This window comes from Flavobacterium sp. LHD-85, assembly GCF_030929595.1.
GTDB lineage: Bacteria > Bacteroidota > Bacteroidia > Flavobacteriales > Flavobacteriaceae > Flavobacterium.
Genome location: NZ_JAVFVR010000004.1, coordinates 115343 through 173013, shown reverse-complemented (window position 1 = coordinate 173013; position 57671 = coordinate 115343). Strand labels below are relative to the sequence as shown.

Sequence of the window (57671 nt, the reverse complement as noted above, 5' to 3'; positions counted from 1 at the left end):
TTTTTTTTTTTTAGAGCTTTTTCAGTAAAGAAAAAATTTCTTTTATAGAGAGTGTTGCTCCACAAACAAATTCGTCTGAAGCACCATAATATACGGTCAGTGTGTCGCCATCAGGATCAAGAATATGACCGTTTGTAAAAACGACATTTCCAAAGAAACCGCTTAACTCATAATTTGTTTTTGGGAACATAATTGGAGTTTCTGTTCTAGAAATCACTTTTGTGGGATCTTCTAAATCCATTAAAAAAGCACCTAGGCAATATTGGTGAAATTCATTGGCTCCGTGATAAATTTCAAGCCAGCCCAATTCTGTTTTTATAGGAGCAGCTCCAGCACCAACTCTTTTGCTGTCCCAGTTTTCTTTTCTGGTTTTGATAATACATTTATGATTTCCCCAATGTATGCCGTCTGGAGAGGAAGCAATCCAAATATAATTTCCACCAATGTCTACACTACTTGGGCGGTGTAAAGCATAAAATAAACCGTTTATTTTTTCTTCAAAAATTGCACAATCCTTATTGTGTGGCGGAAATATAATTCCGTGTTTTTGAAAGTTTTTCCAATCAGTAGTAGTTCGCAAGCCAACACCAACGCCATTGGGAGAAACAGAAGTAAAAGTGAGGTAATATTTTCCTTCAATGAGAGAAACACGACAATCTTCAATGCCGAAAGTTTCCAATATCCCTTCACCTACCAAATGTGGGTAATCTTCAGGTTCGTAAAACCGTTTTCCATCTTCACTACATAATAAACGAATGTGCGATAGCGTAGTCAAATAATCAATGCCTTGATAGTTAATTACTCGAGCATCTGTTGCAATAAGGTCAGGATGATCTTTTAAAATTTCGATAATTTGAATTGTTCCTGCTTCTGTTAAGATTGGAAACGAGATAATGTTTTCAACTTGTTTTGGTCTTTCTGCGACACGTACTGCCAGCCATGTTTTATTTTGAAACTGAAACACGCCTGGATTCAACAGACAGGTAATTTCTAAACCTTCTCTGCTGGGCGATATATCTGACGGCGACAATAAGGGATTTTCTGTAAAACGATTGGCAATATCTTTCATTATCTTCGTTTGAGTACTAAAAGGTATAAAAAAAAGCTGATACAAATTGTATCAGCTTTTTTGTTTTATACTTTTTTAACCTTTTTGAGTGCTTCAATGTAATATTCGTTTACTTTTTCCCAATTTATATGCTGGTAAAAAGCATCAATATAACTGCCTTTTCGGTTTTGGTAATCTAAATAATAGGCGTGTTCCCAAAGATCAATTCCCATAATTGGAGTTCCTGGAATCAAAGCATTTTTCATTAATGGATTATCCTGATTGTCTGTTGTAGTAATTTGTAATTTGCCATAACGGTCTACAACCAGCCAAACCCATCCAGAACCAAATTGCTTTTCTGACTGCGCTTTAAATTGATTCGTTAAATTATTAAAAGAACCAAATTCTTTATTAATAGAACCTGCAAGGGTATCTTTTGGAGTTTGTTCTTTTGGGGTTAGAATATTAAAATACAATGTATGATTGTAGTATCCACCTGCATTTTGACGAAGTTTTAAATTAGTAAGAGGCATTTTTTTTAAAATGTCTTCAATAGGCATATTTTCAAACTCAGTCGAAACAATTTCTTTATTAAAAGCATTTGTATATGATAGGTAGTGCTTAGAATAATGTGTTTCTAAGGTCAAGGTTCTAATGTCGGGAGCAAGGCCATCATAATTAAATGGCAGTTTAGTCATTTCAAAAGAACCGGGATCGGCTTTGACATCATTTGGCGAACCAATAGTTATTTTCTCTTCTTTTGTTGGAAGAGGAACTTCAACTACTTCAACCAGCTTGTCTTCTTTACAGGAAAATAATAGTAAAAATGAAGCTAAAGTGCTGAAAAGAACAACGTTTTTCTTCATAATGTTTTTATTTTGATGTTAATGAATTGATGATTTCGATATAATTTTCTTTGGCTTCGTCTACAGACATATGGCTTATTTGCATCCAGGCATTGGTTTTAAAGGCATTTCGTAAATCAAAATTCTCAGATTGATTGTAAACTGCTGTTCCAAAAGTCGCCTGTTTGTAAAAAGCATAAAGTCTTAACTGCACATCTTGCGGCAGTGAAGCCTGAGTCATTGTCATTGCTGCTTCTACGGCTTTAGCAAAGCGAATGTCTAAATCTTTATCGGCCATTTATGCTTTCGTAGCGATAATTGTTTTACCACCAATTGCTTTTTGATTCAACTCAACATTAATTGGTGTACCTAAAGGTAAAAATAAATCTACTCTTGAACCAAATTTAATGAAACCAGCATCAGTTCCTTGAACAACCTGCATTCCTTCTTTTGCATAGTTTACAATTCTACGAGCCAATGCACCAGCAATTTGTCTGTATAAAATAGCGCCAAAAGTTTCGTTTTCGATTACTATAGTAGTTCTTTCATTTTCTTCACTTGCTTTTGGGTGCCAAGCAACAAGAAATTTACCAGGGTGGTATTTACTAAATTTAATAATACCATCCATAGCATAACGCGTTACGTGTACATTGATTGGTGACATGAAAATAGAAACCTGTAAACGTTTATCTTTAAAATATTCTCCTTCATAAACTTCTTCGATAACCACCACTTTACCATCAACTGGAGCTAGGATATGATCGCTGTTTCTAATTGCAATTCTCTTCGGGTTTCTGAAGAATTGTAAAATAATAATTAAAATTACAAGCGCTGCAAATTGCACAAGCATTCTCAGCCAAGCAATATCAATGAATTTATCAGCAATTAAAAGTACAGCTACAGTAAAAACAGTACCTAATAAAATGGACGGGCCTCCCTCTTTATGAAACATAATATAAAATTTGATAAAATAAAAATATAATTGGTGCTACAAATATAACACTATCTAATCGATCTAGAATACCTCCATGACCAGGCATTATCGAACCGCTGTCTTTAATACCGGCAATTCGCTTAAATTTGGATTCTATTAAGTCTCCAATAGTTCCAAAAATGCTCACAATTAATGCGATAATGGTCCAGATTAAGATTGATGTGTTGCTGAATTCAGGTTTAGGCTGAATATAGAGTTTAGAAATCAAAAAGCCAGCAAAAGCTGCAAAAATAACACCGCCAAGAAAACCTTCAATTGTTTTTTTAGGAGAAACTCGTTCAAATAATTTGTGTTTTCCCATTGACTTTCCAACCAGATAAGCAAAAGTATCATTGGTCCAAATTAAAATAAATAATCCAAGAATGATTTTCGGATTGTAATCATTTGTTCCAAAAGAAATTTTTACAATAAAAATAAATGGAAGTGTAATATAGCCAAGAAGATATAAATACTTTGACGAAGTGCTTATTTTCTGGATAGAATCATAAAATAAGAATATGATGCATTTAATAGAAACAACTATAGTAACAGCAAGAAGAATTAAATCCAACTGTTTAATATTTACATCAAGGTTTATGTTGAAATTAAATGTATCGTTTAAGAACTGGCTTGTTTGTTTGTTGTAATGGCTTACCAGAATTGTAGAAGAGTATATTACGACTCCAAAAAATATAGAAAAGACTTTATTCAGGTTTACGATATTAGAAAATTCGTATATCGTAATAATCAGGAAAACGCCAAAAAGAGTAATGAAGCTTTCTGTAGAAAACAATATCGAAGTTAATAATAAAGCGATATAAACAGCACCAGAAATGGCCCTCTTCAGTGTTTCGTTCATCTTAAAGGTCTTCTAAAAGCAGTAAATAAAGGTTTTTTGCAACACTTCCGTATTGAGTAAAATCTTCGTCTTTCGCTTTTTCGAAATATTTTATTGTAGTGATATTAGTAGGTATGTCTCTTTCGTACTTACGTTTTATAGCGCTTAATCCATCGCTTTTCATTGGAAGAATTTGGCTTGTGGTTGCTATAATAACTATGTTAGCAGGTAATTCGTTTGGTTTATTTTGTCTAATTTGTTTTGATGAAAATAAAATAGAACCTTCATCGGCTATAAGGTTTTCACAGCTTGCCAATAAGAATCTAGGTTTGGTTGGTGCAATATAAAACAATTTGTTTTCTTCTAATAAACTAAAAAGAGCAGGTTCATAGCATAAAACTTCATTTTCAAACCAGTCGTTTTCTTCCAAAATGTTTTCAAATTGTTCGGCAACCTCTTCCATGTTTTCGCAGTACAAGAACTTACCTCCATTTTTTTTGAAGTTGAAAATAAATTGCTCATCTAAAGATAAATGACTGTTCTGCGCAGAAGTACCAGCATATTCGCTTTCATTCTCGTCGTCAGAAGCGGCTTCACTAGAGCCAAATATTTTTTTGAAAAAATTCATTTTTTATATGAAATGCTTTACATGTTAATTGAAAACGTTCAAAGATAAAAAAATCTTAATTCAAAAGGGACTTTTGAATTAAGATTTTAAAAATTTATTACGTTTTTCGTAATTATTTATGAAACTACTTCTTCTAAATTTTTGTCAAAAGTACGTTTTCCGAATATGTTTTCTAAATCATCTTTAAAGATTACTTCTTTTTCAATCAGAATATCAGCAAGTTGGTTTAACTTGTCTTTGTTTTCTTCTAAAATCTGAATTGCTCTCTGATATTGACCTTCGATTAAATCTGAAATTTCTTTATCAATGATTTTTGCAGTCTCATCAGAATATGGTTTAGAGAAATTGTATTCACTTTGTCCAGTTGAATCGTAGTAAGTAACATTCCCTATTTTGTCATTCAATCCATAAATAGTTACCATAGCACGAGCTTGACGAGTTACTTTTTCTAAATCACTTAAAGCTCCGGTTGAAATTCTGTCAAAAGTTACTTTTTCAGCAGCTCTACCACCCATAGTAGCACACATTTCGTCCAACATTTGATCTGTTCTTACGATTTGTCTTTCTTCTGGTAAGTACCAAGCAGCACCTAAACTTTGTCCACGAGGAACAATTGTAACTTTAATAAGAGGAGCAGCATGTTCTAACATCCAGCTTACAGTAGCGTGACCAGCTTCGTGAATAGCGATTGCTCTTTTTTCGTCTGGAGTAATGATTTTGTTTTTCTTTTCAAGACCGCCAATAATTCTATCAACAGCATCAAGGAAATCTTGTCTGTCAACAGCAGCTTTGTTATTTCTTGCTGCAATTAAGGCAGCTTCGTTACAAACATTAGCAATATCAGCACCAGAGAAACCTGGCGTTTGTTTTGCTAAGAAATCTAAATCAAGACCTTCTACTTTTTTGATAGGAGCTAAGTGTACTTTAAAGATTTCAGCTCTTTCGCGAATGTCTGGTAAGTCAACAAAGATTTGTCTGTCAAAACGTCCTGCACGCATTAAAGCTTTGTCTAGCACGTCAGCTCTGTTTGTTGCGGCTAAAACAATTACGTTAGAGTTTGTGCCAAAACCGTCCATTTCTGTTAGTAATTGGTTCAAAGTGTTTTCTCTCTCGTCGTTTCCGCCAGACATATTGCTTTTACCTCTTGCTCTACCAACAGCATCGATCTCGTCGATGAAGATAATAGCAGGAGATTTTTCTTTCGCTTGTTTAAATAAGTCTCGAACACGTGAAGCACCAACTCCAACGAACATCTCTACGAAATCTGAGCCAGATAAAGAGAAGAATGGTACTTGCGCTTCACCAGCAACAGCTTTTGCCAATAAAGTTTTACCAGTTCCCGGAGGCCCTACCAATAAAGCTCCTTTTGGAATTTTACCTCCAAGATTCGTATATTTTTCTGGGTTTTTAAGGAATTCAACGATTTCCTGAATTTCTTCTTTAGCGCCTTCTAAACCAGCAACATCTTTAAATGTTGTTTTAATGTCTGTTTTTTCATCAAACAATTTAGCTTTAGATTTTCCGATATTGAAAATCTGTCCGCCTCCGCCAGCGCCTCCGCCAGACATTTTACGCATAATGAAAATCCATACACCAACAATAATGATGATAGGAAGTAAGCTGATTAAAATATCGCTCCAGTTATTTTTTTGTAGAAAGTTGAAATCTTTTAGTTTTCCTTCGCTAACTGCTTTTTCCAGTTTAGTCTGAAAGATTTGATCGTTACCAATTTCCAAAGTATAGTGTGGGCCTTTGTTTGGCTGTTTGAAAATATCTTCAGCTACTTTTTTATTTGCTGGGTCTTTAAGAGCCGCAGCATTTAAATATACCTCAGCTTCTGCTTTGTTAAAAACAATTACTTTATCTATTTGGCCTTTTTCTAATAAGGTGTTGAATTTAGAAGAAGTTAATTGAGCAGGTTCGCTTAAGCTTGATCCTCCTGTGGCAAAACTTATGAATAAAAAAACTAAAAGTATTGCGGTGTATATTAACCAAGGACTTATTTTAAATTTATTCGGATTTGGATTATTATCTTTAGCCATTTAATGAAAGTTTCTTTAGTATTTGTTCTCGATTGAAGTTATTTTGGCATCGCCCCAAAGGCTTTCGATGTTATAATATTCGCGAATATGTTTCTGGAAAACGTGTACTACAATGTGTACATAGTCCATTAAAACCCATTCAGCGTTATCGGTTCCTTCTACGTGCCAAGGTTTATCTTTTAAGTCTTTTGATACAATTTTTTGAATTGAGTTTACGATGGCGTTAACTTGGGTGTTTGAGCTACCGTTGCAAATAACAAAATAGTCGCATACAGCAGTATCTATTTCTCTTAAGTCAAGAATATCGATATCATTTCCTTTTACTTCCTCAATCCCTTTGATTATGTTCGCCAGTAGAACATCATTATTAATAGTCTTTTTCGCCATGAATTATTTTATATGAATTTGTAAAGTTACCAAATTTTGTGATTATTTTTGAACCTTAACAAAATATTAAATTAAGATATTTAAATTATTTAATGAAACTAATCAAACTCGATGCCATAGATTCTACAAATGACTTCTTAAAAGCTTTGTCAAGTCAAGATGAACTGGAGAATTTTACAACGGTAACAGCTGAAAATCAGACAAAAGGAAAGGGACAGGTAGGTGGGATATGGAAGACTCAGGCTGGTAAGAACTTAACAATGAGTGTTTTGGTTAAAGATTTTCTCTTTAGCAATGAAGAAGTTTTCAATTTGAGTGTCTTAGTTTCTCTATCGGTTGCAGAGGTTTTAAAAACATTAAATATTCCTAATATCTGTATTAAATGGCCAAACGACATTCTGTCATACAATAAGAAATTAGTTGGCATATTAATCGAAAACACCTTAAAAAGTGATGGCAGGATCGTGTCAGTTGTCGGAATTGGAATTAATGTCAATCAAACCGATTTTGACGAATTGCCAAATGCTTCTTCATTGGCAGTAATTGCTGGAAAATCTTTTGAGAAAGAAGAAATCGCGATCTTAATTGTCGAAAAACTAAAAGAGAAAATTCAATCTTGGAATACCTCAGCGGAGATTTTTTGGAATGATTATTTTGATTCCTTATTTAAGAAAGGGGTTCCAACAGCATTTAGAGACAATAGCAACCAGGATTTCATGGGAATCATTCAAGGTGTTTCTCCAATAGGAAAATTGCAAGTTTTATTAGAAGATGATTCTGTTGCAGAATTTGAGATTAAAGAAGTGAAAATGCTTTATTGAGAGTTGCAAAGGTACAGAGGTTTAGAGTGACAAAGGTTTTCTGTAGAGGCGTACTGCAGCGTCTAACTAAGGTTCTGAGATGCTAAGATTCTAAGGTTTTTATTTTGATCTCGCAAAGTCGCTAAGGCGCTAAGTTATTAATGTTTTATCTTAAAAAAAAAACTTTGCGAGAGCACAAAAAAAATGCCCGACAATAATCGGGCATTTTAATTTATAATTCACAATTAATAATTTACCATTATTAAAGTTTGTGCATATTGTTTGCTAAAGTTTCGATAAACTTACCAATTGGGCCTTTAACCATCATTGCCATCATAGGGTTGAATTCGCCTTCAAAGAACAATTGAACAGCACTTTCCGAATCAGAAACAGTGTCAATGTTTGAAGTTAGTGTAAACGGAAGTTTATCACTTGCAGCACCCAAAACAATTTTGTTTGGAGCTACTTTGTCTTTCATTTTTAATTTGATTTCCGGCATCCCTTTCAATCCAAAAATAAAAGCGTCTTCGCCAGTCACTTCAAATTTAGCGATATTGTCTGGCATTAATTTTTCGAAATTCTTTACATCAGTCAGTTGATCAAATAAATCTTGTGCTGATTTCTGAACTGTAACTTTTGGACTTTCTAAGTTCATATTGTTTTTTTTGTTTTTGTTTTTTACTGCAAATGTTTTTTTACCGCAAAGGACGCAAGGTTTTTTTATATACTTTGACTTTATTTAAGTTCGCAAAGCTGAAACTTTAAATAAAATTCCAATTTTTTAAATCCCAAATTCCAAAGGAGCAAAGCGACTTTAAAATCTAAAATCTAAAATCTAAAATCTAAAATCTAAAATCTAAAATCTAAAATCTAAAATCTAAAATCTAAAATCTAAAATCTAAAATCTAAAATCTTACTCTTGTCCCCAAGTCGATGGGCTTACGCTCCATTCTTGAAGAGTAGATTGCTGATCTTCTGTGATGTATTGTTTTTGAACTGCTAAATCTAATAGATTTTCGTAGTTGCTTAAGGTAAACAAATCAACATTGGCTTCTTTGAAGTTTTCTTCGGCAACGCCAAAACCGTAAGTAAACACGGCTGCCATACCTTTAACATTAGCACCTTCGTTTCTTAAAGCTTCAACAGCCAATAAGCTGCTTTTTCCTGTACTGATTAAATCTTCTACAACCACAACATTTTGTCCTCTTTGTAAAAAACCTTCCACTTGGTTTTGTCTTCCGTGTTTTTTAGGTTCTGGACGCACATACACGAACGGAAGTCCTAAACTTTCGGCAACCAAAATTCCAACTCCAATGGCTCCAGTAGCAACACCAGCAATCACATCAGGTTTTCCAAATTGTTTTTCAATGTTTTTGGCAAATTCATCACGAACATAGTTTCTAATGCTCGGAAATGAAAGAATTAACCTATTATCACAGTAAATAGGAGATTTCCAACCAGAAGCCCATGTAAAAGGATTTTCGGGATTCAATTTAATTGCATTTATTTGCAAAAGCAATTCGGCTGTTTTTTCGGCAGTATCTTTATTAAAAATCATAATACAAATGTATAAAGTTTTTGTAAACGACAAACCACTTTTTTTGACAAATGAAATCTCGAAAGAAACAGATTTCCAATTGTTCTTGTTGGAGAGTATTGATATCGAACAGCTTATTATAAAAATTTTTCAAAATAAAATTCAAAAAGCGATTCTATATCATCCCGACGAAAGTGAGATGATGAAAACCCTAAAAGCCAAGATTCCCGTGAATAAAGCGGGCGGAGGCTTTGTCTACAATAAAAAAGGCGAAGTCTTGTTTATCTTTAGAAACGGAAAATGGGATCTGCCAAAAGGCGGAATCGAGAAAGGGGAAGACATTGAAGCGACGGCTATGCGTGAGGTAGAGGAGGAGACAGGAGTAAACCAGCTTCGTATTACGAATAAACTTCAAAAAACCTATCACATCTTTAAACGTAACGGAAAATACAAACTTAAAATCACGCATTGGTTCGAAATGTTTTCCGATTTTGAAGGAACACCACACGGACAAGTCGAAGAAGGAATCGAAAAAGTAGCGTGGTTAAACCCAGAACAAATCAAAGAAGCACTTAAAAACTCTTACGAAAACATTAAATTGTTATTTGAAGAAGAAAAGAAACCAATAGAAAAAATGGCAGCTCCAATTGCTTATCGCTCGGGTCCAGATTCCAAAATAAAAGATATTTAAAGTTTTTAAATTGGAATTTGGAATTAAAAAATTAAAGATTAACAATTCATTTGGACGTGCCACCAATAAAAGAAAAGACCCAATCAACTTTGCGTTCATTGGGTCTTTTTTTTATTGCTGTCGGGCTATCCGCGCTACTTTGGTAGCTTGCTTCTATCCCTCACGCGGGCACTCGTCTTTAAAAGTTCATTTTGTTTTAGTGAGAACTTTTTTATTCGCTGTCCTCATTTTTAATGCCTTTAAGCAAAGCATAAATTGCCATTGCATGACCTTGCCCTAAGCTAAAATCATTTTTGAGCCAGTTTACAATATCTCCAGCTTTTACTTCTGGTTTTAATTCTCCGCTTGCAGTGAATCCTTTTTGTTCAGCTAAAGTTCTAAACTCAGCTGGACCATTTCCTGTTTTTTCTTTGATTGTTTTTAAGTATCCTTGAAATGACATAAAATATAAGTTAGAAGTTAAGTAAAACGAAAATACGAATTAAAAGTAGGATTAGTATTAAAAATATTTCTTATCCGTGAAGATTTACGGTTTTTACAAGTTAATTCAGTGAATCAGTATAACGATAGCGTGGATTTGCAATCCGTGCCCGCACAGAGAAGAAATATCAAAATACAAAATTGGATATACTTTGCGGGCACGGATTGCAAATCCGCGCTATCGGGTTTACGGTTCAAAAAAATAATTATAAAGTAAATGCGAAAATTTTAAATTTCACTACGGAATCCCGTAATTTTTATGTTTATAAGTTTTTTCTTTACTTTTTGATTTATTAGTGTATTTTGCCACGGAAAAATAAACTAAACATGTCAATAAATTTAAAAGTTGCAAGATTCATCGCAATGTTTTCTTTTCTATTAATCTTCGGGCTTCAAGAAAATGGGGTTCCAACCATTGCTCTACTACTGATTTATTTCTACCAATTTTTGAACGACCTTTTCAGTAGCATGGCATTTGGAATATTTTGGGAAGGGTTATCAATTATTCCTGTATTTTTTCTGCTTATTTTGTTTTTAGTAAGTAGGAATTATAAAGTTCTCTTAGGTTGTTTTGTAGTGTTATTGGTTTATCAGGTTTACGTTACAGGACTTGTGAATAATTACCAGAACATACACAATGCTTTTTTACTCCCTTTAACCGTGTTTGTAATATCATCAATTTACGTCATAGCAATAGTGAAAAAACAAAACCCGGATATCAAAGTTTAGCTTTTTAAGATAAAGAATTTGATTGTTTTATAATGTTTAATGCTTTTTTTTTAAATCAAGACATATGAAAATGTTTACTAGAAATTATCTTATTTTTTTAGCAATCTCTACTTTATTGCTCGTTTATTTTTACTTTGTTAAATATTTTTTTACTATTAATATTTACGATACTTATTACATGGTGAGTTATTTTTTTCCTGTTTTGCTAGTTTTAATAATTGGAACTATAATCTATATTTTTAAACTTCGAAAACAAAAACAGAACAATTAATAACTTGAAGAATAGAGCCTCAATTTTTTTTTTGAGGCTCTTTTAATAAAAAAGCTAAAGCACCCGATAAACAGGATACTGCATATGTGCCTTTTCATAATAAACAGAATGCTTATAAATCCAATCTAATTGCGCTTGGGTGTTTTTAGCAAATTCGCGGTCGTTTTGTTTTTTAGCTTCTAATTCAGCTTTTAAAGACGGGTTTTCTTTTAAAAGTTTTCCAGCAGTATCTTCAAAAATATATTCAGAATAATGTTCTTTTTGCTGTAGAATTGGATCGAAGAAATTCCAGTTAAAGAACGAATCAACGCCTTCTGGTTCAAAAGCTTCTAGAAGATATTTTACGCCTTTTTGGTTGGTTGACACGATGTAATCTCCTTTGGCGAAAGCCATTTTAACCATTTTAGAAGTTACTGATGTATTTCTATGTAAATAATGTCCTTCGTAAGCAGACGGAACAGTTTTAAAATCGGCAATTCTATAACTTTCTACTTCTATAATCGTATCGTTTTTAATTGGTTTAAACGAGATATTATTGTTTTTCAAAAGATCAATAATATTCCAATAGCCTCTAGGAATAATATAAGCTGTCGGAATCACAACTTCTTTAACCGATTTAAATTCTTTGATGTACGGAACGTCTTTTTTATAAGGTTTTGTTCGGTCGTAATACAAACGATTTCCTGTTGTAGCATCGCTTTTTTTGTAGCCTGCTTCATATCCTAAAAACGAAAAAGTTGTTGCTTTTGTGCTGTCCAATTCCCATTTTAAAGTATAAGATTTTTTAGGCTGATATTGCTCTAAGTTTTTTACTCTTAAATCTTTTATTTTTTGATAATTCGCATCTGTAAAATCCATAGTCGATTTCATGTATTCGTAAGTCATTTTTACACGTTCTGCATATTTTTTTAGCATGTGCGTTTCGACCACAAAACCAATTGTATTAAAAAGCGAAGTATAACCCGTTGTATATCGCGGACTATCAACAAACTGCCCAAAGCCTTTGTCTGGCGTATCTTTAAACGAATCAACATACGGCGTGGTTTCGATTTTCTTTTTCTGAAGATCTTTGACCAAAGCTGGCATCATTTCATTATTCATAAAATCGCCCAAAACTGTTCCTAGTTTGTTGTGTTGCGTCATAATGTACGTCAGCTTGTATTGATAATCGGAACCGTTACTTACATGATTATCAATGAAAACATCAGCGTTTATTTTCTGGAAAATCTCTACAAAACTCTTCGTATTTCGAGTATCCGATTTCATTAAATCGCGATTCAAATCGTAGTTTCTGGCATTTCCTCTAAAACCATAAATTTCTGGTCCGTCTTGGTTGGCGCGCGTTGTCGAATTTCGGTTTAAAGCTCCGCCAATATTATAAACAGGAATCGTTACCAAAACAGTATTTTTTGGCGCTTTCATTTTTCCTGTTGCCAAATCTCTGTAAAACTGCATTGTAGCGTCGATTCCGTCCGGTTCTCCCGCATGGATTCCGTTATTTACAAACAAAACCGCTTTTGTTTTCTGGATTTTATCAAAATCGAATTCCTTATCAGGATTGAAGGTTATCATATGCAAAGGTTCGCCAGAATCTGTAAGTCCCATTTCTTTCATTTGGATTGTTGGAAAATCAGCGGCAAGCATCTTCCAATAAGCTATAGTTTCCTGATAAGAAGCCGATTGGTTTCCGTTTCCTTTTTCAAAAAAGGTATCGTATTTTTTATTGTTTTGTGCAGAAAGGGTTATGGTGAGAAGTGAAAAGAGAATTGTAAAAAGTTTCATGGTTTTGGTTTTTTGATGGTCAAATATAATAGTTTTATTTGTTTCAAGTTTCAAGTTGATATGCTTTGTGGTTAATGGTTTCACGCAGATTTTGCAGATTTAAGCAGATTCTACTTTTAATTATAAAAATCCTTTTTGATCTGCCTAAATCTGCAAAATCTGCGTGAAACAAAATTTTTGCACTTGAATGCGGTTAAATAGACTTGAAACCTGAAACAAGAAAAACTTGAAACAACTTTTTTAACTACTTTTGCAGCATGAAAAAACACCATTCCAACGATATACTTTCGAATTTAGGGATTCAGAACCTCAACGAAATGCAGGAAATGGCACACGATGCTATTTTAAACGAAAACAATACTTTGTTACTTTCTCCAACAGGATCTGGAAAAACATTGGCTTTCTTACTTCCAATTTTAGAATTGTTACAGCCAGAAGTATTGTCTGTTCAATGTTTGATTTTGGTTCCATCACGCGAACTTGGGCTTCAAATTGAACAGGTTTGGAAGAAAATGGGAACGCAATACAAAGTTAATATTTGTTACGGAGGACACTCGATAGAAACTGAAATCAAAAACTTAAGCAATCCGCCAGCGGTTTTAATTGGAACGCCTGGAAGAATTGCGGATCATATCGAGAGAGAAACTTTTAGAACTGATAAAATTCAGACATTAATTTTAGATGAGTTTGATAAATCGCTTCAATTAGGATTTCATGAACAAATGTCTTTTATCATTGGAAGATTATCCAGAGTTAATAAACGCGTTTTGGTTTCGGCTACTTCAGATATCGAAATTCCAAAATATACACGAGTTGTAAATCCGGTTGTTTTGGATTTTATTCCGGAGGAAGAAGAGAAGGCGAATCTTTCTATGAAAATGGTGATTTCGCCAGCCAAAGATAAATTGCAGAGTTTATTCAATTTGATTTGTTCTTTAAAGTCAGAATCGGCAATTATTTTCTGTAATCATCGTGATGCGGCAGAACGTATTAGCGATACATTAAACGAAAAAGGAATCTATTCGGTGTATTATCATGGCGGAATGGATCAAGAAGAACGTGAACGTGCTTTGATTCAGTTTAGAAACGGAAGCGTTACCTATTTGGTTACAACCGATTTGGCCGCTAGAGGGTTGGATATTCCAGAAATGAAACACGTTATTCATTATCACCTTCCATTAAAAGAAGACGAATTTACACACCGCAATGGCCGTACAGCGCGTATGCAAGCAACTGGAACGGCGTATATTATCATTCACGAAAGTGAAAAGGAATTAGACTACATTGATTATGAAATGGATGTTTTGAATGTTGAAGGAAATGTTTCATTGCCAAAACCTCCACAATTTCAAACTATTTACATTAGCGGAGGAAAGAAAACCAAACTGAATAAATTTGATATTGTTGGATTCTTTTCGCAAAAAGGAAAACTGGAAAAAGACGATTTAGGATTAATTGAAGTGAAAGATTTTGTTTCGTTTGCAGCAGTAAAATACAATAAAGTAAAAGATCTTCTGAAAAACATTAAAGACGAAAAAATGAAAGGAAAGAAGTTTAAAATCGAAGTTGCCCGTAATGTTATTAAGAAAGAAGAAGACGAGAAGAGGGGGAAATATTGATTTTAGATAATTAGAGGGAAGATGCAAGAAGCAAAAGGTTGATATAAAGATTGGAATTTGGAATTTTAATTTTTGATATTTATTTTATTGTATCTCAATAGTTTAGGATTGCGTGGCTAAGTTTTACAATTTTATGTTAAAAAAATAACGAATTGATAGGTGTTTTTTCAATATTTCTATGTTTTTTTGTGTTCGTAAAATTGTAACCCCAAATACTATATGAAAAAGATTATTACTCTTGCCGCATTGTTTTTTACTTTTGTTTCGTTTGCACAGGTTAAGGTTCTAGAAACGGTTCCTGTAGAAAAATTAGGAAAAGTAAATAACAACTACATTCAGAAAATTGGTGACGAATACACTGTGTATTACACTATCGTTCAAAGTGATGACGATTCGACTTTGAGAAAATTTTCATTCAAAAACATTGATAATGCTTATAACGCTTTATACAACATTATCATGGGAGGATTTACAGCTTCTCCGTTGTACGATATCAAATTAGAGTTACCTAACAACTACATTTGGTTGCACTACACAGGAAATGTGGTTCCAGACAAAGCTACAGTTCAATTTATGGTTTCTGGAAAAGAAAGAGACGCAGCAACAAACAACGTTTCTGAGCCATTCGTAAAAGATCAAATCAATAAATTATTCCAGAAATAATTTCTAGTTAGAAACAATATATTCAAAAGCCCGTTCAGTTTTATGAGCGGGCTTTTTTTAGTTTTTTAGTTTCAAGTTTCAGGTTTCAAGTTTGTTTTACTTTGTCTTTAATTTTACTGTAATCCCGATGGTTATCGGAAGCTAATTTTCTTTACTTAAAGGTTTTTAAAAGCGCAAAGTTCGCAAAGCTTTGTGAATAAAACTTTGCGAACTTTGCGTAAATCATTGTGTGCTTTGCGGTTAAATTGTTGGTATTCTAAAAAAACTTAGAATCTTAGCGTCTCAGAATCTTAGCAACTTAAAAAATTAAATTTTCTTCACATATTGCGTAATAATCACAATCTGCTGGCCGTCTACTTTTCCTTCAATGTATTCAGCGTTTTCATGGTCTAAACGAATGTTTCTCACAGCAGTTCCTTGTTTGGCAACCATGCTAGAACCTTTTACTTTAAGATCTTTGATTAAAACTACAGAATCTCCGTGTTGTAGTACTACGCCGTTACTGTCGCGGTGAACTAATTTATTTTCATCATCTTCGCCTTCTCCTGTTGCTTTTGCCCATTCAAGAGTTTCGTCATCTAGATACATCATATCAAGCAATTCTTGTGGCCATCCTGCAGCGCGCATACGGCTTAACATTCTCCAAGCCACTACTTGTACAGGGATATTTTCGTTCCACATACTGTCATTAAGACATCTCCAGTGATTTAAATCTACATTATCTGGATTTTCAATTTGGTCAATACAAGTGTTACAGGCCAATACAGCTTCGTCAATTCCGCCTTTTCTAGTTGGAAGAACCTGATAAACTTTTAAATTCTCTTCATTACCGCAAAGTTCACATTTTGACCCGCTTCGTTTGCTTAATTCTCTCTCGATACTCATTGTTTGGTGTTTATTTTAAAAATGCGAAATTACTTATAATTTGCTTCGCTGGCAAGTTTGTTATTTTATTTCTTAACCCTAACAGCATCTGGAACCAGCATTTCATATTCACCGCCATGACGCAATACATCGCGCACAATGCTCGAACTGATAAATGAGGTGCTTGCGGCCGTCAGCAAGAAAACGGTTTCTATTTTCGAAAGTTTTCTGTTGGTATGCGCGATAGCTTTTTCGAATTCGAAATCGGCTGGGTTTCTTAGACCTCTTAGAATGAAATTGGCTTTTAGTTTCTTAGCCAAATCAATTGTTAATCCTTCATAGGTAATAACCGTAACTTTTGGTTCCTCTTTGAAAGTTTCTTCTATAAAACGTTTTCTTTCTTCTAATGAAAACATGTATTTTTTTTCGGCATTGACACCAATGGCAATTACAATTTCATCAAATAAAGGAATGGCTCTTTTAATGATGTCTTCGTGTCCTAATGTAATAGGGTCAAACGATCCTGGGAATATGGCTTTTCGCATTTTTTAAGGTTCTAAGGTTCTGAGATTCTAAGGGACTAAGTTTTTTAGGTTTGAAGTGACAAAGGTTCAAGGGTTTTGACTTCGACTTCGCTCAGTCTGACATTTGTGTTAAGCTAAAAAATAAAGGTGCTAAAACTTAGAATCTTAGCACCTCAGTATCTTAGCATCTATTTTAAAGCTAACTCAATTGCATTTGTGAATAAATCTTCTAGAGAAATTCCAGCTGCTTTTGCTTGTTGCGGAATCAAACTTTCTGTTGTTAAACCTGGAATGGTGTTCATTTCAAGCATGTGCGGTTCGCCGTTTACAATGATGAATTCGCTTCTTGAAAAACCTCTCATTTTTAAAACTTCATAAGCGCGTTTTGCGGTTTCTGATACTTTTTTAGTCAGTTCGTCAGAGATTCTTGCGGGCGTAATTTCTTGCGATTTTCCTTCGTATTTTGCTTCGTAATCAAAGAAATCATTGTCTGATACGATTTCTGTAATCGGTAAAACGATAACTTCTCCTTTGTAATTGATAACTCCCACAGAAACTTCAGTTCCGTCAAGGAAACTTTCAATGATGATTTCGTTGTCTTCTTTATATGCTACTTCAATTGCAATTGGCAATTCTGCTTCAGTTTTTACTTTTGAGATTCCGAAACTTGAACCTGCTTTGTTTGGTTTTACAAAACATGGCAATCCTACTTTCTTAACGATTTCTGCAGTGTTGATTTCGTCTCCTTTGTTCAAATAATAAGAAATTGCCGTTTTTATTCCGTATGGTTTTAAAACAGATAATAAATCTCTCTTATTGAATGTAAGTGCCGACTGATAATAATCGCAAGAAGATTGTGGCATTCCGATTAATTCGAAATAAGCCTGCATTAATCCGTCCTCGCCTGGAGTTCCGTGAATAGCATTGAAAACGCAGTCAAACGTAATTTTTTCACCGTTTACTGTAACTGAAAAATCATTTCTATCAATTGGAAATTCGGCATCGTTTTGGTCAACATAAACCCATTTTTCTTTGAAAATGTGAATACGGAATCCGTTGTACTTTGTTTTGTCAAGATATTGATACACGACATTCCCGCTAATTAATGATATTTTGTATTCGCTGGAATAGCCGCCCATGATGATGGCAATGTTTTTCATGTTTTTGTTTCAGGTTTTAATTTGTTTCAAGTTTCAGGTTTTGCCGTAAATCGTTTAAACCTGTTTTGAAACTTTATTTGATATGATTTTTTAATAAATAACGTTCTTATGAAACCGAGTGTCCTAGCCCTGATAGAAGCGGCATCCTTTTGTGCCGGGGTTCGGCGCAAAAGATACAGCGGATAGCAGGAAATGGCTTCTGAAATTTGAAATCGAGAATTTTAAAAATTCCAAATTCCAAAGTTCTTTGTTTTAAACAAAATTATCATTTTTTTTGAAACGAAATACTTTATCTTTGTCGCTATTAAAAATAAATTTATGAGTTTACGTCAGTATTTAACAAGCCGAGTTTTTTTCTTGCAATTGCTTGCGGCCGCAGCTATAATAGCTGTTATTGGTTATTTATTTATGCATTGGTTAACTTTTACGACAGATCACGGACACGAAATTGCAGTGCCGAATTTGTCTAAGCTGACTGAGGAACAAGTGGAAAACAAATTGGACGAATTGGATTTGGATTACGTTCTATTGGATAGTGTTGATTACAGAAGTGAATACCCAAAATATAGTGTTGTAGAGCAAGATCCTTTGCCTGGAACGATGGTAAAAGTGGGTAGGAAAATTTATATTAAGATTAATGCATCTGGTTTTTCTTCTGTGAAAATTCCTGATTTAATCGAAAAAACATATCGTGAAGCTGTGCCAACGTTGAAAGCGTTAGGACTTGAGCCAGGAACGATTACGTATATTCCGAACCTTGGAAAAGATATGGTTTTGGAAATGCGTTTGAAAGGAAGAAACTTAAAGGTGGGAGACCGCGTTTTGAAAGCGTCTAAAATCGATTTGGTCTTAGGAGACGGAAAAGCAAGTTATGTAGATGAAAGTCAGGCGACAGATAGTACTGCGGTGCCTGCAGAAACCCCAAGTGATGAACAATAATATTGAAGAAAATTTAGATCTGGAGGACGAATTATTTGAACACTACAGATTTGAAGTCCCAAAAGGTCAAGCGTTTTTACGTATTGACAAATATTTAATGTATTTGATTCCAAATGCCACGAGAAATAAAATTCAGAACGCGGCAACTAATGGAAACATTTTTGTAAATGATATTCCTGTAAAATCAAATTACAAAGTAAAACCTTTTGATGTGATAACGGTTATGTTGTCGCATCCGCCGTTTGAAAATAGGGTAGATCCAGAAGATATTCCGTTGGATATTGTTTATGAGGATGATGCTTTATTGCTTATCAATAAACCACCGGGATTGGTCGTGCACCCAGGTCACGGAAATTACACTGGAACTTTGGTGAATGCTTTGGCATTTCATTTTGAAAATCTGCCAATGAACAGCAGCGAGCGCCCAGGTTTGGTTCATAGAATCGATAAAGACACTTCTGGTCTTTTGGTTGTGGCCAAAACGGAAGCTGCGATGACGCACTTAGCAAAGCAGTTTGAAGCTAAAACTACCGAACGTGAGTATATTGCTCTAGTTTGGGGAAATGTTGTGGCTGACAGCGGTACAATTGAAGGAAATTTAGCAAGGCATTTGAAAGATAGAATGCAAATGGCAGTTTTTGATGATCCAGAAATTGGAAAACCGGCTATTACGCATTATAAAGTTTTGGAGCGTTTTGGTTATGTGACTTTTATTTCTTGTAAATTGGAAACAGGAAGAACACATCAGATTCGCGCACATATGAAGCATATTGGTCATCCGTTGTTTAATGATGAGCGTTATGGCGGTCATTTGATTCTGAAAGGAACGACTTTTACCAAATACAAGCAGTTTATCGAGAATTGTTTTAAAGCTTTGCCACGTCAGGCACTGCATGCTAAAACGCTTGGATTTGTTCACCCAAATACGGGAGAATTAATGCGTTTTGATACAGAACTGCCTCAGGATTTTCAGGATTGTATCGAGAAATGGCGTAATTATGTGAAGTCGCATAATGTTGAGGATGAAAATTAATTAGATAATTTGTCAATTAGAAAATTAGATAATTTATATAGTAATAAAAAAAAGCTCCTTTTGGGAGCTTTTTTGTTTTATCGTATTTCATTATCGTTTCAATATTCTGTAGAGACGCACTGCAGTGCGCCTCTACTTTGTGTTTTAATTGTCTAATTTTCTAATTGACGAATTATCTAATTTAATTCTGCATATATTTAATTCTTAAACCAGTTATTTTGATTTCTCCGTTGGTTATGAAACCCAGTTTTCCTTTTTGGTTTAGATTGCTTTTTTCTAGCGAACATTCTAAAGTTGTTTTATCATCTACGGAAAAGAATAGTTGATTGTTTAAAACTTTAATTTTTACAGCATACCATTTATTGTTTTCTAATTGCATTGGTTTTCTAAACAACGTTTTTCCGCCTCGTTTTCCATACGAATCGTCTTTTTTATCATAAACCCCGTCACCAATTACAATGTTCTGGTCGATTTGATACAAGTATGTTCTAATGTATTTTTCTTTATCCAAATTGAGCATGATTTCGAATAGAGATGCATTTGTCATGTTGACTTTCAAATCAATTTCATAATTCTTTGGAAGCTGTTTTTTTGAAACCAAAACTCCCCAAGGCGAAAGCGAACCGTTTCCGGTAAGAGTATCATTTTTTAGAATCCATTCTTTAGAATCGATTGTCCAATTTGATTTTAGTTCTTTTGAATTGTTTAAAGTATATTCTTTTTTTACTGTTGATATGGTGCTAGAGCACGAAATCAAAATGAATTGTAATACGAGAAATACTGTGAATTTTATTTTCATTTAATTTAATTCTGAGTGATATTTTATTTTTCCGATTGATCCTGTTTCTGAAGGCAAAAGTTCGAAAACAGAAGTAGGAGCAAGGCCTTGTTCGATTCGGTGCGAAACATAAATAATACTCACATTTGTTTCTTGTTTAATAGTGTTAATTAATTGAATAACTAAATCTACATTTTCGTCGTCTAAACCTTCAACGGGTTCGTCTAGAATTAATAACGGCGGATGTTTTAAAACAGCACGAACAATTAGTGCTACACGCTGCTGTCCGATTGAAAGATCTATAAAGCGCTTTTTTCTTAAATGCGTCATTTCAATCACTTCAAGCCATTGTGTCACTATATTTTTTTGATGCGTTGTTGGTTCAGTGTACAACCCGATTTGATCAAAAAAACCTGAGAGAATCATTTGTTCCAACGTATGTCCTTTTTGAAATAAATCGGTCATAGAAGTGGCGAAAATTCCAATTTGTTTTTTAATTTCCCAAACACTTTCTCCAGTTCCTTTTTTTCTTCCAAACAAAAATAAATTCTGACCAAAACCTTTTGGATTATCTCCAGTAATTAATGACAAAATAGTACTTTTTCCAGAACCATTCGGACCAATTAACTGCCAGAATTCGCCTTGTTTTACGGTCCATGAAATCTTGTTTATGATTTTTCTATCTTCGTAACTTACCGAAATATCTTCCAGTTTTATTAATACATTATCTTGAAAGGAATGTGTTTCTGTCGCTTTCGGAATTGAAGCTGTATTTAGTGTTTTAAAATGATTTTCGGTTTTTACAAATGGATGCAATTCAAACGTATTATCTTTTATCAAAGCTTTATTCGGAACAAAATCTAATACATCAACAGTACGATTCAATAATTGAATAATTGCAATAGAATCGGTTAATTTCTGTAAAGATTCAGCTAAAACTACTCGAGAAGCTTGATCCAAATGATCAAATGGATTATCGAAAATGATAAAGTCTGGTTTTTGGTCAATGCAATAACGTAAAAATTCTTTTTTGCGTTCTCCAGAAGAAAATGTTCGTAATTGTCTATTTGAAGTTGTTGAAGCTTCAACGCTGTCGTATTGAAACTCTTTTTCGATAAATTTCTCGATAGCAATATCAGAAAAAAGAATTCCCTTTTGGTTATTAAAAACGGCTAAATCTCCTTTTGCTTCGCCTGCAAGTAAAGCATCTATAAAAGCTTTTTTATTTACTTGATTAGACAAAAGTATATCCCAGTGTTGCATTGTTTTATTTTAAGTATTATTTATTTTCTTTTAAAGCCATTTCGCGATGGTTTCTCGACCATTCGCTCCAAGAGCCGACATATAATTTTGGAATTGGAAGTCCGGCATAATCCATCGCTAGTAATGTATGGCATGCTGTAACGCCAGAACCGCAATGAACGATTGTATTTTCTGATGTTTTATTTCCAATTACAGCTTTGTATTTTTCAGCCAGTTCATTGGCAGATTTAAACAATCCGTTTTCATCCAGATTTTCTGTTAGTGGAACATTGACAGCTCCAGGTATATGTCCAGCAATTAAATCCAACGGTTCTACCAAACCATCAAATCTATTTTTATCACGAACATCGATTATAATGTTTTGATCATTTTTACGAGCTTTTTCGACCTCTTCAATATTTACTAAAGGTAATTTCCATTCTTGCGATTGATAAGCTGTTTTTTCAAAATTCTCAATTCCAGAATTTGTTGTAAAACCAGCTTGAATTGCAGCTTGATAACCGCCGTTAAGAACCTGAATCTTTTCATGACCAATGGCACGCATCATCCACCAGAAGCGCGCGGCGAAATTAGAACCATTTTTATCATCGTAAACCACAATATGATCTGATGGTGAAATTCCTAATGAAGAAAGTACTTTAGAAAAATCTTCTGGAGATGGTAGCGGATGTCTTCCGCCATTTGCAGGATTTTCTGGAATTGCGGCCAAATCACGATTTAAATCAATAAAACGAGCGCCTTTTAAATGTTCTTTTTGATACGATTCAAAAGTGTTTGCGCCAGCTCGAGCATCAATCAAAATGATATTAGAATTAGCAATTAATTCTTGAGCTGTAATTATAGGAGAAAGAGTAGTAGACATTTTTTATTTTTTCTTTGAATTGCCAAGCCAAAGCAAAGCATTCAAAATTAATTGGCTTTGTGTTTTATTTTCAAAAGTGTACGATAAGGTTTTGTTTGTTCCTCCTTCATAATCAATGTCATTATGTCCCATATTTACATACGCCATTTTGTATTTTTTATTAGTCCAAACAACAGGATAATAACCGCTGTGCCAGATTTCATGTGCTTTTGGGCCAGTTCCTAAAGGAAAACTTGATTCGTCTATTGCTAATAAAATCTCAATGTCTGCATTTTTGGTTAAATCGTTAGACCATCTGTACCATTCATTTGGAGCAGAAGTAAAAGTTCTAGGCAGATTTTTGGTTACGGGATGCTGATTTTCTACTCTTAAAACCGCCGAAGTTGGTTTCCACGTATTGCTTCCGTATTCTCCAGAACCTAAAAAAGTACTGTGATACCAGTTCCAATCTTGATTATAGCTCGAATTGTTTAAGGCAAATGCTGAGAAATGAAACCCAATAAAACCGCCACCATTTTCCATATATTTTTGAAAAGCATCACGCTGTTCTTTTTTCTCAGGTCTTGTGTCTAAAAACAAAACCACTTGATATTTAGACAAAAACTTAGCATTTAAATTTTCCCAATTGCTGGTAGAATCGTACTGAAAATGATTTTCTTCTGCTAGTTTCGGAAAATATTTATTGGCTTCATGTACAAAACTGATATGTGCCTGATCGTTTTTTGCAGTATAAAAAGCAATGACTTTAAATTTTGGATTTTCTTTTTTCTTTTGCGAAAAGCCAAATAGAGAAAAGGATAAAAGGAAAACTAGAATGCTTCTTTTGAAAAAGGTTTGGTGGTTTTGGTTAAAAATAGTCATTTATGTCTAATGAATTATAGAGGAATTTTTTCGATTAAAATTTCATGTTCTGATTTATCAAAATAAGTGCAAGTCATTTCCACGATATCAACACGCCATTTTGCAATACCGCATTGTGCACAGTGATTACAGAAAGTCATATAATCGGTTTCGCCATGTTGGTGTTTTACCAAATGTTCTATGAAGAGTTCTTTGTTTGGAAAATCAGCAACTTTTATCTCCGGATATTTTTCTTCGGCAGCCGCGGTATAATTATTTAATCCATAGTAAACAGTGCTTCCGTCATGTACGTAAGTGTCATATCCTTTTACTCCTAAAATGATTAAATCCTGAATGTAATTTGGAAAATCTGCACCTGTTTTTACTTTTGAATGAGCTTCTTTTATTTGTTCTATTGTAAACATATTTATATGGTTTTTAAGTTAGGGTTTGCCACGAATTGCACGAATTTACACGAATTTTTTATTTAAAAATTTCGGAAAATTAATTAGTGTCAATTCGCGAAATTCGTGGCAAAAAAAAATTATTTCAAAAATACGATTAATGATTTTATAAACGAATCAAAAGATTCGATATGTGGCAAATGTCCAGTATTTGGAATTTCTACCAATTTTGCATTCGGAATTGCTTTTTGTGTTTTCTTGCCCAATTCAGCATAATTTCCCATTGTTTTTCTCACTTCTTCAGAAACCAATGGTTTTCCTAAAGCTGTTTTATCTCTCGTTCCGATAATCAATAACGTTGGGCATTTAATATTTTTAAATTCATACAAAACAGGCTGAGTAAAAATCATATCGTACAAAAGAGCCGAATTCCAAGCAACAATATCATAATCTGCTGCAGTGGTCCAGCCTGCGCCAAGTTCGGCCCATTTTTGATAATCTGCATTCCACTTTCCGTCATAATAATTTGCCATTTGATATTGCTTGATGCCTTCATAATTTTGTTTTAATTCCGATTCGTACCACCAGTCAACAGGTTTGTATGGCACAACTAATTTCCAGTCTTCTAAACCAATCGGGTTTTCTAAAACCAGTTTTTCTGTCATTTCCGGATAGATCAATGCAAAGCGCGTTGCCAACATTCCGCCCATGGAATGGCCTAAAATTGTTGTTTTTTGAATTCCTAAATGATCTAAGAGTTTCTTGGTATTTTCTGCCAATTGCTGAAAAGTGTATTGAAAATGGTCTGGTTTTGTCGATTTTCCGAAACCAATCTGGTCTGGAACAATTACTCGATAACCTTCTTTTGTTAGTGCTTTAATTGTAGTTTCCCAATAGGCACCGTTGAAATTTTTTCCGTGGAGCAAAACAATATTTTTCTGATTGTAATTTTCTGGAATAATATCCATATAACTCATTTTCAAGTATTGGCGCTGACTGCTCAATTCGATAAAATGAACAGGGAAAGGATATTCGTAGTTGCTTAAATTAATGTCCAGCGTTTTTATATTTCCTTGCTGGGCAAAACTTAAGAAGGGAATTAGTATAAATAATAATTTCAGTATTTTCATTTGAGAAGCAATTGTTTTTATGATTTATAAAATTAAACCGAACCATTTTTAAAACAAAGCTTAAAATCTTAAAGTTATCAGAAAAAAAGCTTTAGAAAAGGTTTCATTGTTTTTAGTGTTAATAATCGATGATTTATTGAGTTTTTATCGATTAAATGAAGCTGATTGTGAAAATAATGCATTTTGACGAGTAATGTGGCACTTCAAACGACTTCTTTTATTAATAGGAAAATTGTATGTAATTTAGTATCAGAATGTTGTAAGCCTTAAATGATAGTATTATGAAAAAGACAATACTTTTGCTCCTGCTCACAGTCCCCACATTTGCCCAAGAACTCAATACGTTTGATTTCGCAGTTATAAACTCGACCTTAATTTCTGCGAATATTGACCTCGATAAAGGTCGGAGCGTTGTTGCGGCAAATCAAGATCAATATTCGGCCTATTTTCAATACGCTCTTACGATGTGTGAAGACGACATTATTTTTGGTGCTGGAATTGACAAGTCAGAAATCGATCGTACCTATATAGGTTACATCGGAAAAATTTGTGAAAAATTTAGAGCTACAATTGGCATAGGATATGTCGATTCTAGAAGTGGCTATGAAGGAACTTTTACAGGTTTTAGCATCTCATGGCATTTTTCTGAAAATACCTATATCGGCGGAAATTTAGAAAATTTGCATTCGTCCATAATTGATTATGATACAGACGAAAGCTTTGATTATTATAAAAAACTGGTTCCCAAAGTTTTTGGAAGTTATGAAATTATCCCAAAAGTGATTGCTTTTGGGCAGTTGAGTTCAAGAGTAAATGATATTGCTTTAAAATATCAGGTTCGCCGATTTTCTGCGGGAGGATTTTATTCTGGACATTCAGTCGGCGGAATTTTTGGAACTGTCAATGTCGGAAGATTTGCCTTTTCCTGCAGTACCACTTTTGAAAGAGTAAACTTTGGATTGAAGTTTGAATAACGAAATTAAAAATACAGTTTGGTTAAGAGAAAAATCCCAAAGACAATGTCAGCAATTGTTTTTGGGATTTTTTATAAGGTTATGACATCGCTAGTTTATAGCCCAACAAAATCATCGCTTTTTGGGAAAATACTCAAAGCCTGAATTGCAATTTCTGGAGTAGGAGAAGCCAATTTTCTAAGTTTGGTGTCCATCCAAGCTCCGTCTACTGTAATGGTAGCGCAAAGTGTATCATCTTCTCTTCTAAATTCGTGAATGATCGACCAGCGTGAAGCATCGGCTTTCATTTTTGAGGTTTTAGTATGAATGAATATTTTGTCTGAAAGTTTTAATTCTTTTCTAAAAACACATTCTTCTCTAAATAAAACAGGACCAAAGCCTTGTGTCTGCATTACTTTTAATGTCAAACCTAGTTCTTCTAGGATTTCGATACGATGCTGCGCACCAAAATCGTAATAAGCGCTGTGACGAACGTGAAAATTTGGGTCAAGATCTGACCAGCGGAAAGATATTTCTTTTACAAATGAAGCCATTTTTAATATTGTATTTTATTGAAAAATCGAAATTACGAATAAAAAACAAACGAACAGCATAAAATTACTATGCATGCATAATTTTTTCATTTCATTGAATGAAAAAGAAAAATATCTATTATGCTCTTTCGACTAAACAATTATAACAGCCAGGTCTTGCATTGTGAATGTGTATGTAATCTATTTTTTCATTTTCAAAAGTTTTGATAATACTTTCTTTGAGAGTGTTTCCTTCTACTACAGATGCTTCTTTCATCATGCCATTTTTGTCATAACCGCGTAACGAAAGCAATCTATGATTAAACATGAGTGGAATTTGATTGATTTCGAATGCGGGTGTGGTGGCTTTTTTTCGTACAAAAATTGGTCCGCTTGCTTGGTAAGGTGAGGTTGTCTGATGGTGGTTGTACGGTAAAAGAATAACTTCTTCACCAATTTGCGCATCTTCGAGGCTTACTCTGCAAGGAAAACCGGGAAATTTGTCGACTGTCATCTTAACTGCGCCGATTTTTTCTAGTTCTAAATCTGTTAATTCGAAGTAGCCTGAAAATTCTGTATGATTTAAAGACTTGATTGTAAAATTTGCTTCCATAATTTTTTTTAAGCAAAAATCATATTTGTTAGGAAGTAAAAAAATCCAAATCTTGCTCTATTTCTTTGGTCAACATATTTATGATGTCATTTTCGTTAGCTCAACTTCAAGCTTGTCAAAGTTTTCTTCGTTTTTATCGATAACATAAGGCTTTAATTTCTGGCATTCTTCAACAGTTTCAAAAAGCATTTTAAAAACTACTTTTGTGTTATTTTCAGAAATGACTTCAAATGTTGTCAGAATCTGAAAAAGTGGTTTAGAATGACGTTTCCATGCAATAAGATTAGGTTTGTCAATTTTTATGAATTCGCATTCGTTTTCAAAATTTCCTCTTTCTGGGCCATGCATTGTAAATTTCCATCTTCCGCCTTCGCGAAAATCAAATTCATAAAACGTATTGGTAAAACCTTTTGGTCCCCACCAATTTTTTAAATGTTCAGGATCGCTCCATGCTTTAAAAACAAGTTCTTGAGGGAAATTCAGAATTCTTGTAGTAACAATTTCTGAATCTGGTGTTGTGGAAAGAATTTCTGAAGTCATTTTGTACGATTTTATTATTTGTAACGTGTTAATATGCTTAACTCGTTGGGTGAAATTATTTTGAACATATAGAAACATAGTTTAACTAAACTTAAAAAAGGCTTTCACTAGTTTAAATGCACATAGTTTAGCTATGTGTGGAAACTTGTTTCTTCCATTTTCTTTTTTCGACACAAAAAACTATGTCTCTATGTGTTAAAATGCTTTTATTTTTTAATTATACTCAATGGGGTATACTTAGATACAATTTAAATGCTTACGGATTCTGTAACTGATGAAATTGTAATGTCATCGACATTCAAAGATTCTAAAAAATCCGAAGCTTCAAATACTTCGCCCATTGTGGTCACACCCGTTTTATTTATTCGCCCTGATAGTATTCTGTTGATTGCTTCGACAACCAGTGGGGCTGTAACAGCATAAATATCCTGACCTTTAGCAGTAATGCTTCTTGTCGTATTTTGATTGGAAGCAGTTACTTCTATAGCAAATTGCTGAGACGATCTGTTTTTATCATCGACAGGTTTTGGTTCGGGTGTGTTTTCATTTCTTAGCTCTTCGAGAGAATTTTGACTAAGATAAGTGGTAATATTTTTTACATTCAAATGACGAGAAATAGTAATGATTTCTGAAAGGGGCAGGGCTATAATTTCCTTAACTCCTATAGGATTTTTGAAATCCCACTTTGTGACTGGTTTTGCTTCAAATTCCTGTAAAAGTTTATCTTTAAAAATGAGCCTTTTGTAGTGGTTTCGTTCGCCTGTTAATCGGGTTCCTTTTGTAGGATGCCAAGAATCAAGTCCAATATAGATGTTTATTTCTTCTGTTTCGTTCCAGTCATTGGTTATGGCTGTGCTTAGCAAATCGCCAAGTCCGCCGTAAAAGGCGGCAGCAGGAATAATAAGAATTTGATCTTTTCTTGCCTGTTCAGAAAATTGTTCAAATATGTCTAGTACCGGTTTTTGTTCAGCAGTTAAATCAATATAATGACTTCCTAAGCGCAAAGCCGATTTTATAATAGGTTCGGCTGTGTCGAGATAAGGTCCAGCGCAGTTTACAATAATTATTGCATCAGAAAAGGCATTGTCAAGTGAAGCAGCATCATGTATATCAGCTGCTTTTATTGCCGCATCTGGATATTGTTTTTGCAGTGTTTTTAGTTTTTCTTCATCTCTTCCTGAAAGTATTATATTTTTATAACCTTGCCTGTAAAGTTCAGAAACGATAAATTTCCCTGTATGGCCATACGCGCCATAAATTGCAATATTTTCTTTCATGTTGTCTTTTTAGTTTTTTTGAGATAGTTCTCTAAAGTGTTTGTTTATAGCGGTTTAAAAAGCTATGAATTTAATGAAAATAAGGAAAGGATAAAGTTAAATTTGATTTTTTATACTTTATATATTAGAATCAATTTTGTTTTGCGCTGCTTTTTCGTTTACTTTTTTAACGATCCATGGCAGTGTTAATCCTTGCCCGATTAATGTCAATAATACAACTGCGACAGAAATAAAAATAATAGAATTTCTATGCGGAAAAGGAGTTCCGTCTTCTAAGAATTTTGGCAATCCAATTGCAATTGCCAGCGAAACAATGCCTCGCATTCCCGACCAGCTTATAATTAAACTGTTTCCGAAGTCGAGAAGAGCATTTTCGCTTACTTTTCGCTTTTTCTTGTTGTTATTTTTAAAAGCTTTCTGAAGGTTTATTTTTTGAAGAAATATTCGGACCATTCTCGTAAGCAATGCTACAATTGTTATTACTATCGCATAACCAATATAAGGCAAAATCATGTTGCTCTCTATATCTTCCAAAACATATCTGAAATTGAGTCCAATTAAGATAAAAATTAATCCGTTGAGTAAAAAGATAATAACGTCCCAAAGACTTTTAGAACTGTTTTTTAAGTGCTCAGGAAAAACTTTACTGCTTAAACGCGCCATTGCCAAACCTAAGAAAACCACTGCTATAACTCCAGAAACGTGTAAATGCTCTGCAACAAGATAGGTGACAAAAGGCATTAAAAGCATAAAACTCACAACGACATTAATGTTGTTTCTAACCGTTCTTAGTATGATCCCTAATATTTTCCCCATTACCGCACCTACCAAAAAACCTCCTCCTAATAAGAAAACAAATTGAAAAGCGGCTTTCCAGATTACAAAAGTAGCACCCATAACGGCAGCAACTGCAAAATGATAGGCAACCAATGCAGAGGCGTCGTTTATTAAGCTTTCGCCTTCAAGTATAGTTAAGGTTTTTTGGGGTATTCCGAGTCCTTTTGTGATGTTTATGGCAGCTACAGCATCAGTAGCAGAAAGTACAGCGCCTAGTACAAACGATAAAGGCCATGTCATGCCAGGAATCATATAATGGGAAACTACTGCGATCCAAAAAGTAGTGAAAAAAACTAGTGGTATTGCTAGAGAACTAATTGTGCTTATATTGGTTTTGAAATGTTTTGGCGAAATATTAAAAGAGGCATCATATAAGAGCGGGGGAAGAAAAATCAGAAAAATGATTTCGGGATTGATTTCAATTTCTTGAATAGTTGGAATAAATCCGATGGCAACTCCAACAATAACTAGCAGAATAGGGTAGGGAAGTTTGGCTTTGTCTGCAAACGCTGATAGTCCTATTACGGTAGCAAGAATAAAGATGATGATGCTGTAGTTTTCCATTCTTCTAATTTTGAGGAAATGCTAATGTAATTAATTTCAATTTAATGAAAGTATTCTGATTTTATAAAAATAACATCTTATGAAAACAGATGCCCTAGCCCCGATAGGAGCGGTATCCTTTTATGGTGGGGTTCACCATAAAAGATATAGCGGATAGCGGGAATAAGCTTCTTAAAGCCTTCATAATGACATGAAAAAATATGTCGTGCCACGATTGTCAGGTCTTAAAAATGTCATGTTGTCAGATTGTTTTTAGGGCACTGACGCCAAAACTGACAATTTTATTTGGTTTTTTATCTTGGCACAAAGATTGACTTATGCCACCTGAGTTATAAAATTAAATCAAAAATTAAATATATAAAAAATGGGTAAAATAATCGGAATTGACTTAGGTACGACGAACTCTTGTGTTTCTGTAATGGAAGGTAACGAAGCAGTTGTTATCCCTAACGCAGAAGGAAAAAGAACTACACCATCTATCATCGCTTTTGTTGAAGGTGGAGAAATTAAAGTAGGTGATCCTGCAAAAAGACAAGCAGTAACTAACCCTACAAAAACGATTGCTTCTATTAAACGTTTTATGGGACACACTTTTGCTGAAACTCAAGATGAGGCAAAAAGAGTTCCTTACAGTGTTGTAAAAGGTGACAACAATACTCCACGTGTGGATATTGACGGTCGTTTATACACTGCTCAAGAATTGTCTGCTATGACACTTCAAAAAATGAAAAAAACTGCTGAAGACTATTTAGGTCAAACAGTAACTGAAGCAGTTATTACTGTTCCTGCTTACTTTAACGATGCTCAGCGTCAAGCTACAAAAGAAGCTGGTGAAATCGCTGGTCTTAAAGTTATGCGTATCATCAACGAGCCAACTGCAGCTGCACTTGCTTACGGATTGGATAAAAAAGGAACTGATCAAAAAATTGCTGTTTACGATTTAGGTGGAGGTACTTTTGATATCTCTGTTCTTGAATTAGGAGACGGTGTATTTGAAGTATTATCTACAAATGGTGATACTCACTTAGGTGGTGATGATTTTGACCAAGTTATTATTGACTGGTTAGCTGACGAATTCAAAACTGAAGAAGGTATTGATTTACGTTTAGATCCAATGTCATTACAGCGTTTGAAAGAAGCTGCTGAGAAAGCTAAGATTGAATTATCATCTTCTGCTGAAACAGAAATCAACTTACCATACGTAACTGCTACTGCTTCTGGACCAAAACACTTAGTTAAAAAATTAACTAGAGCTAAATTTGAGCAATTATCTGATACTTTAGTAAAACGTTCTATGGAACCAGTTGCTAAAGCATTAAAAGATGCAGGTTTATCTACATCTGATATCGACGAAGTAATCCTTGTAGGAGGTTCTACTCGTATGCCAAGAATCGCTGACGAAGTGGAGAAATTCTTTGGTAAAAAAGCTTCTAAAGGTGTTAACCCTGATGAGGTTGTTGCTATTGGAGCTGCTATTCAAGGTGGAGTTTTATCTGGAGATGTAAAAGATGTATTGTTACTTGACGTAACTCCTCTTTCTTTAGGTATCGAAACTATGGGTGGTGTATTGACTAAATTAATCGAGTCTAACACAACTATCCCAACTAAAAAATCTCAAGTATTCTCTACTGCTGCTGATTCTCAACCATCTGTTGAAATCCACGTATTACAAGGAGAAAGAGCTATGGCTGCTGATAACAAAACTATCGGTCGTTTCCACTTAGATGGTATTCCACCAGCACCAAGAGGAGTTCCTCAAATCGAAGTAACTTTCGATATCGATGCTAATGGTATCATCAAAGTTTCTGCAACTGATAAAGGAACAGGAAAATCTCACGATATCCGTATCGAAGCTTCTTCTGGATTAACTGCTGAAGAAATCGAAAAAATGAAAAAAGATGCTGAAGCTAACGCTGATGCTGACAGAATTGCAAAAGAAAGAGCTGAGAAATTGAACGAAGCTGATAGTACTATTTTCCAAACTGAATCTCAATTGAAAGAGTTAGGAGATAAATTAACAGATGAGCAAAAAACAGCTATCGAATATGCTTTAACTGAATTGAGAATGGCTCACCAATCTCAAGATCTTGACGCAATCCAAAAAGGATTAGACAATGTTAATGCAGCTTGGAAAACAGCTACAGAGGCAATGTACGCTCAAGGAGGTGAAGGACAACAAGCTGCTCCACAACAAGAGCAGTCTTCTGGAGATAACGTTGAAGACGTTGAATTCGAAGAAGTCAAATAATTCTTCAGTACTAAGTAATTAGTGCAAAGTATTAAGATAGAAAACCGAGTCAGAAATGACTCGGTTTTTTTGTTTTGCGTTTAGAGTTAAACCCGACAGGTTTTAAAAACCTGTCGGGTTTGCCATGCATTATAAATTAAGAAACTCTTCCAGCAAAGTAAAATTTTCTCTTTTATTGTGAACAGATTTTAAATTGTCAAGGTTTTCAAATAGTGAAATCACTTTTTCACGTTTTAGTTTAGTTTGTTTTTCAGAAACACAAGTTAAATAAGAACTCCATGGGTATTCTATTGGATGTTCGCAAAAACCATGATTTACGTGATTGTAATGAATGTATTTTATAACAGAACACAAATAGGATTGATTATTGATTAATTTTCTTTTAAATGGTCTTTCGAATAAAGCTCCATGTCTATTGTAACCTTTATTAATTGCTTTTGTGTAAGCATTAAATAAATTCCCAAAAGATTGATGAATAGGTATTATTTTTTTGTTTTCATATTCTTTATGACTTTCGAGAATTTCTTCGAAAGTTTTAATTCTTACTAATAGATGAAAATGATTTTTTAAGAGACACCAAGCTAGTGTTTCTGCAATTGGATCAATATGTTTAGTATAAAGCATTAGAAAGTATTCATGATTTCTATTTTCTTTAAATAAGTTTTCACCATTAATTCCACGATTATAAATGTGATAATATTTTCCAGATTCTAGATTTTCAGTTTTTTGCATGTTTATTGTCAACAAGAGACCCGACAGGTTTTTAAAACCTGTCGGGTTTGATTTAAGTAAAAGTGGTAAAAAGATTACTTTTTTAAAATTTCTTACTTTGTTAAATGTTTCTTATCAAACTGATAATTGTCATTTCTCATTCAGATTCTTTTTCGTAATATTACTATTGTAAATTTTCATGAATGAGAAAGATTAAATACAAGAAAGGGCGCAAGCTGCAACACATTACTTTAGAGTACACTGGCACACATAAAGAGCACGAAACAGAAATGCAGCTTTTTGTATATAATGACGCAGATATTGTCGAATACGATAAGTTTACTGTCTTGGCCTTAAATTCTTGTTTTGATTACACAAAAAACAATTGGCTCAATATTCATGGACTTCATGATATTAATCTTATAAAAACGATTGGGGCTCATTTCAAATTAGATGATTTTCTTCTTGCCGATATTTTAAACACTACCAAAAGAACCAAATTAGAAGATCAGCAAGAGAGTCTGTTCTTCAATATAAAATCGCTTCTTCCTTCTGAATATTCTGATAATATTAGTGTTGAACAATTAAGCTTTATTCTCAAGGACGGGGTTTTAATTTCTTTTCAGGAAAAGCGTAGCGACTTTTTTACCCACATTCGAGAGCGTTTACGTACGCATGCAGGAATTGTTAGAACCAAAAAGGTAGATTATCTCTTGTATTTGCTTTTAGATGCTGTAATGGAAAATTTCTACATTACACTGGAAGATGAAGAAGATAAAATCGAAGACTTAATCAATCTGACTAAAAAAGATGCTAAGCCAATTATTTTAGAGAAAATTGAAAATCATCGCGATAATTTAAATTTTCTAAAACGTTCTATCGTTCCCCTTCGAGATTCACTTTATTATTTAAAAACGAAAAAAGATGACGATGATGATAATGGCTTAATCCAAAAAGAAACGTTCAATTTCTTTATCAGATTGCATCAGAAAAGTTTAGAACTTTTAGATCAGATAGAATCAGATATGAGTGCTTTGGAAAGCGCTTCCAACTTTTATTTTTCTGAACAAAGCCGAAAAATGAACGAAATCATGAAAACGCTGACCATCATATCAGCAATCTTCATTCCGCTTACTTTTATAGTTGGAGTATACGGAATGAACTTTGAAAACATGCCAGAACTCAAAATGCAAAATGGTTATTTTGTAGTCATGGGGTTAATGTTTTTGCTGGTAATAGCCCTAATCATTTATTTCAAAAAACGACGCTGGTTTTAGCCCTGTTTAGCACTTGAAAAACTTGATTTTTATAAATTTGGTATTTAGAATAAAAATAAATAATTATGAGTAAAGCAATATATATAGCCACTAGCGACCATAATAGCGGTAAATCAATTATCACACTTGGGTTAATGAGTATCTTAATTGGTAAAACAGCTAAAGTAGGGTATTTTAGACCTATAATCGAAGATTTTGTCGATGGAGAGGTAGATAATCATATAGAGACTGTTTTGTCGTATTTCAACCTCGATATTGCGTTTGAAGATGCTTATGCCATTACTAAAAGCAGATTGATTAAGAAAAAGAACAAAGGAAAAATAGGAGAGGTTCTAGATTTAATTATTGAAAAATATAAAAAGCTTGAAGAACGCTTTGATTTCGTTTTGGTTGAAGGAACCAGCTTTACTGGCGAAGGAACTTCGATCGAATTAGATTTGAATGTTTTAATTGCCAAAAACCTAGGAATTCCAACCATAATTGTAGGTTCGGGAGTCGGCAAAACTTTAGAAGAACTTTTAGATAGTTTATATCTGGTTTACGATTCTTTCAAACTAAAAGAAGTGGAGGTTTTATCTGTTTTTGCCAATAAAGTACAACCAGAAAATATTGAGCTGGTTACTAATAGTTTGCAAAAAACGTTGCCTTCAAATGTTTTGATAAATACGATTCCGCTTATTTCGAGTTTGAATAATCCGACCATGCAGGAAATTGTAAATGAATTGAATGCTAAAGTCTTGTTTGGAGAAAATTATCTGAACAACGAAATCGGACATTATAGTGTGGGAGCCATGCAACTTCATAATTATTTGGTACATCTGCATAACAATGCTTTGGTAATTACTCCTGGAGATCGTTCGGATATTATTTTGGGAGCATTGCAAGCAAATGAATCAGCCAATTATCCAACCATTTCAGGAATTATCTTGACAGGAAATATTGTTCCAGAAGAAAGTATTTTAAAACTTATCGAAGGACTTTCTGCCATTGTTCCGATTATTGCAGTTGATGGTGGAACTTATCATATTACCAATAAAATAGGTTCTATAAAGTCGGAAATTTACGCCAACAACACGCATAAAATAGAAACTTCGATTAATACTTTTGAAAAGTACGTAGAAATCGAAGCTTTATCGCAAAGAGTTATTACTTTCCAACCCGAAGGTATGACGCCAAAAATGTTTCAATACAATATGGTTAAAAGAGCCAAACAGCACCGTAAACATATTGTACTGCCAGAAGGAAATGATGACCGAATTATTACAGCAGCATCAAGATTGCTGGATATGGATGTAGTAGATATTTCAATCATTGGAGACAAAAAACAAATAGAAAGTAAAGTTGCAGAACTTGGACTTACATTTGATTTTTCTAAAGTAAGCATAATCAATCCAATAGAATCTGAAATGTATGAGGATTATGCCAATACATATTACGAGCTTAGAAAAGCCAAAAACGTAAGTATTACAATGGCGAGAGATTTAATGGAAGATGTTTCGTATTTTGGAACCATGATGGTCTACAAAGGTCATGCAGACGGAATGGTTTCTGGAGCAGCTCACACAACGCAGCATACTATTTTGCCAGCACTGCAATTCATTAAAACCAAACCCAATTCATCTGTTGTTTCATCTGTATTCTTTATGTGTTTAGAAGATCGAGTTTCTGTTTTTGGTGATTGTGCGATTAATCCAAACCCAACAGCGGAACAATTGGCAGAAATCGCAATTTCTTCGGCAGAATCAAGTTTGGCATTCGGTATTGAACCAAAAATTGCCATGCTTTCTTATTCTTCTGGTTCATCAGGAAAAGGAGATGAGGTTGATAAAGTAAGAACTGCAACAGCAATTGTAAAAGAAAAAAGACCAGATTTAAAAATCGAAGGACCAATCCAATACGATGCTGCGGTTGATTTAAGCGTTGGAAAAAGCAAAATGCCAGATTCTGAAGTAGCAGGACAAGCGAGCGTATTGATTTTCCCTGATTTAAATACAGGAAATAACACGTATAAAGCCGTTCAGAGAGAAACTGGAGCTTTGGCTATTGGTCCAATGTTGCAAGGTTTAAACAAACCTGTAAACGACTTAAGCCGTGGCTGTACTGTTGATGATATTATCAATACAGTAGTAATTACAGCCATTCAAGCACAAGGAATGTAAATAATTGTGAATTGTTAATGGCAAATTATGAATTATGCTTTGCCTTAAAAAAACACCTTTATTTCAATGTGAATTTGTGATATTAAAAATATAGAATAAAAAGTTCTGAGTCTTAAAAAAAACTCAGCACCTTAGAAACTTAGCATCTTAGTACCTTAAAAAAATGAAAATACTAATTATAAATTCAGGAAGTTCTTCAATTAAATACCAATTAATGGTAATGCCAGAAAATGAAGTAATCTGTTCCGGAATGATTGACAGAATTGGCTTAGAAACTTCAAATATTACTTTTAAAACAGCTGCTGCTTCGCGAGAAGAAACACTTCCTATTCCGAATCACAAAGTAGGTTTGCAGAAAGTAGCTAATATGCTTTTGGATCCTGAAAAAGGAGTAATTAAATCGACTTCAGAGATTGCTGCTGTTGGTCATCGCGTGGTGCACGGCGGAAGCGATTTTAGCGCAACAGTAAAAATTGATGAAAAAGTTAAGGAAAAAATCAAACAGCTTTTTGAATTGGCGCCTTTACATAATCCTGCAAATTTAGAGGGAATTAATGTGGCAGAAGAAATCTTTAGTTCTGCAGAACAAATTGCTGTTTTTGATACTGCCTTTCATCAGACTATGCCAGAAGTAGCGTATAAATATGCGATTCCAAATTATCTTTTGACAGAAAACAAAGTACGTGTTTACGGTTTTCATGGAACGAGCCACAAATATGTTTCTGAAAAGGCTATTAATTATTTAAAAGATAATTCTAAAGTAATTACCATTCACTTGGGAAATGGCTGCAGTATGGCCGCAGTGAAAAACGGAAAATGTATTGATACTTCAATGGGATTTTCGCCTTCAAATGGTTTAATTATGGGAACTCGTGCCGGTGATATTGACCAGTCTGTTGTTTTTTATATGATTAAAAATTTAGGATATACTCCAGACGAAGTGAATGCCGTTTTATTGAAACAAAGCGGTATGCTGGGACTTACAGGTTACAGCGATTTGCGTGATATTGAAGCCGAAGCAGAAAAAGGCAACAAAGATTGTCAATTAGCTTTACAAATGAATGCGTACAGAATTCGAAAAACAATTGGAGCATACGCGGCCGCTTTAAACGGGCTAGATGCGATTGTTTTTACAGCAGGAATTGGAGAGAATTCATCCTATATGCGCAATTTGATTTGTACAGACATGGATTATTTCGGAATTGAAATTGATCAAACTAAAAATCAGATCCGTTCTAAGGAATTGAGAGAAATCAATTCAGAAAAGTCTATTGTAAAAGTTTTGGTTGTTCCAACTGATGAAGAATACGAAATTGCTAATCAGGTGTTTCAATTGCTTGAAAATTAGAAAGTTTTGTTTTCTACTTACTTATAGGCTCCTTTATGGAGCCTTTTTTATGCTTTCAGTTTAAGTTTTTTGTCAGTATCTTTGAATTTAAAAAATAATATCTTGAAATCGATACTTTTTAAATCCGTTTTCTTCTTTTTCATCGCTTTACAGCTTCAAGCACAAGAATTACTTCCCTTCGTCGAAAATTACAGCAAATCAGATTATCAGGGAGATAATCAGATCTGGAATGTAGCACAGGGAAATGACAATGCGATGTACTTTGCCAACAATCACTATTTGCTTCGTTATGACGGAGTAAAATGGGAAAAATATACACTTCCGAACAAAACTATTATTAGATCAATTCTGATTGAAGGAGATAAAATTTACTCAGGTTCTTATAAAGAATTTGGATATTGGTATAGAAAAGATGGTACTATGCATTATGTTTCAATTACCAAAAATCTCAGATTATTTGATGAAAAAGATAATGAAGAGATTTGGAAAATTTTCAGATTTAATGGTTCTCTTTATTTTCAGTCGTTCAACGATGTTTTTATTTATAACGGAAAAACAATTAAGAAAATTAAGTTTCCTTTCCTTATTTCGTATTGTTTTGGAGTAGATAAAGATTTGTATGTAGCTTCTGTTAGGGATGGAATTTACAAAATGAATGGTAAATACATCTCCAATCCAAAAGGATGGAACGTTTTAAAAAATACGGTTGTCCATGCCATAGAAAAATTTCAAAACACAACATATATTTTTACGCAGAAAAAAGGTGTTTTCATTGTAGAAAAGAATGGACTGAGAAGCTGGGAGCATCCTATAAATGAAACTTTAAAATCGGCAACCATCAATGTGGCAAAATTTGTCAAAAATGATAAATTGGTTATTGGTACAGGGAACCGCGGAATTTTCATTTTAGATTTAAAAAACAATTCTTTTAAAAATATCGAACGCGATAATGTTCTAATGAACAACTCGGTTTTGAGTATAGGGTTGGATAAAGAAAATGATCTTTGGGTTGGTTTAGATAACGGAATTGCGCATGTTGAGATTAATTCTCCTATTTCTTTCTTTTATGACAATTCTGGACTTTTAGGATCAGTGTATGCAGTAGCTTCAATCAACAAGGGATACCTAATTGCTTCAAACCATGGGATTTTTGAATACAGTGCCGGAAAATTTAATATGATGCCCAATACGCAAGGACAAAGCTGGAATATTTCTCAAATTGACGGAAAATATATTATTGGTCATAATGATGGCACTTTTTCGTATGAAAATAATACTCTTACGAAAATAAATGGCGTTAGCGGCGGATGGAATATGGCTAAAAGCAGTATCAACAATACTTATTTTCAATCTACTTACAGCGGTATTTTGGTTTATGATGATCCTTCAAATATGTCTCATTATAAAATTATCAAGGATCTGGCAAAACCTATAAAATATGTTGCTCAAAACAAAAAGAATGAAATCTGGGCAGCTGACAATTATCGCGGTTTGTATCGTGTTTTATTAGACGATAACTACAATACATTAAAAGTTGAAAACGTCACGCAGCAGAGTAAAATACAGAATGATTTTGGAATAAAGATTTTTGAGTTTAGAAAAGAAATACTTTTTCTGATCAACAATTCTTGGTATACCTATAATTCTATATCCAATAAATTGGAAGAAAATGAATTGTTTAATGCAAATTTCAGAAATGTGACAGATGTCGTTTCTATAGATGATGATCATTTTATGGTTCTGCAAAACGGAATCTTATATCATATTTACGCCCAAGGAAACAAATTTGTATGGAATATAATTCAGGAGAAATATTATAAAGGAAAATTGATTAATGAGAATCTAAGAATTTTCAAAAAAGACAATTATTACTTGTTTAATCTTGATGACGGATTTATTTCGCTTAAACTCGAATATGAAAACAAACAAAATTCCGAAGTGAAAATTGAAGCATTTAGCGATGATGTTTTAATTCCAAGCGATGAGAAAATTAAATTCAATACCGAATTAAAAATTAATGTTATCTCTGGGATTTATGGAGCGAGCAGGCCAAATTTATTTTATAAATTAGATAAAGAAAAAGATTTTATTCCAATTTCAGACGGATTGATTGTTTTGAACAATTTGAGCAGTGGCTATCATACTGTTGAAGTGTTCAAACACGATGGAGCAACTTATGATGCAGTTTCATTATATAAATTTAAAGTTGCGGAACCTTGGTATTTTTCATTTTGGATGATTCTATTGTATCTTCTTGTAATAGGAGCAGTTTTGTTTTTCTATTATAAATGGAATAAACTTCGTTATATGCAAAAACTGAAATTGCAGGCCGAGGAATTAAAACATCAGAGAGAAATTCTTGAAATGGAATTGAAGAAAGAAAACGAACTTAATATCCAAGAATACGAAAAACACATTTTAGAATTAGAATTGCAGGCAAAATCTTCAGAAGTAGCGGGTAAATCATTATCGATTGCAAAACAAACTGAAATGATTGACAAAATTCAAGGTATTTTGGAAAGTGAAAAAGACTTTAGTAAACTTAAAAATGAAATTAGAAAAGCAATTAAGATTAATGAAGTAAATAAACACGAATGGGAAACATTTGAAACCAATTTGAATCAAATCCATAATGAGTTTATTATTAATCTTTCTAAAAAGTACCCGCACCTAACACCAAAGGATATCAAACTATGTGTTTACCTAAAAATGAACCTTTCTTCTAAAGAAATTGCTCCTATGATGAATATATCATTTAGAGGCGTAGAACTGCATAGATATCGTCTTAGAAAGAAGTTAAACCTTACTCAAGACGAAAACCTATCAAAGTTTTTATTAACTCTGTAAGATTCCATTTTATTTTTTACAGAATTTATATTTTTCCATATCATTTTTTATATAATTACGATACATCATTACTACATCATAATGTTATGTTAAACGAATTTTGTTAACAATTATGACATTGATAATCATTGTTATAAGATAAAATTTTAACATATTGATGTAGCTATGTTGTAGTGGTGCTTGATGTACTACAACGTTGTAATTGCTTAATTTGGCTCTACTAACTTAAACGATTACGTACTGTATGAAAAATTTTATTTTTAGCTTTTTAGCGCTCTTGCTGCTGCCTACATTTATGTTAGGACAGACACAAGCAATCAAAGGAAAAGTAGTAGACAGTAGTGGAATGGGAATTCCAGGAGCAATTATCGCTTCAGCTGATGCTAGAGCAACTGCAGATGCAGATTTCGACGGAAACTTTACAATTAATGCAAAACCTGGAGACATTTTAAAAGTTTCTATGTTAGGTTTTGATTCGGTTTCTGTACCGGCAACAGCCGTACCAATGACAATTACCTTAAAAGAAGCCGAAGACACAGCTTTAAAAGAAGTGGTTGTAATTGGGTACGGTACAAGAAAGAAAATTGATAATACTTCGGCTGTAAGTTCTTTAAAATCAGAAGAAATTACAAAAATGAAGGTGTCAAATGCAACTCAAGCAATTCAAGGGAAAGCTGCTGGGGTTCAGGTAACTTCTTCTAATACGCCTGGTGGAACACCTTCAGTAATTATTAGAGGGGTTGGTACAGCGTTAGGGGGAAGAAATCCTTTATATGTTGTTGATGGAATGCCAACTGACAACATCAATAACATTAACACAAATGATATTACTTCTTATGAAGTTTTGAAAGATGCCTCTGCACTTGCTATCTATGGTACTAGAGGTGCGAATGGTGTTATCATGATTACTACAAAAACGGGTAAAGGCAAAATGACTATTGATTTTGATAGTTATAGTGGTTTTAAATCTGCTTTGAAGAAAGTGAAAATGGCTAATAGTGAGGAATTTGCGCGTTATAGTAATGCAGCTTTCAATGATCCAACTAAATTCTCTTTGAATCAGCCAATCAATACAAATTGGTATGATGAAATTACACGCACAGGGACATATTCAGAAAACAATATCGCATTGTCTGGTTCATCAGAAAGTATTAAATACTTTTTAAGTGCAGGAAACTACGAAGAGAAAGGAATTTTGAATGGCACAGATTATTCTCGTACAACTATTAGAAGTAACAACGAGTACAAAATTTCTGAAAGACTTAAATTAAGTCAAAATTTTAGTGTGAGCTCAATAAAAAACACACCAAAACCATTATCTGCATTTACAACAGCTTATAGACAATCGCCAATCGTTCCAGTACGTTTTGCTGATGGGAAATATGGTGTTCCTTTTGTAAATAATGGAGTTGCAGCAGAAACAGGTTCTCAATTTAATTCAGTTGGAAATCCAGTAAGTGCTATCGATTATAATAATGAAAAACAGCAAACGGTTATTTTGCAAGGAGGCTTGAAATTAGATTTTGATATTACAAAATCATTAAAATTCACTTCTCAATTTAACGGAGAGTTTTATACTTACAAACAATACAACTACGTTGACAATCTAGCTATTTGGTTAGCGGCAGATCCGAATAGAGTTGTAGATGCGTACGATCCAAAAAGTAATATTAATACCTTAACAAGAAATAGAGATCAATATTTCAATTGGAACTTATCTAACTATTTTACTTATAATAAAGTATTTGCGGATATTCACGATGTTGAGGTTACTGCGGGTATTGAGGCAAACGTTATTGGAACAAGAGAAAAACTTGGCATTACTAGAAAAAATGTTGAAGCTAATTCTAATTACTGGGCTTTAGACGGCGTTCCTTACGCTGCAAATGTTGTGGGGTATACAGATGTTGCATTAAATCAGCAAAAATTATCATCATATTTTGCACGTTTCCAATACAAATTAATGGACAAATATTTGTTTACAGGGACAGTAAGACGTGATGGATCTTCACAGTTTTCTGAAGGTAACCGTTGGGGAACTTTCCCATCATTTGGTGCTGGATGGATTGTAACAAAAGAAAATTTCTTAAGTAATGTAAAAGGTCTTGATTTATTAAAGATTAGAGGTTCTTGGGGTAGATTAGGTAATCAGAAAGTGCCTTTAAACAATCAGACTTTTACTTCAGGCTTAAATTATGGACCAGATTCAAGTTCAGGAATTACTGTTGACTCAGCTGTAGATCCAAACTTATCTTGGGAGATTGTTGAGGAACTTTCAGGAGGTTTTGACATTGAAATGTTTAATAATAGATTGAAAGGATCTTTTGATGTTTATGATAAAAACACAACAAACGCTATTTTATATGTTTTACCATATTCAACTTCAGGACTTACTCAAAGGACAGCTACTCACGTAGGAGAGGTTTCAAACAAAGGTTACGAAATTGCTCTTCGTTGGGATGATAAAATCAACGATAATTTAAGTTACTGGGTTGGAGGTAATTTTTCTCACAACCAAAATAAATTAGCTAGTTTGAACAATCCTTCAATTGCTCCAATTGTGTCAGGAAATTTAGGAAACGGTCAGAATACTAAAATGCTTGACATTACATCTGTTGGACAGCCAATCGGAAGTTTCTACATGTACGAATATGCAGGAATAGATCCAACAAATGGACAAATGCTATATTACAATGCAAGTGGAAATAAAGTTGCTCAAGGCGCTTTAAATGAAGTTAATGATAAAAAATATGTTGGTTCAGTTTTACCTACTGCAAACTATGGTGTAACATTAGGTCTAACATATAAAGCTATTGATTTTTCTGTTGACGGATACGGTACAGGAGGAGCAAAAGTATATAATGGAAAAAAAGCGCAACGTTTTTCTGGAGAAAACGTAGAAGCTTCTTTAACTCATGATTTCTGGACTTCAACAAACACAACGGCTTCAAATCCAGCTCCATTTAACCAAGTTCCAGTTGCTTCAACTTATTATTTAGAATCAGCTGACTTTTTTAGAATTAATAACATTACAGTTGGATACAAACTTCCTTTAAAAGAAGATGGTTTTATCAACTACTGTAGAATTTATGTAAATGCTGTAAATCCATTTATTACTCAAAAATTCTCAGGATTTTCACCTGAAGCTTTAGGAGACGGAGAATTAGTTACAGGTACTCAAGGTGTTGAGTTAGATGCTTACCCATCATTGAGATCATTTGTTATTGGAGCTAATTTAAAATTTTAATATTATGAAAAGAATATATATATCATTGTTTATACTTGCTGGACTCTTTTCAGGATGTTCAGATGATTTTTTAGATGTTGATCAGACGGATAAAATCCCTGTTGATGTAGAATATCTAAATACTGATAGTAAAGCTACAGAATTGGTTACTTCTATTTACAACCAGTTTTTATCTTGGGACATGTCATCTTTTGGATGGAATGGGGTAACAAGTATCATTTCTGATGATGCCGACAAAGGTTCAGACCCAGGTGATACAGGTGCAGATAAGGACGTGTTGGATGCGTTAACTTACAATGCTTCAACTCCTTCATTTGAAAGTGTTTGGAAAGCAAATTATGCCGGAATCAATAGATGTAATCAAGCATTAACGTATTTGCCACAGCTGGACAAAGTGACTCCTGCGTTAAGAAATAGATTAATTGGAGAAGCAAAATTCATGAGAGCTTTCATGTACTTTACTTTAGTAAAAGGATATGGAGCAGTTCCAATTGTTGATCGTTTAGCAAATATACCTTTGACACCAGAAGACAAAGAAATGCAATTAACTCGTAGACCTGTTTCTGATGTTTATACTTTTATTGAGAAAGATCTTGCGGAGGCAGCCGAATTGTTGCCAGAAAAAAGTACTTATTCAGGAAATGACAAACAAAGGGTTTCTAAAGGTTCGGCTTATGCATTATTAGCAAAAGTAAATTTATACTTGAAAAACTGGCAGGCTGTAATTGATAATTGTGATAAAGTAACAGGTTATACTTTAGTAGCTGATTATTCTTCACAATTTAAATTAGAAGGAGAATTTGGTTCAGAATCAATTTTTGAAATCAATGGTGTTGGTTCGCCGACTTCTGATCAGAAATTAGGAATTGGTAATTATTCAGTTTCTCAAGCTCCAAGAGGTGCTGGAGGATGGGGCTGGGGATTTAACACGCCAACTCAAGGGCTTGCAAATGCTTACGAGCCTGGTGATGTTAGAAAAAATGCTACCATAATCTTTAGAGGTTCAGTTTTATATGACGGGACAATTGTACCTTCAACAGTAACAAATCCGATGTATAATTATAAAGCTTATTCGTCAGATTTTTCTAATCTTGAATTTACAGATACAAACCTTAGATACTTAAGATATGCTGAAGTTTTATTAATGAAAGCAGAAGCTCTTAATGAATTAGGGCAGACAAGTGCTGCAGTTCCGTTCTTAAACCAAGTAAGACACAGAGCTAATTTAGGTGATACTCCTGCAGTTTCGCAAGCAGATGTGAGAACCGCAATCTGGAAAGAAAGAAGAGTAGAACTTGCTTTTGAACATGACAGATGGTTTGATATTGTTAGAACAGGTCAAGCTCAGGCAGCTATGGCAGCAGATGGAAAAACATTTGTGGTTGGAAAACATGAATTATGGCCTATACCAACATTTTTCATTAGAGAATCAGTTGGATATTCAACTCAAAACCCTGGCGGTTATTAATCAAAATCTTAAAAATCACTTCCTTCAGATTTCCTGAAGGAAGTGATTATTTATCAAAATCTTAAATTTTTATAATGGTTAGAATTTCAGTTTTATTTTTAGCTTTTGCTTTTTTTAGTTGTGGAAAAACAGAGAAGTCAAAAGAAAATGTACAGGAAAATACTTCTGGCGTTACTGCATTAACAGATGAGCAGCTTTTAGATGCTGTTCAAAAACAAACATTTAAATATTTCTGGGATTATGCAGAACCAAATTCTGGATTAGCCAGAGAGCGTTATCATCCAGATGGAGTTTACCCTGAAAACGATTCTAATATCGTAACAACAGGTGGTTCAGGTTTTGGATTAATGGCGCTTGTTTCAGGAATGTCTCAAGGTTATATTACAAAAGAGCAAGGGGTAGATAGACTTAACAAAATTGCAGATTTTTTAAGCAAAGCAGATCGTTTTCACGGAGCATGGTCACATTGGATTGACGGAAATACAGGAAAAGTAAAGCCTTTTGGAACCAAGGATAATGGTGGTGATTTAGTTGAAACCTCATTTTTGGTTGCAGGAATGATTACCGTTCGTGAATATCTTAAAGATGGTTCTGAAAAAGAAAAAGCAGTAGCACAAAAATATGATGCACTTTGGAAAGGTGTTGAATGGCAATGGTATACAAATAACAAAAACGTATTATACTGGCATTGGTCTCCTTCTTATGCATGGCAGATGAATTTTCCGTTGCAAGGATATAACGAATGTCTTATTACCTACGTAATGGCAGCGTCTTCGCCAACACATGCAATCGATGCAAAAGCATATCACGAAGGATGGGCGAGAAGCGGTGGCATCGTTTCTTCAAAAACAAAATACAATATCCCTCTTATTTTAAAACATAATGGTGCAGAAGAATTTGGCGGTCCGTTATTCTGGGCTCATTATTCTTATGTTGGTTTAGATCCAAATCAATTAAGCGATAAATACGCTAATTACTGGGATTTAAATGTAAATCAGACCAAAATTAATTATGAGTATTGCGTTCAAAATCCAAATAAAAATGCAGGTTATGGTCCTGAATATTGGGGTTTAACAGCTTCTTATTCTAGAAATCCTGACGGTTCTATTGGGTATAATGCACACATGCCAAGTAACGATCAAGGCGTAATTTCGCCAACAGCTGCAATCAGTTCTATTGTTTATACGCCAAAAGAATCTATGGCTTTGATCAGAAATTTATATGAAAATCATAAAGATGAAACTTGGGGCGATGCTGGTTTTTATGACGCTTTAAGTTTAGGAAATAAATGGGTAGCAAAACGTTATTTAGCAATTGATCAAGGTCCAGAAGTTGTAATGATCGAAAATTATAGAACAGGATTGCTGTGGAAATTGTTTATGAATGCGCCAGAAGTAAAACAAGGTTTAACAAAACTTGGATTTAAATCTGGAAAATACGGGATTCAATAATTGACATGAAATACAAATTAGCTTTTTTATCTTTTTTGTTGTCGCTTTTAGGCTTTAGCCAGAGTGAAACAACTGGAAAAATAAATACGGTTATAATGGAAAAGTATGAGTTGGGTTATGTGTTGCATAAACCAGCAAATACAAAAGAGAAAAAGCCTTTGATTGTTTTTATTTCTGGAGATGGAGAAAAGGGAACTGATTTGGAGAAAGTGAAGATTCATGGTCCTTTAAAGTATTTAAAAACACATCAATTAGATACATATGTTTTAGCTCCGCAATGTAAAGAAGATGAGAATTGGGATATCGAATCAATTTATCAGCTGATTGTGAAAATTCAGAAAGAAAACAAAATTGATTCAGAAAGAATTTATGTTACTGGTTTGAGCTCAGGAGGTTGGGCTTCTTGGAATTTGGCTTTCGCACATCCAGATCTATTTGCAGCAAACGTACCTGTCGCTGGTTTTGTAGATTTAATTCAACTGGAAAAAACGTGTGAAATAGCCAATATTCCAACCAGAATTTTTCATGGATTACTTGATGATGTGGTAAATGTGAATTATGCAATCACAATTTACAAAGAATTAAAAAAATGTGATGCTAAAGATGTGAAGCTGATCATTTTTGATGATGCGGGACATGACAGCTGGACAAAAGTATACGATAATCAAGAAATCTACGACTGGATGTTGCAGCAAAGAAAAACGAATACAAACAAATAAATAGAATAGAATGAAAAACAAATTAGTCTTACTTTTTTTAGGATGCGCTGTTTTGGGTTATGCTCAAAAAAAGCCAGCTAAAAATACAGTGAAAATTAAACCAAAGTCTGAATTTGTGGCGGAATTAATGTCAAAAATGACTTTAGACGAGAAATTGGGTCAGTTAAACTTGCCAACATCTGGTGATATTACCACAGGGCAGGCAAACAGCTCAAATGTGGCAAAAAATATTGCTGAAGGAAAAGTGGGAGGTTTGTTCAACATTAAATCAGTTCAAAAAATTAAAGAAGTACAGAAAATTGCGGTTGAAAAAAGCCGTTTAAAAATTCCGTTGCTTTTTGGTATGGACGTTATTCACGGTTACGAAACAACATTCCCAATCCCGTTAGGATTATCTTGTACTTGGGATATGGGATTAATTGAAAGAAGTGCGCAAATTGCTGCAAAAGAAGCAAGTGCAGATGGTATCAACTGGACATTTTCTCCAATGGTTGACATCTCTCGCGATCCAAGATGGGGAAGAGTTTCTGAAGGTTCGGGAGAAGATCCATACTTAGGAAGCCAAATTGCAAAAGCAATGGTTAACGGTTACCAACAGCATGACCTTTCAAAAAACAACTCAATTTTAGCTTGTGTTAAGCACTTTGCATTATATGGAGCTCCAGAAGGCGGACGTGATTACAACACTGTCGATATGAGCCACATCAGAATGTTTAACGATTATTTCCCTCCTTACAAAGCAGCGGTGGATGCAGGTGTAGGTTCGGTTATGGCTTCTTTCAATGAAGTTGACGGGATTCCAGCAACAGGAAACAAATGGTTAATGACAGACGTTTTGAGAAAACAATGGGGTTTCAAAGGATTTGTAGTAACAGATTTTACAGGTATTCCTGAAATGATCCCTCACGGAATGGGAGATTTACAGCAAGTTTCTGCTTTAGCATTAAACGCTGGAGTTGAAATGGATATGGTTGGAGAAGGTTTCTTAGGAACTTTGAAAAAATCTTTGGATGAAGGAAAAGTAAAAATCGAAACTATCGATAATGCTGTAAAACTTATTTTAGAAGCAAAATATGACTTAGGATTATTCCAAGATCCGTACAAATATTGTGACGAGAAGAGAGCAAAAACGGAAATTTTTACAACAGATAGCAGAAAAGAAGCACGTGATATTGCAGCACAATCTTTAGTGTTATTAAAAAACCAAAATCAGTTGTTACCTCTTAAAAAATCAGGAACAATTGGTTTAATCGGACCATTGGCAGATGCTAAAGAAAATATGCCAGGAACTTGGAGTGTGGCTACAAAAATGGAAAATGCCGTTTCATTATTGAGAGGTATTAAAGAAGTTGCTGGAACTGGAACGAAAGTTCTATATGCTAAAGGAAGTAATTTAGATTATGATGAAACTTTTGAAACGAACGCAACAATGTTCGGTAAGACATTACACCGTGATGCTCATACAAAAGAAGAATTATTAGCAGAAGCTTTAAAAGTAGCAGAACAGTCAGATGTAATTGTGGCAGCTTTAGGAGAATCAGCAGAAATGAGCGGAGAATCTAGCAGCCGTACAAACTTAGAAATTCCACAAGCGCAAAAAGATTTATTAAACGCTTTGTTAAAAACTGGAAAACCAGTTGTTTTAGTTTTATTTGACGGACGTCCGTTAGTAATTACTGACGAAGAAAAAACAGTTCCAGCTATTTTAAATGCTTGGTTTGCGGGTACAGAAGCTGGTTATGCCATTGCTGATGTGTTATTTGGAGATGTAAATCCTTCAGGAAAATTGACTTCAACTTTCCCAAGAAGCGTTGGACAATTGCCAATTTACTACGCACACAAAAATACAGGAAGACCACTTTCTAACACAGAGGGTAAATTCGAAAAATTCAGATCTAATTATATTGACGAAAGAAACGAGCCTTTATTTCCATTCGGATTTGGTTTAAGCTACACAACTTTTGATTATTCAAACTTGAAAATTTCTTCTGATAAAATGAATGCTTCAGGGAAATTGAAAGTAACAGTTGATGTAACTAATACTGGAAATTTTGACGGAAAAGAAACTGTTCAATTATACATTAGAGATTTAGTTGGTTCGGTAACAAGACCAGTTAGAGAATTAAAAGGTTTCCAAAAAATAACACTTAAAAAAGGTGAAAAACAAACAGTAAGTTTTGATATTACTGTTGAAGATTTAAAATTTTATAACTCTGATTTACAATTCGTAGCAGAGCCAGGGCAGTTTGATATTTTCGTTGGAGGAAATTCAAATGCCGATAAGAAAGTTAGTTTTGAGTTAACTAAATAGTTGGTTTATTTGATTAGTGAAAAGCCCTTCGTTTGGAGGGCTTTTTTTCTAAAATGGCAAAACCTTTTTGTAATTTTTTAACTACGATTATTATGAATAAAATTAAAATGTTTAGTGCGGTATGTCTTATCGCTTTCTCCTACTGCAATGCACAAAAGAATGCAATAGTAGCGCATCGCGGTGCGTGGAAAAAGAATAATCTGCCAGAAAATTCTATTGCATCTTTAAGACATGCAATAGATTTAAAATTGCCAGGATCAGAGTTTGATGTTTGGAGAACAGCAGATGATTCACTTGTAATTAATCATGATGCACATTACAACAAACTGCTTATTGAAGAAACGAATTATGCAGATTTGATAAAGTTTAAACTTTCCAACGGAGAAAAACTTCCAACGCTGTATGAATATATTTCAGAAGGAATGCGAAATAACAAACATACACTTTTGGTGTGCGAAATTAAACCTTCAGAAATTAGTAAAGAAAGAGGACAAAAAACGGGTGTAGCAGCAGTCGAAACCATTAAAAAATTAAAAGCCGATAAAAATGCCTGCTACATCAGTTTTGATTACGATATTCTAAAGAAAATCAGAACAATAGATTCTAAAACTTCTTTGCAATATTTAGAAGGGAACAAATCTCCAAAAGAAGTCAAAGCAGATAAAATTAACGGCGTTGATTATCATTATTCTGTTTTTCAAAAACATCCGGAATGGATACAAGAAGCTAAAGACAATAAAATTATCTTAAACGCTTGGACTGTTAACGATGCGAGAGATATGGATTGGATTATTGAGCACAAATTCAACTATATCACCACAAATGAACCCGAACTTTTAAAGGAAAGAAAAGAGATTAAAAAATAGTCTTTAAAGCTTAACTTAAGAAAATCTAACCATGAAAAAATTATATAAAAAACTAACGCCTATTGTATTGCTTTCGATGCTTTTCGGAAACAATCTTTTGGCGCAAAATTCTGGTAAAACAGAATGGTTTGACCCTAGCAGACCAGCTACAACCTATTGTAATCCAATAAATATCGGCTACAATTTTACAACACACAATCATAACAGAATTCCAGAATCACGCCGTTCTAGTGCCGATCCTGTAATTATCACTTATAAAGGTGAATATTACTTATTCGCAACAAATCAGGCAGGTTTTTTTTGGAGTAAAGACATGTCAGACTGGAATTTTGTTTACGGAAGTTTCCAAAGACAGCCGGGCGATGACGATCAATGTGCTCCAGCAGCATGGGTTGTAAACGACACATTGTTTTATGTTGGTTCAACTTGGAAGAGAGATCATCCGATTTGGAAAACAGCAGATCCAAAATCAGGAAGATGGACACGTCACGTAGATAAAGCAATGCTACCAACTTGGGATCCAGCAATTTTTCAAGATGATGACAAAAAAGTATATATGTACTACGGTTCAAGCGGAAAATTACCACTTGTAGGTGTTGAGGTTGACTATAATACTTGGCTTCCAAAAGGAAATCAAGCTGATTATGCTACATTATACAAAGCGACAGAAGTTGAAGATATTCAGAAACCTTATGGGCAAATTAAAGAAGTTGCGATTTTAGATCCATCAGCACATGGATGGGAACGTTTTGGACCAAACAACGATATGGAACCTGCACCTTGGGGAAATTTTATTGAAGGAGCGTGGATGACCAAACATAACGGGAAATATTATATGCAATATGGAGCGCCTGCAACCGAATTTAAAGGATATGCAAATGGAGTTCATGTAGGAGATAATCCGTTAGGGCCATTTACGTACCAAAAACACAATCCGATGTCATATAAACCAGGCGGATTTGTAATTGGAGCAGGGCACGGAAATACTTTTGCAGATAATTATGGAAATTACTGGAATACAGGAACGTGCAAAATTTCTATTAAAGATCGTTTTGAGCGTCGTATAGATATGTTTCCTGCTGGATTTGATAAAGATGATGTAATGTATTCTATTACAGCTTATGGAGACTTCCCAATTTTGCTTCCAACAAGCAATCGCGATCAGACAAAAGGAGCTTCTTCTGGATGGATGCTGCTATCCTACAAAAAGCCAGTAACGGTTTCTTCTTCAGAAGAATGTATGGAAGTAGAAACGCACAGAATGGATCATGGCGGTAAAAAAGTATATGAGAAATTCTGTTACGGGCCAGAAAATCTTACCGATGAAAATATTCAAACGTACTGGTCTGCAAAAACGAGCAAGCCAGGAGAATGGCTTCAAATGGATTTAGGCAGACAAATGGAAATAAATGCTTTGCAGATAAATTATGCAGATCATAAAGCAACGCAGTTTAATAAAGCAATGGATATTTATTACCAATATAAAATATTCATGTCTGATGATGCTCAAAATTGGACTTTGGTTGTAGATAAATCTAAAAATGATAAAGACGTTCCGCATGATTATGTAGAGCTTACAAAATCAATTAAAGCGCGTTACATTAAAATGGAAAATATTCATAATGCATCTGGATTGTTTGCGATTTCTGATTTTAGAGTTTTTGGAAATGGTTTAGCAGCAAAACCAAAAGCAGTTGCTTCTTTCAAAGTAGATAGAAACAAGGCAGATTCACGAAATGCTATGATTTCTTGGAAAAAACAAAATGACGCTGTTGGTTATAATATTTACTACGGAATTGCTCCAGATAAATTGTACAACAGTATTATGGTTTATGGCGATAATACCTATGATTTTAGAGGTTTAGACAAAGGGACAGAATATTATTTTACAATTGAAGCGTTTAACGAAAACGGAAAATCAGCTTTAAATCAAATTAAAAAAGTTAATTAAAATGTTTAGGCAGAGTATATTATATAAAACTCGATGTTTAATAATATATAAAATGAAGTTATGAGAAGAGCGGGAGTCATTTTACTATCAATTTTTTTTATGTACTGTGGAAGCCATAAAAAAAGCACCAATGCTACAAGTCCTCTGAAGAATGATATTCAAGTAAATTCTTCAGGAAAAACAGAATGGTTCGATCCGAATGTAAGTCAGACCACGTATTGTAATCCTATGAACATTAGCTACGCTTATGGTGTAGAGAATCATAATGGCATTCCAGAATCTCGCCGTTCAAGTGCAGATCCTGTAATTATGACCTACAAAGGAGATTATTATTTGTTTGCGACCAATCAGGCTGGTTTTTTCTGGAGCAAAGATATGTCAAATTGGGATTTTGTTTATGGCAGTTTTCAGCGTCAGCCCCATAGCAGCGATATTTGCTGTCCGTCGGCCTTAGAAATAAAAGACACTTTGTTTTTGATAGGACCAGATCGTTATATGCCAATCTGGAAGACCGCAAAACCAAAAGAAGGATTATGGACTCGCCATGTTGATAGTATTATTCATCCTGCTGGAGATCCAGGTGTTTTTCTTGATGATGATGGAAGGCTTTATTCGTATTATGGAACAAGCGGGCGTTATCCATTAGTGGGTTGTGAATTAGATTATAAGACTTGGCAGCCTATAAAAGGAAAAGACTATATTCCTCAAGCCGTTGCAGATTATACCAATCAGGAAGATGCAGTTGATTTGAATAAAAGAGGTATAAAAGAACTTCTATGGATTCGTCCAAAAGAACATGGTTGGGAGCGTTTTGGCCCAAATAACGATCTTGAACCTGCACCTTGGGGAGACTTTATTGAAGGGGCATGGATGAATAAATATAATGGAAAATACTATTTGCAATATGCCGCTCCTGGAACTGAGTTTAAAGGATATGCAAATGGAGTTTATGTAGGAGATAAGCCATTAGGCCCTTTTACCTATCAGCCACATAATCCGATGTCGTATAAACCAGGCGGATTTGTAATTGGAGCAGGGCACGGAAACACCTTTGAAGATCTTCATGGCAATTTCTGGAATACAGGAACTTGTAAAATCTCAATGAAAGATCGTTTCGAGCGACGTATAGATATGTTTCCAGCGGGATTTGATAAAGATGGCATTATGTATTCGATTACGTCCTATGGAGATTATCCTATAAAACTGTCGCAAGAAAAAAGAGATCAGACCAAAGGAGCTTCTTCAGGATGGATGCTACTGTCGTACAAAAAAACGGCAAAAGTTTCCTCTGTAGATTCTTGTGCTTTGACTCAAACGCATAGAATTGATAATCAAGGAAAAAAAGTTTTTGAAAATTTATGTTTTGGAGCCGAAAACTTGACGGATGAAAATATTCAATCTTGGTGGTCGGCCAAAACAAGTGATCCTGGAGAATGGCTTGAGCTTGATTTAGGCAGGCAAATGGAAATTAATGCACTGCAAATCAATTATGCAGATCATAAAACAACGCAGTTTAATAAGGCAATGGACATTTATCATCAATATAAAATCTTCATGTCTGATGATGCTGTAAATTGGCAATTAGTTGTAGATAAATCTAAAAATGATAGAGACGTGCCGCATGATTATGTCGAACTTACCAAAGCTATCAAAGCACGCTACATAAAAATGATAAATGTACATATGGCATCAGGGTTATTTGCTGTTTCAGATTTTAGAGTTTTTGGAAACGGATTAGGAGCAAAACCAAAATCTGTATCTTCTTTTAAAGTGGATAGAAGTAAAGCAGATTCTAGAAATGCTATGATTTCATGGAAAAAACAATCTGATGCGATTGGTTATAATATTTATTACGGAATCGCTCCAGACAAATTGTACAACAGCATTATGGTTTATGGCGATAATACATACGATTTTAGAGGTTTAGACAAAGGCACTAAATATTATTTTACTATAGAGCCTTTTAGTGAAAACGGAATTGGAACAAAAAATAAGATTATAGAAGTTAAATAATTTTTATTTATCGAATGTGTAAAGGCTCCAATTACAAATTGAAGAATTTGTAATTGGAGCTTTTTTTTTGAGAAAAGGTTGAGAAAAGACTTTACTAATGTCAAGAATTTTGTTCCTTTGCGAATATGCCACTGGCATACTAAACTCCAAATTACTACAGAAACTATGAAAAAAACGATTCTTTTAACTGCTTTAGTTTTAAACGGATTGACATCTTTTGCGCAGACAAACGATGAAAAAAACATTAAATTATTTTACAAAAAAGCTTTAACCGAAGCAAAATGCTACACTTGGCTAGAATACTTGTCAAATGATATTGGCGCTCGTTTGTCTGGATCTAAAGGAGCAGAACAGGCAGTTGATTACACCAAAAGACAATTAGAAAGTCTAGGACTTGATAAAGTTTATTTGCAAGAAGTTATGGTGCCACATTGGGTTCGAGGCGAAAAAGAAACAGCCTATATTCTTGATGGAAAAGTAAAAACCACTGTGCCAATTTGCGCATTAGGAGGTTCAGTAGCAACTCCAAAAACAGGTCTTACAGCAGAAATAATCGAAGTTCAAGGAATAAAAGAATTAAACGAACTTGGAGCTGACAAAGTAAAAGGTAAAATTGTTTTCTATAACAGACCAATGAATCCTGAAAACATTGAAACTTTTACTTCTTACGGAGCTTGTGTGGATCAAAGATTTGCAGGAGCAAAAGAAGCTGCAAAATTGGGAGCAGTAGGAACAATTGTTCGTTCTATGAATTTGCGTCTAGACGATTTTCCTCATACAGGAGCACAAAGTTATGGAGATTTGCCAAAAGCACAATATATTCCGACAGCTGCGATCAGTACAAATGGGGCTGAATTGTTGAGTAAATCTTTAAAAGCAAATCCAGCTTTGAAATTTTACTTCAAACAATCTTGCGAGACTTTACCAGATGCTTTGTCTTATAACGTAATCGGAGAATTGACGGGAAGCGTGACTCCAGAAAATATTATGGTTGTTGGAGGACATTTAGATTCTTGGGATTTAGCAGATGGTTCTCATGACGATGGAGCAGGAGTAGTGCAAAGTATGGAAGTAATCCGTATTTTGAAAAACTTAAACTATAAACCTAAAAACACCATTCGTGTAGTTTTGTTTATGAATGAAGAAAACGGCGGAAGAGGTGGCGCTAAATATGAGGAAGTTTCAAAACAAAACAAAGAGAATCATATTTTTGCATTAGAAAGTGATTCAGGAGGATTTTCTCCAAGAGGGTTTTCAATTGAAGCTGACGATGCTAATTTAAAAAAGATACAAGGTTACAGAGACCTTTTTGAACCTTATTTAGTACATAGTTTTACAATTGGTCATGCAGGTTCTGATATTAATCATTTAACTTCGCAAGCTATTGTTAAAGCAGGTTTAAAACCAGATTCTCAGCGTTATTTCGATTACCACCACGCAGCAAATGATACTTTTGATGCTATCAACAAAAGAGAATTAGAACTTGGTGCAGCAACAATGACTACATTAATGTATTTATTGGACCAAAACGGAATCGAAACTAAAAAAGCAAATTAAGTTTCAAAAATAATAAATAGAAAAGGGCTGTCTCAAAAGGATAGCTTTTTTTTTGTAAGCTTCGGAGAAGCGGCATATTTATAGAAAAGGGAAAATGTTTCCAAATATAAAGCTCCAGAGGAGCGACATGTTTTTTGCAATGTACGCAATATGTCACTCCTCTGGAGCTTTTTTCATTTTCTTATTGAAATTCTATAAATATTTTACCCCTTTGGGGTTTGTAATAGTGTTTTTTTATTAATATGATTTTAAAAATCAAGATTTCATCACAATCAAATAATAAAAGAAAGTGATTGGAATATTAGATAGTAGCATCAAAATTTTAACACCTATTTCTTTTCGTTGTTGAGGTAAATGAAGAAATCTTTCAGCCAAATGAATAAGCATAATTATATTTACAATTATTGCCGCCAATGCAAAAGGCCATGCAATAACTAAAACAGTCGGATTTTCATTTGAAATGATATAAAATATAAATAAGACTGTCGTAATTATAAAGGTACCTACAGCCAATTCAATAGATTGTTTTTCTTCAGAAGGGTTATGAATTGTTTTCATTTTTTTTAAATTTTAAAAGTTTGCTGAATAGTTTGAATAGGCATAAAAAGCATTTTTGAAAAATCGAGATAATGAAAGGCATTTGCTTTTTTACCTCTTTTAAATTGTTGAATGAAATAGTTTATACGTTTCGGGTAGAAAATAGTTCCAGTTGCTATTACCATAAACAGATACAAGCTTTTCTTTCCGTTTCCGAGCAGATAATACTGCATGCCAATTTCTTCGTAAACTGAAACTCCAGTATTGGTCAGAACATGAATGATGTCGTGATCTTCTAGTTTTTCCTGAATATCAAAATGGTTTTTGTAAAGAAAATTTCCTAAGCCAAATCCTAAACTTTCTTCTGGATAATCCATCAAAGTATTTTTGTCAATATTCCAAGGTTCATTCTTTTTAAAATATTTTTGATATGGTTTTTTGGAACATTCATACAGTTTTTCAATCAAATAATCTCTCATAAGGCGTTGGTTTAAAAGTTCTTTGAATTTCAAAG

50 protein-coding genes are annotated in these 57671 nt (G+C 34.0%); 21 read left to right on the top strand and 29 right to left on the bottom strand.

Annotated features, from left to right (window positions below; translation table 11 throughout):
- Nucleotides 1-10: 10 nt before the first annotated feature.
- The 8 genes from RB618_RS08520 to rsfS all read right to left on the bottom strand — a co-directional run bounded on the left by RB618_RS08520 (nt 11) and on the right by rsfS (nt 6761).
- On the bottom strand, nt 11-1069 hold the full coding sequence (locus RB618_RS08520; RefSeq protein ID WP_308068365.1) for a glycoside hydrolase family 130 protein: 1059 nt from the start codon (nt 1067-1069) through the stop codon (nt 11-13).
- A 65-nt stretch (nt 1070-1134) separates the two neighbouring features.
- Nucleotides 1135-1914, bottom strand: coding sequence for a superoxide dismutase (locus RB618_RS08515; RefSeq protein ID WP_308068364.1), 780 nt, complete (start codon nt 1912-1914; stop codon nt 1135-1137).
- A 7-nt stretch (nt 1915-1921) separates the two neighbouring features.
- Complete coding sequence (locus tag RB618_RS08510; RefSeq protein ID WP_177210095.1) at nt 1922-2191, bottom strand: acyl-CoA-binding protein; 270 nt, start codon at nt 2189-2191, stop codon at nt 1922-1924.
- A complete protein-coding gene (locus RB618_RS08505; RefSeq protein ID WP_308068363.1) occupies nt 2192-2845 on the bottom strand; it encodes a phosphatidylserine decarboxylase family protein in 654 nt (217 codons plus the stop codon).
- On the bottom strand, nt 2835-3725 hold the full coding sequence (locus tag RB618_RS08500) for a phosphatidate cytidylyltransferase (RefSeq protein ID WP_308068362.1): 891 nt from the start codon (nt 3723-3725) through the stop codon (nt 2835-2837). Before RB618_RS08500 ends, RB618_RS08505 begins: the two co-directional genes overlap by 11 nt.
- 1 nt (nt 3726) lies before the next feature.
- Nucleotides 3727-4332, bottom strand: coding sequence for a lactate utilization protein B/C (locus RB618_RS08495; RefSeq protein ID WP_308068361.1), 606 nt, complete (start codon nt 4330-4332; stop codon nt 3727-3729).
- Between the two features lie 116 nt (nt 4333-4448).
- Entirely contained in the window at nt 4449-6374 is a 1926-nt protein-coding gene (gene ftsH, locus RB618_RS08490; RefSeq protein ID WP_308068360.1) for an ATP-dependent zinc metalloprotease FtsH, read from the bottom strand.
- Between the two features lie 15 nt (nt 6375-6389).
- A complete protein-coding gene (gene rsfS, locus RB618_RS08485; RefSeq protein ID WP_095930844.1) occupies nt 6390-6761 on the bottom strand; it encodes a ribosome silencing factor in 372 nt (123 codons plus the stop codon).
- A 92-nt stretch (nt 6762-6853) separates the two neighbouring features.
- On the opposite strand from rsfS, the gene RB618_RS08480 reads away from it, so the two are divergent.
- The gene (locus tag RB618_RS08480) at nt 6854-7582 is read left to right on the top strand and encodes a biotin--[acetyl-CoA-carboxylase] ligase (RefSeq protein ID WP_308068359.1); all 729 of its coding nucleotides are present in this window, start codon (nt 6854-6856) and stop codon (nt 7580-7582) included.
- 241 nt (nt 7583-7823) lie between these two features.
- Here the strand turns inward: RB618_RS08480 and RB618_RS08475 are convergent, their stop codons facing one another.
- Together RB618_RS08475 and pyrE are read right to left on the bottom strand one after the other, a co-directional pair.
- Nucleotides 7824-8216 carry an SRPBCC family protein gene (locus RB618_RS08475; protein WP_308068358.1) on the bottom strand — a complete coding sequence of 131 codons (393 nt, stop codon included), beginning with the start codon at nt 8214-8216 and terminating at the stop codon, nt 7824-7826.
- A 258-nt stretch (nt 8217-8474) separates the two neighbouring features.
- Nucleotides 8475-9119, bottom strand: a complete 645-nt coding sequence (pyrE, locus tag RB618_RS08470; protein ID WP_308068357.1) for an orotate phosphoribosyltransferase — start codon at nt 9117-9119, stop codon at nt 8475-8477.
- Nucleotides 9120-9126: 7 nt separating this feature from the next.
- On the opposite strand from pyrE, the gene RB618_RS08465 reads away from it, so the two are divergent.
- Entirely contained in the window at nt 9127-9789 is a 663-nt protein-coding gene (locus tag RB618_RS08465; protein WP_308068356.1) for an NUDIX domain-containing protein, read from the top strand.
- 211 nt (nt 9790-10000) lie between these two features.
- Here RB618_RS08465 and RB618_RS08460 read toward each other — a convergent pair whose 3' ends face one another.
- The gene (locus RB618_RS08460; RefSeq protein WP_308068355.1) at nt 10001-10231 is read right to left on the bottom strand and encodes a DUF4287 domain-containing protein; all 231 of its coding nucleotides are present in this window, start codon (nt 10229-10231) and stop codon (nt 10001-10003) included.
- 1092 nt (nt 10232-11323) lie between these two features.
- A complete protein-coding gene (locus RB618_RS08455) occupies nt 11324-13051 on the bottom strand; it encodes a M14 family metallopeptidase (RefSeq protein ID WP_308068354.1) in 1728 nt (575 codons plus the stop codon).
- A 257-nt stretch (nt 13052-13308) separates the two neighbouring features.
- Here RB618_RS08455 and RB618_RS08450 point away from each other — a divergent pair, with 257 nt between their 5' ends.
- Together RB618_RS08450 and RB618_RS08445 are read left to right on the top strand one after the other, a co-directional pair.
- Complete coding sequence (locus RB618_RS08450) at nt 13309-14670, top strand: DEAD/DEAH box helicase (protein ID WP_308068353.1); 1362 nt, start codon at nt 13309-13311, stop codon at nt 14668-14670.
- A 219-nt stretch (nt 14671-14889) separates the two neighbouring features.
- A complete protein-coding gene (locus tag RB618_RS08445) occupies nt 14890-15333 on the top strand; it encodes a hypothetical protein (protein WP_308068352.1) in 444 nt (147 codons plus the stop codon).
- Nucleotides 15334-15639: 306 nt separating this feature from the next.
- Here RB618_RS08445 and RB618_RS08440 read toward each other — a convergent pair whose 3' ends face one another.
- The 3 genes from RB618_RS08440 to RB618_RS08430 all read right to left on the bottom strand — a co-directional run bounded on the left by RB618_RS08440 (nt 15640) and on the right by RB618_RS08430 (nt 17881).
- Entirely contained in the window at nt 15640-16218 is a 579-nt protein-coding gene (locus RB618_RS08440; protein ID WP_111424247.1) for an alkylphosphonate utilization protein, read from the bottom strand.
- A 65-nt stretch (nt 16219-16283) separates the two neighbouring features.
- Entirely contained in the window at nt 16284-16742 is a 459-nt protein-coding gene (coaD, locus tag RB618_RS08435; RefSeq protein WP_308068351.1) for a pantetheine-phosphate adenylyltransferase, read from the bottom strand.
- Nucleotides 16743-16909: 167 nt separating this feature from the next.
- Entirely contained in the window at nt 16910-17881 is a 972-nt protein-coding gene (locus tag RB618_RS08430) for a D-alanine--D-alanine ligase (protein ID WP_308068350.1), read from the bottom strand.
- 318 nt (nt 17882-18199) lie between these two features.
- On the opposite strand from RB618_RS08430, the gene RB618_RS08425 reads away from it, so the two are divergent.
- Together RB618_RS08425 and RB618_RS08420 are read left to right on the top strand one after the other, a co-directional pair.
- The gene (locus RB618_RS08425; RefSeq protein WP_111377081.1) at nt 18200-18820 is read left to right on the top strand and encodes a PASTA domain-containing protein; all 621 of its coding nucleotides are present in this window, start codon (nt 18200-18202) and stop codon (nt 18818-18820) included.
- A complete protein-coding gene (locus RB618_RS08420) occupies nt 18810-19853 on the top strand; it encodes an RluA family pseudouridine synthase (protein ID WP_308068349.1) in 1044 nt (347 codons plus the stop codon). The genes RB618_RS08425 and RB618_RS08420 overlap by 11 nt, the downstream gene beginning before the upstream one ends.
- A gap of 181 nt (nt 19854-20034) precedes the next feature.
- Here RB618_RS08420 and RB618_RS08415 read toward each other — a convergent pair whose 3' ends face one another.
- The 6 genes from RB618_RS08415 to RB618_RS08390 all read right to left on the bottom strand — a co-directional run bounded on the left by RB618_RS08415 (nt 20035) and on the right by RB618_RS08390 (nt 25130).
- A complete protein-coding gene (locus RB618_RS08415) occupies nt 20035-20652 on the bottom strand; it encodes a family 16 glycoside hydrolase (protein WP_308068348.1) in 618 nt (205 codons plus the stop codon).
- Nucleotides 20653-21894: an ATP-binding cassette domain-containing protein gene (locus RB618_RS08410; RefSeq protein ID WP_308068347.1), complete on the bottom strand. Its 1242-nt coding sequence runs from the start codon at nt 21892-21894 to the stop codon at nt 20653-20655.
- Between the two features lie 16 nt (nt 21895-21910).
- Nucleotides 21911-22756 (bottom strand): sulfurtransferase, encoded by an 846-nt coding sequence (locus RB618_RS08405; protein WP_308068345.1) that lies wholly within the window; start codon nt 22754-22756, stop codon nt 21911-21913.
- A gap of 3 nt (nt 22757-22759) precedes the next feature.
- Nucleotides 22760-23617 carry a ThuA domain-containing protein gene (locus tag RB618_RS08400; protein WP_308068344.1) on the bottom strand — a complete coding sequence of 286 codons (858 nt, stop codon included), beginning with the start codon at nt 23615-23617 and terminating at the stop codon, nt 22760-22762.
- A 14-nt stretch (nt 23618-23631) separates the two neighbouring features.
- On the bottom strand, nt 23632-24021 hold the full coding sequence (locus tag RB618_RS08395) for a DUF1398 family protein (RefSeq protein ID WP_308068343.1): 390 nt from the start codon (nt 24019-24021) through the stop codon (nt 23632-23634).
- Nucleotides 24022-24140: 119 nt separating this feature from the next.
- Nucleotides 24141-25130 (bottom strand): alpha/beta hydrolase, encoded by a 990-nt coding sequence (locus RB618_RS08390; protein WP_308068342.1) that lies wholly within the window; start codon nt 25128-25130, stop codon nt 24141-24143.
- A 281-nt stretch (nt 25131-25411) separates the two neighbouring features.
- Here RB618_RS08390 and RB618_RS08385 point away from each other — a divergent pair, with 281 nt between their 5' ends.
- Nucleotides 25412-26104 carry a hypothetical protein gene (locus RB618_RS08385; protein WP_308068341.1) on the top strand — a complete coding sequence of 231 codons (693 nt, stop codon included), beginning with the start codon at nt 25412-25414 and terminating at the stop codon, nt 26102-26104.
- A gap of 95 nt (nt 26105-26199) precedes the next feature.
- Here the strand turns inward: RB618_RS08385 and RB618_RS08380 are convergent, their stop codons facing one another.
- From RB618_RS08380 to RB618_RS08360, 5 genes are all read right to left on the bottom strand, one after another.
- Nucleotides 26200-26637 (bottom strand): thioesterase family protein, encoded by a 438-nt coding sequence (locus RB618_RS08380; protein ID WP_111366488.1) that lies wholly within the window; start codon nt 26635-26637, stop codon nt 26200-26202.
- A gap of 118 nt (nt 26638-26755) precedes the next feature.
- Nucleotides 26756-27229: a DUF1203 domain-containing protein gene (locus RB618_RS08375; RefSeq protein WP_308068340.1), complete on the bottom strand. Its 474-nt coding sequence runs from the start codon at nt 27227-27229 to the stop codon at nt 26756-26758.
- 78 nt (nt 27230-27307) lie between these two features.
- On the bottom strand, nt 27308-27769 hold the full coding sequence (locus RB618_RS08370; RefSeq protein ID WP_308068339.1) for an SRPBCC family protein: 462 nt from the start codon (nt 27767-27769) through the stop codon (nt 27308-27310).
- Nucleotides 27770-28017: 248 nt separating this feature from the next.
- Nucleotides 28018-29046, bottom strand: coding sequence for a saccharopine dehydrogenase NADP-binding domain-containing protein (locus RB618_RS08365; protein ID WP_308068338.1), 1029 nt, complete (start codon nt 29044-29046; stop codon nt 28018-28020).
- 117 nt (nt 29047-29163) lie between these two features.
- Nucleotides 29164-30447, bottom strand: a complete 1284-nt coding sequence (locus RB618_RS08360) for a Na+/H+ antiporter (protein WP_308068337.1) — start codon at nt 30445-30447, stop codon at nt 29164-29166.
- Between the two features lie 364 nt (nt 30448-30811).
- Between RB618_RS08360 and dnaK the strand changes: the two genes are divergently transcribed.
- On the top strand, nt 30812-32695 hold the full coding sequence (gene dnaK, locus RB618_RS08355; RefSeq protein WP_308068336.1) for a molecular chaperone DnaK: 1884 nt from the start codon (nt 30812-30814) through the stop codon (nt 32693-32695).
- A 129-nt stretch (nt 32696-32824) separates the two neighbouring features.
- Here dnaK and RB618_RS08350 read toward each other — a convergent pair whose 3' ends face one another.
- Nucleotides 32825-33427, bottom strand: a complete 603-nt coding sequence (locus RB618_RS08350; RefSeq protein WP_308068335.1) for a hypothetical protein — start codon at nt 33425-33427, stop codon at nt 32825-32827.
- A gap of 182 nt (nt 33428-33609) precedes the next feature.
- On the opposite strand from RB618_RS08350, the gene corA reads away from it, so the two are divergent.
- The 13 genes from corA (at nt 33610) to RB618_RS08285 (ending at nt 56620) form a co-directional block, all read left to right on the top strand.
- Nucleotides 33610-34683, top strand: a complete 1074-nt coding sequence (gene corA / locus RB618_RS08345; protein ID WP_308068334.1) for a magnesium/cobalt transporter CorA — start codon at nt 33610-33612, stop codon at nt 34681-34683.
- 65 nt (nt 34684-34748) lie between these two features.
- A complete protein-coding gene (gene pta / locus RB618_RS08340) occupies nt 34749-36842 on the top strand; it encodes a phosphate acetyltransferase (RefSeq protein WP_308068333.1) in 2094 nt (697 codons plus the stop codon).
- A gap of 163 nt (nt 36843-37005) precedes the next feature.
- Nucleotides 37006-38190, top strand: a complete 1185-nt coding sequence (locus tag RB618_RS08335; RefSeq protein WP_308068332.1) for an acetate kinase — start codon at nt 37006-37008, stop codon at nt 38188-38190.
- A gap of 102 nt (nt 38191-38292) precedes the next feature.
- On the top strand, nt 38293-41037 hold the full coding sequence (locus RB618_RS08330; protein ID WP_308068331.1) for a LuxR C-terminal-related transcriptional regulator: 2745 nt from the start codon (nt 38293-38295) through the stop codon (nt 41035-41037).
- 244 nt (nt 41038-41281) lie between these two features.
- The gene (locus RB618_RS08325; RefSeq protein WP_308068330.1) at nt 41282-44284 is read left to right on the top strand and encodes a SusC/RagA family TonB-linked outer membrane protein; all 3003 of its coding nucleotides are present in this window, start codon (nt 41282-41284) and stop codon (nt 44282-44284) included.
- Between the two features lie 4 nt (nt 44285-44288).
- Nucleotides 44289-45752, top strand: a complete 1464-nt coding sequence (locus tag RB618_RS08320) for a RagB/SusD family nutrient uptake outer membrane protein (RefSeq protein WP_308068329.1) — start codon at nt 44289-44291, stop codon at nt 45750-45752.
- Between the two features lie 74 nt (nt 45753-45826).
- Entirely contained in the window at nt 45827-47203 is a 1377-nt protein-coding gene (locus RB618_RS08315) for a glucoamylase family protein (protein ID WP_308068328.1), read from the top strand.
- Between the two features lie 5 nt (nt 47204-47208).
- Nucleotides 47209-47922 carry a prolyl oligopeptidase family serine peptidase gene (locus RB618_RS08310; protein WP_308068327.1) on the top strand — a complete coding sequence of 238 codons (714 nt, stop codon included), beginning with the start codon at nt 47209-47211 and terminating at the stop codon, nt 47920-47922.
- Between the two features lie 10 nt (nt 47923-47932).
- Nucleotides 47933-50233 carry a beta-glucosidase BglX gene (gene bglX, locus RB618_RS08305; protein ID WP_308068326.1) on the top strand — a complete coding sequence of 767 codons (2301 nt, stop codon included), beginning with the start codon at nt 47933-47935 and terminating at the stop codon, nt 50231-50233.
- A gap of 92 nt (nt 50234-50325) precedes the next feature.
- Entirely contained in the window at nt 50326-51099 is a 774-nt protein-coding gene (locus RB618_RS08300) for a glycerophosphodiester phosphodiesterase family protein (RefSeq protein ID WP_308068325.1), read from the top strand.
- Between the two features lie 31 nt (nt 51100-51130).
- On the top strand, nt 51131-53050 hold the full coding sequence (locus tag RB618_RS08295) for a discoidin domain-containing protein (protein ID WP_308068324.1): 1920 nt from the start codon (nt 51131-51133) through the stop codon (nt 53048-53050).
- Nucleotides 53051-53110: 60 nt separating this feature from the next.
- Complete coding sequence (locus RB618_RS08290) at nt 53111-55063, top strand: family 43 glycosylhydrolase (protein ID WP_308068323.1); 1953 nt, start codon at nt 53111-53113, stop codon at nt 55061-55063.
- A gap of 165 nt (nt 55064-55228) precedes the next feature.
- The gene (locus RB618_RS08285) at nt 55229-56620 is read left to right on the top strand and encodes a M20/M25/M40 family metallo-hydrolase (RefSeq protein ID WP_308068322.1); all 1392 of its coding nucleotides are present in this window, start codon (nt 55229-55231) and stop codon (nt 56618-56620) included.
- 255 nt (nt 56621-56875) lie between these two features.
- On the opposite strand, the gene RB618_RS08280 is transcribed toward RB618_RS08285, so the two are convergent.
- Both RB618_RS08280 and RB618_RS08275 read right to left on the bottom strand, forming a co-directional pair.
- Nucleotides 56876-57178: a hypothetical protein gene (locus tag RB618_RS08280; RefSeq protein ID WP_308068321.1), complete on the bottom strand. Its 303-nt coding sequence runs from the start codon at nt 57176-57178 to the stop codon at nt 56876-56878.
- Between the two features lie 5 nt (nt 57179-57183).
- Nucleotides 57184-57636 (bottom strand): hypothetical protein, encoded by a 453-nt coding sequence (locus tag RB618_RS08275; protein WP_308068320.1) that lies wholly within the window; start codon nt 57634-57636, stop codon nt 57184-57186.
- Between the last annotated feature and the right edge of the window lie 35 nt (nt 57637-57671).

Coding starts and splice junctions, on each gene's coding strand:
- RB618_RS08360 (WP_308068337.1), bottom strand. CDS start 30,447: ATGGAAAACTACAGCATCATCATCTTTATTCTTGCTACCGTAATAGGA.
- RB618_RS08460 (WP_308068355.1), bottom strand. CDS start 10,231: ATGTCATTTCAAGGATACTTAAAAACAATCAAAGAAAAAACAGGAAAT.
- corA (WP_308068334.1), top strand. CDS start 33,610: ATGAGAAAGATTAAATACAAGAAAGGGCGCAAGCTGCAACACATTACT.
- rsfS (WP_095930844.1), bottom strand. CDS start 6,761: ATGGCGAAAAAGACTATTAATAATGATGTTCTACTGGCGAACATAATC.
- RB618_RS08325 (WP_308068330.1), top strand. CDS start 41,282: ATGAAAAATTTTATTTTTAGCTTTTTAGCGCTCTTGCTGCTGCCTACA.
- RB618_RS08385 (WP_308068341.1), top strand. CDS start 25,412: ATGAAAAAGACAATACTTTTGCTCCTGCTCACAGTCCCCACATTTGCC.
- RB618_RS08415 (WP_308068348.1), bottom strand. CDS start 20,652: ATGAAAATAAAATTCACAGTATTTCTCGTATTACAATTCATTTTGATT.
- pyrE (WP_308068357.1), bottom strand. CDS start 9,119: ATGATTTTTAATAAAGATACTGCCGAAAAAACAGCCGAATTGCTTTTG.
- RB618_RS08450 (WP_308068353.1), top strand. CDS start 13,309: ATGAAAAAACACCATTCCAACGATATACTTTCGAATTTAGGGATTCAG.
- coaD (WP_308068351.1), bottom strand. CDS start 16,742: ATGCGAAAAGCCATATTCCCAGGATCGTTTGACCCTATTACATTAGGA.
- RB618_RS08520 (WP_308068365.1), bottom strand. CDS start 1,069: ATGAAAGATATTGCCAATCGTTTTACAGAAAATCCCTTATTGTCGCCG.
- RB618_RS08515 (WP_308068364.1), bottom strand. CDS start 1,914: ATGAAGAAAAACGTTGTTCTTTTCAGCACTTTAGCTTCATTTTTACTA.
- bglX (WP_308068326.1), top strand. CDS start 47,933: ATGAAAAACAAATTAGTCTTACTTTTTTTAGGATGCGCTGTTTTGGGT.
- RB618_RS08315 (WP_308068328.1), top strand. CDS start 45,827: ATGGTTAGAATTTCAGTTTTATTTTTAGCTTTTGCTTTTTTTAGTTGT.
- RB618_RS08390 (WP_308068342.1), bottom strand. CDS start 25,130: ATGAAAATACTGAAATTATTATTTATACTAATTCCCTTCTTAAGTTTT.
- RB618_RS08295 (WP_308068324.1), top strand. CDS start 51,131: ATGAAAAAATTATATAAAAAACTAACGCCTATTGTATTGCTTTCGATG.
- RB618_RS08370 (WP_308068339.1), bottom strand. CDS start 27,769: ATGACTTCAGAAATTCTTTCCACAACACCAGATTCAGAAATTGTTACT.
- RB618_RS08290 (WP_308068323.1), top strand. CDS start 53,111: ATGAGAAGAGCGGGAGTCATTTTACTATCAATTTTTTTTATGTACTGT.
- RB618_RS08410 (WP_308068347.1), bottom strand. CDS start 21,894: ATGCAACACTGGGATATACTTTTGTCTAATCAAGTAAATAAAAAAGCT.
- RB618_RS08380 (WP_111366488.1), bottom strand. CDS start 26,637: ATGGCTTCATTTGTAAAAGAAATATCTTTCCGCTGGTCAGATCTTGAC.
- RB618_RS08425 (WP_111377081.1), top strand. CDS start 18,200: ATGAGTTTACGTCAGTATTTAACAAGCCGAGTTTTTTTCTTGCAATTG.
- RB618_RS08300 (WP_308068325.1), top strand. CDS start 50,326: ATGAATAAAATTAAAATGTTTAGTGCGGTATGTCTTATCGCTTTCTCC.
- RB618_RS08310 (WP_308068327.1), top strand. CDS start 47,209: ATGAAATACAAATTAGCTTTTTTATCTTTTTTGTTGTCGCTTTTAGGC.
- RB618_RS08440 (WP_111424247.1), bottom strand. CDS start 16,218: ATGAGTATCGAGAGAGAATTAAGCAAACGAAGCGGGTCAAAATGTGAA.
- RB618_RS08405 (WP_308068345.1), bottom strand. CDS start 22,756: ATGTCTACTACTCTTTCTCCTATAATTACAGCTCAAGAATTAATTGCT.
- RB618_RS08465 (WP_308068356.1), top strand. CDS start 9,127: ATGTATAAAGTTTTTGTAAACGACAAACCACTTTTTTTGACAAATGAA.
- RB618_RS08335 (WP_308068332.1), top strand. CDS start 37,006: ATGAAAATACTAATTATAAATTCAGGAAGTTCTTCAATTAAATACCAA.
- RB618_RS08280 (WP_308068321.1), bottom strand. CDS start 57,178: ATGAAAACAATTCATAACCCTTCTGAAGAAAAACAATCTATTGAATTG.
- RB618_RS08505 (WP_308068363.1), bottom strand. CDS start 2,845: ATGTTTCATAAAGAGGGAGGCCCGTCCATTTTATTAGGTACTGTTTTT.
- RB618_RS08365 (WP_308068338.1), bottom strand. CDS start 29,046: ATGAAAGAAAATATTGCAATTTATGGCGCGTATGGCCATACAGGGAAA.
- RB618_RS08455 (WP_308068354.1), bottom strand. CDS start 13,051: ATGAAACTTTTTACAATTCTCTTTTCACTTCTCACCATAACCCTTTCT.
- RB618_RS08480 (WP_308068359.1), top strand. CDS start 6,854: ATGAAACTAATCAAACTCGATGCCATAGATTCTACAAATGACTTCTTA.
- RB618_RS08400 (WP_308068344.1), bottom strand. CDS start 23,617: ATGACTATTTTTAACCAAAACCACCAAACCTTTTTCAAAAGAAGCATT.
- RB618_RS08275 (WP_308068320.1), bottom strand. CDS start 57,636: ATGAGAGATTATTTGATTGAAAAACTGTATGAATGTTCCAAAAAACCA.
- ftsH (WP_308068360.1), bottom strand. CDS start 6,374: ATGGCTAAAGATAATAATCCAAATCCGAATAAATTTAAAATAAGTCCT.
- RB618_RS08285 (WP_308068322.1), top strand. CDS start 55,229: ATGAAAAAAACGATTCTTTTAACTGCTTTAGTTTTAAACGGATTGACA.
- RB618_RS08445 (WP_308068352.1), top strand. CDS start 14,890: ATGAAAAAGATTATTACTCTTGCCGCATTGTTTTTTACTTTTGTTTCG.
- RB618_RS08495 (WP_308068361.1), bottom strand. CDS start 4,332: ATGAATTTTTTCAAAAAAATATTTGGCTCTAGTGAAGCCGCTTCTGAC.
- RB618_RS08395 (WP_308068343.1), bottom strand. CDS start 24,021: ATGTTTACAATAGAACAAATAAAAGAAGCTCATTCAAAAGTAAAAACA.
- RB618_RS08510 (WP_177210095.1), bottom strand. CDS start 2,191: ATGGCCGATAAAGATTTAGACATTCGCTTTGCTAAAGCCGTAGAAGCA.
- pta (WP_308068333.1), top strand. CDS start 34,749: ATGAGTAAAGCAATATATATAGCCACTAGCGACCATAATAGCGGTAAA.
- RB618_RS08420 (WP_308068349.1), top strand. CDS start 18,810: ATGAACAATAATATTGAAGAAAATTTAGATCTGGAGGACGAATTATTT.
- RB618_RS08430 (WP_308068350.1), bottom strand. CDS start 17,881: ATGAAAAACATTGCCATCATCATGGGCGGCTATTCCAGCGAATACAAA.
- RB618_RS08500 (WP_308068362.1), bottom strand. CDS start 3,725: ATGAACGAAACACTGAAGAGGGCCATTTCTGGTGCTGTTTATATCGCT.
- RB618_RS08350 (WP_308068335.1), bottom strand. CDS start 33,427: ATGCAAAAAACTGAAAATCTAGAATCTGGAAAATATTATCACATTTAT.
- RB618_RS08475 (WP_308068358.1), bottom strand. CDS start 8,216: ATGAACTTAGAAAGTCCAAAAGTTACAGTTCAGAAATCAGCACAAGAT.
- dnaK (WP_308068336.1), top strand. CDS start 30,812: ATGGGTAAAATAATCGGAATTGACTTAGGTACGACGAACTCTTGTGTT.
- RB618_RS08375 (WP_308068340.1), bottom strand. CDS start 27,229: ATGGAAGCAAATTTTACAATCAAGTCTTTAAATCATACAGAATTTTCA.
- RB618_RS08320 (WP_308068329.1), top strand. CDS start 44,289: ATGAAAAGAATATATATATCATTGTTTATACTTGCTGGACTCTTTTCA.